We start from the raw sequence: 56,292 nt of genomic DNA, 5'->3' as shown, positions 1-56,292 counted from the left end.
ACCGCCAGGATCGTCTATGACGGACCGGTGGCAGCGCCGGTGGAGGAGGGGCAGCCGGTGGGTACGCTGCGCGTCTGGATCGGCGATACGCTGAGCCAGGAGACGCCGCTGTTTGCCGCCGAGTCGATCGGTGTCGGTTCGCTTCCGCAGCGCGCGCTCGACGCCGCCAAGGAACTGGCCGTCGGCTGGCTGCGTTAGCACCGTCGCGGTGGACCTTTTTTTCCGCCGGGACTATACGGTCCCCGAAGTATGGACAAAGGCTTTGGCGCGCGGATTTTTCATCACTTTTGAAGGCGGCGAAGGAGCAGGCAAGTCGACGCAGATCGAGCGGCTGGCAAAGAAGATGCGCGCCAAGAAATACGATGTGCTGGTGACACGTGAGCCGGGTGGCTCGCCGGGCGCGGAGGCGGTCAGGCATGTCCTGCTTTCAGGCGCAGCCGAGCCGTTCGGCCCCAAGATGGAAGCTCTGCTTTTCGCCGCTGCGCGTTCCGACCATGTCGAACAGGTCATCCGGCCGGCAGTCGAGCGCGGTTCGGTCGTACTTTGCGATCGTTTCATGGATTCCTCGCGCGTCTACCAGGGCGTCACCGGCGGCCTCGACCCGGCATTCATGGACGCATTGGAGAAGGTCGCCATCAACGGCATGATGCCGGACATGACACTGATCTTCGACATCGACCCGGCCGAGGGCCTGAGGCGCGCTACCGCCCGGCGGGGCAGCAGTAACGGACCGGACCGCTTCGAGAAAGAAACATTGGCCATCCACCAACGCCGGCGCGAGGCGTTTCTCGCGATCGCCTCAGCTGAACCCGAACGCTGCGTTGTCGTCGATGCCTCAGCCGACCTAGATGCGGTGGAGGATGTCGTTACCGCCGCGGTCTTCGCGGCTCTCGAGAGGATGATGCCGGCGCAAAGAAGGCAGGCGGCGCCAGCATGATTTTCGAACGCATCGCGCCCGAACAGCACGACACGCTGGACGGGGTGCCCGAGCCATCCGAGACGCCGCGTCTTGTCGGTCACCTGCAGGCGGCCAACATGCTCGCCACCGCTTACCGCTCGGGAAAGCTGCCGCACGCACTGATCTTTGCCGGACCGGTTGGCATCGGCAAGGCGACGCTGGCCTTTCACCTGGCGCATCATCTGTTGAAGCACCCGGCCTTCGAGCAGGCGCCGGAAAGCCTTGCCGTTCCAGATCCGGCTTCGTCGCTGTTTCGACAGATCGCCACCGGCGCGCATCCTTCGGTGCTGCATCTTACACGCCCGGTGAACGACAAGACCAAGAGCTTCAAGACAGTGGTCACGGTCGACGAAATCCGCAAGGTCAGCCGTTTTCTGTCGCTGACCTCGCACGACGGCAGCTACCGGGTGGTTATCGTCGATCCCGCCGACGACATGAACACCAATGCTGCCAATGCCTTGCTGAAGAATCTTGAAGAGCCACCCGCGCGCACCTTATTCATCCTCATCGTCCATGCGCCGGGCAGTCTGCTGCCGACGATCAGGTCGCGCTGCCAGATGGTGCGGTTGGCGCCGCTCGATGCCGAGAGCTTGATGACGGTTCTGGAGGGCATCGAGCCGCCGCCACCGGAGGATCCTGCGGCGCGCGCGGCGCTGGCGGAGCGGTCAGGGGGCAGCGCGCGCAATGCGATCCTGTTGACGCAGTATGGCGGGCTCGAAATCGCCGCCACCCTCGACGCTCTGGTGATGTCCAAGAAGTTAGATGTCGCGGCGGCCTACCGTCTTGCCGAGGCGGTCGCCGGCCGCGACCAGGCGATCCCGTTCGAGATATTCAATCGCCGCGCGCTTGATCTGCTGTCGGCCGGCGCCAGCCAGGCCGCGCTCGCCGGCGATCTCGCGCGAGCCAAAACGCTGTCGGATACTTGGCACGCGGCTTTGAACGCTATATCTGAAACCGAGACCTACAACCTCGACAAAAAGCAGCACGCCCTGACCATGATCGACCGCCTGAATTCTGCAATGCGAATGTGACGGCCGCTGGCGTGGCTTTTGAAGCCCCTGAGTATTGATTCCCAATCAATCGCAGGAACTTCGAAGCCACCACATTGGCGTCGGATGGCAATTGCCGTTTCGATGCGATATCTCACCGCGACATCTTTCATTCAGACATTCATGACGGCTCATCCATGGCACGCGAAAAATACTACGTCACGACGCCGATTTTCTATCCGAACGGCAAGCCGCATATCGGCCATGCCTACAATGTCATCGCCAGCGACACGCTGGCCCGCTTCCAGCGGCTCGATGGCAAGGACGTCTTCTTCGTCTCGGGAACCGACGAGCACGGTTTGAAGATGCAGCAGACGGCGGACGCCGAAGGCCTGACGCCGAAAGCGCTTGCCGATCGCAACTCGGCGATCTTCCGCTCGATGCTCGAAGCGACCGGTTGCTCGAACGACGTTTTCATCCGCACCACCGAAGAGCGTCATTACAAGGCCTGCCAGGCGATCTGGACGCGCATGGCTGAGAATGGCGACATCTACCTCGACCGCTACAGTGGCTGGTATTCGGTGCGGCAGGAAGCCTATTTCGACGAGGCCGAAACCAAGGTCGGTGACGACGGCGTGCGCCGCGAACCGCTCGGCTCGCCTGTCGAATGGACCGAGGAAGAGAGCTATTTCTTCCGCCTTTCCGCCTATCAGGACAGACTGCTCGCGCTCTATGAGAACAGCCCCGAGTTCGTCGGACCGGCGGAGCGGCGCAATGAAATCATCAGCTTTGTCAAATCCGGCCTGAAGGATCTGTCGATCTCGCGCACCACATTCAAATGGGGCGTGCCGGTGCCCGGCGATGAGAAGCATGTGATGTATGTCTGGGTCGATGCCCTAACCAATTACATCACCGCCGCCGGTTATCCGGATCCGACCAATGAGAGATGGTCTTTCTGGCCGGCGAACGTCCACGTCATCGGCAAGGATATCATCCGCTTCCACGCGGTCTACTGGCCGGCATTCCTGATGTCGGCCGGCATCGAATTGCCGAAGCGCGTGTTTGCGCATGGTTTTCTGTTCAACCGTGGCGAGAAGATGTCGAAGTCGGTCGGCAATGTCGTCGACCCGTTCGCGATGATCGAGCACTACGGCCTCGACCAAGTGCGCTATTTCTTCATGCGCGAAGTGCCGTTCGGCCAGGACGGCAGCTACAGCCATGATGCAATCGTCAACCGCACCAATGCCGACCTCGCCAACGATCTCGGCAATCTGGCGCAGCGCTCGCTGTCCATGATCGCCAAGAACTGCGGCGGCGTGGTGCCTAAGCGCGGCGAATTGAGCAATGCCGACAAAGCGATCCTCGATCAGGCAGATACCGCCCTTGTCACGGCGCGCAGGACGATGGCCGACCAGGGCATCCACTTTGCTCTGGCGGCGATCTTTGGCGTGGTGGCCGAAGCCAACCGCTATTTCGCCGGGCAGGAGCCATGGGCACTGAAGAAGACCGATCCGGCGCGCATGGAAACGGTACTGTGGACGACCGCTGAGGTGATCCGGCGTGTCGGGTTGCTGTGCCAGCCCTTCATTCCGCAGTCGGCGGCAAAGCTGCTAGACCTTTTGGCGGTGCCGGCCGGCAGCCGTAATTTCGAGCATGTCGCGGAAGGCCATTCGCTGGTATCCGGTACGCCGCTGCCGGCGCCGGAACCGGTATTTCCACGCTATGTCGAGCAAACGGGTACAAGCGCCTGATGCTGGTCGACAGTCACTGCCACCTCGACTTTCCGGATTTCGCCGAAGAGCGGGCGGCCATTGTCGCCCGCGCCCTAGCGGCCGGCATCGGCCGAATGGTGACGATCTCGACGAGGGTGAAGCGATTTAACCAAGTGCTTGAGATTGCAGCGACTTTCGATGAGGTCTATTGCTCGGTCGGCACCCATCCGCATAATGCGGCCGAAGAGCTTGACGTCACTGTCGATGATCTGGTGCGGCTCTCTGCTCATCGCAAAGTGGTGGCGATCGGCGAGGCCGGACTCGACTATTTCTACGATCATGCGCCGCGCGACGCACAGGCGCAGGGCTTTCGCACCCATATCGCCGCGGCGCGCGTGACCGGTCTGCCGCTGGTCATCCATTCGCGCGACGCCGACGACGACATGGCTGATATCCTCGAAGAAGAAACGGGGAAGGGCGCCTTCCCCTTCATCCTGCACTGTTTTTCGTCGGGGCGTCGGCTGGCCGAGATCGGCGTGGCGCTCGGCGGCTACGTCTCGTTTTCCGGTATCCTGACCTTCAAGAACTCCGCCGAGCTGCGCGCCGTCGCCGCCGATGTGCCGCGCGACCGTCTGCTGGTCGAAACCGACGCGCCATACCTTGCGCCGATCCCGTTTCGCGGCAAGCGTAATGAGCCCGCCTATGTCGCGTATACAGCCAAGGTGCTGGCGGAGACGATCGGCTTCAGCGAGGCCGAGATCGCTAATATCACCACGGATAATTTCTTCCGGCTGTTCAGGAAAATGCCGCGCCCGAGCGCGCCGGGCGCCTGACGCATGAGCGACCGGCTACGTCTTACCGTCCTCGGCTGCGGCTCATCGCCGGGCACGCCACGCATCACCGGCGACTGGGGCAATTGCGATCCCGCGAACCCCCGGAACCGGCGCACGCGCACCGCAGCGCTCGTCGAGCGGATCGCGGCGAATGGCGCCCGGACCACGGTCGTCATCGACACCGGCCCGGATTTCCGCGAGCAGATGCTGCTGGCATCCGTCAAGCGCATCGATGCGGTGGTCTATACACATCCGCATGCCGACCATATCCACGGCATCGACGATCTGCGCGGCTTCGTGCTCGAGCAGCGCCACCGGATCGACATCCATGCGGATCAGGCTACCATGCTGCGCCTACGCGAGGCGTTCCGCTACTGTTTCGAAACACCGCAAGGCAGTTCGTATCCGCCGATCGTCAACGCCCATATCATCGACCACCACAGGCCGGTGGTGATCGCAGGCGAGGGCGGCGCCCTCACCCTCGAACCGCTGCTGCAGCTCCATGGCGACATCACCTCGCTGGGTTTCCGCATCGGCGGGCTGGCCTATTGCCCTGACGTCAGCGACTTTCCGGAGGCGACCGCCAAGCGTTTGCGCGGGCTGGACATGCTGGTCATCGACGCGCTGCAATACACCGTCCATCCGAGCCATCTGTCGCTTGGCCAGGCGCTTGGCTGGATCGAAGGACTGGCGCCGAAGAACGCGGTGCTGACGCATATGCATGTTCCGCTCGACTACGCCACGGTAATGGCCGAGACGCCGGCCAACGTCGAGCCTGCTTATGACGGCATGACGATCGAAATCCCTTACGAATCAGCGTGAAGGGCGAGGTTTTTACGGCTGGGTTCGCGGGTTTGGATCTCGCGGAGTGCTATCTTCACGCCACATCCAATCGGCTACGCCAGTTCCATAATCTATCTTATGCGACTAAAGGCTATAGCATCCGTTGGCGGCGAGATTAGACCGTTCACTCTTAGACATTCGCAACAGCGCTGTGGGGCAACGGGCATGCTAGGATTGCGAATCATGAAGACGCTTCCGCTGCTTGCAGGTCTTGCCCTCACCCTCGCCTGCGCGCTCACCGATGCGCGAGCTCAGGATGTCAGTCGTACGCCAGGCGAGAACGACCTGGCTTTCGCCAAACGTGTTGTTGGGTTCGCCGACAATGCTGATCCGCACACCACAGCCGTGAGCTGGAACGGCCTCCAGACACTCTTCGTCGATTACCAGACCGCCGAGGAATATCCGGAACGCCCGCTCGTCGCGCTGCAACGGCTAGCTGACAACAGATATCGCGCAATCCAGGTCACGCTCGGTGAACAAGAGGGCGACACACCGGACATCGCGCTCGGCCTCGCCAACGCCGACCACGACCCGGCAAAGGAACTGATCGTGATACTTTCCTGGGCTCAGATGCACTACGATGTCGAAGGGACGCTCTACGAAGTTCGCATCTTCGATGGCCCCAAGCCAGGCCAGAAGGCGCTGACTCAATTGAAAGCGAGCCGGAAGTTCGACGCCACATGCGACTGCCATTGGCGCGACGGCACAACGAAGCACTTCCGCTTCAAGACGATCGCAGCGGTCAAGGCTGAACTGAAGCGCCTGGGTTATTAGCCGCCGGCGAGGGCTCGCTTCCCGGATGTTGCCCTCGCCATCTCGCCTATGCTTACCCGCAATCGTCCCCAGCGCCGGTACAGGCACAGTCTGGGTCGCTCATCAGAACTCCATATCACCGAAGTCACCGCCATTGTCGGAGCTGGCATCGCCTGCCTGATCGGCTTCGTCCGGCTGCGGCGTCGGCTGTTCAGCTGCCTTCGCTTCGCTGCCGCCAAACACGCCGGCGATCGCGTTGCCGAGCAGCACGCCGCCCGCCACGCCCATCGCGGTCTGCGCGGCGCCGGCAAGAAAACCGCCGCCTGCCCGCTGTGGCGTGTCCTGCGGCCCTTCAGTTGCAACGGAGGCGGTGCGCCCTACCCGCGGAACCGAGCCTGAGCGCCTGCCGTCGCTGCGGCCGAAGAAGCCGCTGAGCGGTCCACCGCCGGCCGGCTGCCGCGCCTGCTCCTCCAGTTCTTCTATGCGCGCCTGAGCTGCGTTCAGGGCCTGCTCCTGCACCACGATCGTCTGGGCCATGTAATATGGCGCCCCAGGCTGCTGGGTGATCTGGTCCTGGATGAAGCGCTCTGCTTCGGCATCGCGCGGGGGCGCCTGGCGCTCGGCGCTTGCCAACTTCTCGAAGAGCTGTCCGATCGCTTGCTGATCGTTTCTGTCCATGATGTCCAACTCCGGTCTTGGTTCAACGCCGGCTATTCGCGCTCGCCGGTGAAGTTCAACAGCAGTTGGAAGATGTTGATGAAGTTCAGATAGAGCGAGAATGCACCGAAGACAGCGAGTTTCTGCTGTGATTCCGCGCCGAAGTTTTCCGCATACTGCTCCTTGATCGTCTGGGTATCCCAGGCGGTGAGGCCGATGAAGACGGCGATGCCGATCACAGAGATCGCGAATTGGAGCGCGGTCGAGCCCAGGAAGATATTGATGATGCTGGCGATCACCACGCCGATCAGGCCCATGATCAGGAACGACGAAAACTGCGTCAGGTCGCGTTTGGTCGTGTACCCGTAAAGGCTGGTCGCGCCGAACATGGTGGCGGCGATGAAGAAGGTGCGTGCGATGCTGGTGCCGGTAAAGACCAGGAACACGGAAGCCAGCGACAGGCCCATGACCGCGCAGAATGCCCAGAACATCGCCTGGGCGCCGGCTGCCGACATCGCCTGCATCCGAAACGAGAACAAGAGCACAAAGGCCAGCGGGGCCAGCATCACCACCCATTTCAGCGGTGTGGAGAAGATCGGCACGTAAAGAGCGGGCGTGGAAGCCACCACGAACGCGATCACGCCCGTAACGACGAGGCCAAGGCCCATATAGTTATAGACGCGCAGCATGTGCCGGCGCAGGCCTTCATCGTAGACGGCTCCGGCTCGGGCTCCGGCCCCGATATATCCGAGATTGTTCATGTGGTTCTCCTTCTTGCAGGTCGATCAGTAAAGCGTTTTGGCGAGGGCTTCGGCCGTGCGATCGAGACCGCCGACATCGCTGCGTCCGACGACCGCGTAGGCGACCTCGCCGATCTGGAAATAAGCCGAGGAAACTTCGCCCGAGGGAACGACGGTCGGCTTGACGACGTCGAATGTTCCGGGCCTGATCGCGAACAACGAGACCAGCCCCATCTCTTTCGTCTCGACAGCCATCTCGACGCTCGGTCCGAATTGCGATGGATAGATCTGCACGTCACGGACCGTCCAGTCCGCCGGCAGCGATGGCATCACGATCGCCGTCGCGGCGCGGATTTCGTCGGCATTGTAGCCGGGTGCTTCGGGTTGCGACGACATCGCCTCGCGCACGAGCGTCGTGCGGTGCGCCCGGACCGCGTCCTCCACATAGGCCGGCGGATGGGTCGAAGCGACGACTTCCGTCACCGATATCGGTCCGATGAGCCCGTTCGCAAGCCAGCCGGCAGCGACGAAGACAGCAACTGCCGCAGCTCGCTGCAAAGCACCAAGGACGCGGCCGCGCGCCAATCCCCGCTCCAGCCGCCGTGCAGCATCGGCCGTCGCGGGCCGCGCCATGCCTTTCGATCCGGCAAGCGCCACGCGCAATTCGTCACGCATCCGTAAGTCGGACATCACCCGCGCGGCCGCGTCCGGGCGGGCCGAAAGGAACGCCTCGACCTCGATGCGACGAGCCACGTCCAGCTGATCGTCGACATAGGCGTCGAGATCAGTGTCGGTGACGGGATCGCGCAGTTGGTTCATGATCCACCTCCGACGATCTTCAGATGGCCTTTCGCGCGTGCCGGCACCGCGTCCTCCATCTCGCGCAGGGCCGCACGCGCCCTGCCGATGCGCGACATCAGCGTGCCAAGCGGCACGCCACTCACCTCAGCGGCCTGGCTGTAGCTAAGCCCCTCGATGGCGACGAGATGCAACGCCGAACGCTGCTCCTCCGGCAATTCGAAAAACGCTTCGCGCACCTGCGCCAGACGGACCGAATGTTCCTGCGGCGCCGGGACATTCGCCTCGGCGAGATAGCCGGCCTGTTCGATGCGCATTGCTTCGGATTTGCGGGACCGCAGACCGTCGATGAATGCATTATGGACGATCGACAGCAGCCATACGCGAAGATTTCCGCCGGAGCGGAAGCTGCCGCGTCGCTCATAGGCACGCACCAGCGCATCATGCACCAGATCCTCTGCATCGGCGCTGTCGCGCGTCAGCGAGCGTGCATAGCGGCGCAGCGAACCGAGCTGTCCCAGAATATCGAAGCGTGGCATCGGCCGTTTCATGTCCTGTTTACGGAGCAGGTCGGGATGTTAATCCCGCTCTCCCCGAAATTTTCTTACGGCTCGCCGCGTTCTCGTCCTGGGAGATATCGGGCCCGCTCTCGCCCGCCAGATAGTATCGGCCGCCTTCGAGGCAAACCGGCGCCGAGTTGGCGCATATGAAACTGCTGGCAAAGCACGGCCGGTTTGCGTATCACTCCGCCGCCAACGGAACCTTATCGATGTTCGAAAATCTCCAGCCCGCGCCTGCCGACAAGATCCTGGCCTTGATCGGCCTCTATCGCGCCGACCCGCGTCCCGACAAGGTCGATCTTGGGGTCGGCGTCTATAAGGATCGCGACGGCAAGACGCCGGTGATGCGCGCGGTGCGCGAAGCCGAAAAGCGGCTGCTGCAGGGCCAGGATACCAAGACCTATCTCGGCCTTGCCGGCGATACCGCCTTCAACGCGGCGATGGCCAGGTTGGTGTTCGGCCCAGCCGCCGACATGACGCGCATTCGTGCGGCGCAGGCGCCAGGCGGCTCCGGCGCGCTGCGGCTGGTAGCAGAGCTGCTGAAAAGGACCCGCACCGACGCGATGGTCTGGCTGTCGGATCCGACATGGCCGAACCACATGCCGGTGATGCGCGCCGCTGGCCTGCAGATACGCGAATATCCCTATTTCGACGCTGCTTCTGGTGCGGTTCGCTTCGACGACATGCTGAATGCATTGAGAACCGCGAATCCTGGCGACGTCGTATTGTTGCATGGCTGCTGCCATAACCCGACAGGCGCCAATCTAGACATCTCGCAATGGGCTGCCATTGCCGATCTTGTCGTTGAGCGCGGCCTGCTGCCCTTTGTCGACATCGCCTATCAGGGCTTTGGCGAGGGACTTGATGCGGATGCCGCCGGCTTGCGCCTTCTGGCGGCAAAAGTTCCGGAAATGGTCGTTGCCTCCAGCTGCTCGAAGAACTTTGCCGTCTATCGCGACCGAGTCGGTGCAGCGCTGATCATGGCGAAAGGTGGCGCGCAGGCGGATTTGGCGATGGGCCAGATGCTGTCGGCGGCGCGCGCCATGTATTCGATGCCGCCGGACCACGGCGCGGCGGCGGTGCGCATCGTGCTTGAAGACCCCGCATTGCGTTCCGACTGGGAGGCAGAGCTTGAAGAGATGCGGCTGCGCATGCTGCGGCTGCGCGTCCAGTTCGCCGAGGCGCTGCGGCGGCAGTCCAACTCCGACCGTTTCGATTTCGTCGCCAGCCATCGCGGCATGTTTTCCCGGCTTGGCCTGTCGGAGGCGCAAGTCGAGCGGCTGCGCGCCGAGCATGCCATCTATATGGTCGGCGACAGCCGCATCAACGTTGCCGGCCTGCCCGAGGACGGCATGGATGCGCTCGCCAAGGCGATAGTCTCCGTGCTCGACTGATGCTTTTGCTAACTAGGATCTTCCGGAAACCGGCTTCCACTTTCGTATCATGGTCTGGCGGCCCGTCTGTGGACAAGGCGCCCTCACCGGCTGAAGCCGTTGGCCGCACAGCCGTGTACAGGATAGCGTTTCCCAGATGAAACCCTCGAAAGACATTTCCCGACTGATCGAGATCATGGCAGCGCTGCGGGCGCCGGAAACCGGCTGCCCGTGGGATATCGAGCAGGACTTTTCGACAATCGCGCCGTACACGATCGAGGAAGCCTACGAAGTGGCGGACGCCATTGCGCGTGGCGATCTGGACGATCTGCGGGATGAACTCGGCGATCTCCTGCTGCAAGTGGTCTACCACGCGCAAATGGCCGAGGAGGCCGGCGAATTTTCATTCGGCGATGTGGTCCTGGCCATCACCACAAAAATGATCCGCCGCCACCCCCATGTCTTCGGCGACGACAAGGCGCGCAGCGCCGGCATGGCCAAGGGCATGTGGGAAAAGATCAAGGCAGAGGAAAAGGCGGAGAAGCGCAGTGCGCGCCTCGCCCGTGGGCTCGACCCGGAAGACCATGGCAAGGGCTTTCTCGACAGCGTGCCGGTCGCCCTGCCCGCGCTGACCCGGGCGCTCAAGCTGCAGGAAAAGGCCGCCCGCGTCGGCTTCGACTGGAGCGAGGCGGCGCCGATCCTCGACAAGATCGAGGAGGAGATCGGCGAACTACGCGAGGCGCTGGCCAAAGGCGACACTGCGCCGATCAAGGACGAGTTCGGCGACATGCTGTTTGCGGTCGTCAATCTCGGCCGGCACCTCAAAATTGATTCCGAAGCGGCACTCAGCGGCACCAACGAAAAATTCCGGTCGCGCTTCCACTATGTCGAGCGGACGCTGCAAGCGTCGGGAAACAGCCTGGAAGAGGCGACACTGGACGAGATGGAAGCGCTCTGGCAGCAGGCAAAAAGCGCGAAGTAACCGCCTCTACCCGTTGTTTTGACGGCGCAATCGGCTTTCGATCTCCTGCCGAGCGCTGTGTGTAGCTTTAAGCGCGACGGTTACGCTGCCATCCTCATTGTCGTCGCGCGAGATGATGTCGCCGTTGCGGTAAAGCCAGTCGACGACGCCGAGTTGGTCGGGCTTGAGTGTGACGGTGAAGGTCTCCAGTTCGCCCGACATCATCGTCTCGATGATCGCCTTCAGCGCATCGATGCCCTCGCCGGTTACCGCCGATATGGCGATCGGCGGTGCCTTCTTGCCGTCAGCACCATCGGCAAGCAGCCGCGCCCGGTTGCCCTCGTCGAGCCGGTCGATCTTGTTCCATACTTCGATGACGCGCTTGCTATCGCGGGCATCGACGCCGAGATCGGCAAGGATGCGCTCGACATCTTCGGCCTGCGCGGCCGTATCGGGATCGGAGATGTCGCGCAGATGAATGACGAGGTCTGCCTCGACCACTTCCTCCAGCGTCGCCCTGAAGGCCGCGACCAGATGCGTTGGCAGGTCGGAAATGAAGCCGACCGTATCGGAAAGGATGATCGGCGTGCCGTGCGGCAGACGCACGCGGCGCAGCGTCGGGTCGAGCGTGGCAAACAGCATGTCTTCGGCCAGCACCCCTGCTCCGGTCAGCCGGTTGAACAGAGTCGACTTGCCGGCATTGGTGTAGCCGACGATCGCCACTACCGGAAATGGCACCTTCTTGCGCTTGGCGCGGTGCAGGTCGCGGGTGCGGCGCACAGTTTCGAGCTCGTGCTTCAGCTTGGTGATCTTGTCCTGCAGCACACGCCGATCCGACTCGATCTGGGTCTCGCCAGGGCCGCCGAGAAAGCCGGCGCCGCCACGCTGGCGCTCGAGGTGGGTCCAGCTCCGCACAAGGCGGCCTTTCTGGTAGTTGAGATGGGCAAGATCGACCTGCAGCGTGCCTTCCTTGGTGCGGGCGCGCTCGCCGAAAATCTCCAGGATCAGCCCGGTGCGGTCGAGCACCTTGGCGTTCAACTCTTTTTCGAGGTTGCGCTGCTGTACCGGGGTCAGCGGATGATCGACAATGACCACTTCCGCGTGGCCCTCTTTGACGATCTCAGCGAACTCCGCCACCTTGCCGCTGCCGAGCAAGGTCGCCGGGCGTGGATCGTTGACGGTCACCACCGCCGTGTGGACCAGGTCGAGGTCGATGGCGCTGGCGAGGCCGACGGCCTCGTCGCGACGAGCCTCGGCGGAACGGGTCAGGCGGGGGCGGTTGGTGTCGTCGTCGCCACGCGGCTGCCGGGTAAGCACCGGCACGATTACCACCGCCCGGGTCGGGCCGTTGGCCTCTGTCCCGGTCTGATGTGCTGGTTTTCCGCGAACGCGGCGGTCCGCGTCTTTCTCACGTGCCAATCAGGCGCCCTGGCTTTCCTCACCATCGAACATCTGAACCGGCTGGCTCGGCATGATCGTGGAAATAGCGTGCTTGTAGACAAGCTGGGAATGGCCGTCGCGACGCAGCAGAACGCAGAAATTGTCGAACGAAGTGACCACGCCGGTCAGCTTCACGCCGTTGATGAGAAAGATGGTGAGTGGATTTTTGCTCTTGCGAACTGAATTCAGGAACAGGTCCTGAAGATTTTGCGATCGTTCCGCCATTGTTCTTGTCTTTCGCCGATCCCCTTCGGTTTGCAGGCCAATGCGCCAAATTAGCCGGCACATGTCAAGCACGCAAACACCATCTTGCCGTCAGTAACGACAAGCAGAACGAGATATATTGATGTTCATTCCATCTGTGCGGTTATCAGGCTGGACTTTTTTCCGCAACGTCAAAAAAGGCCTGCCGTAATGAAACTGTTATCGAGCCCGGGTGGCCGTTGGCGACGGGAGCGCCATCGATCGCCACCACCGGCATGGCAATCGTGGTCGCGGAGCTGATGAAAACCTCGCGCGCGGCCTTGGCTTCGGCCACCGAAAAACCGCGCTCCTCGATCGTCAGGCCGAGCTTGGCGGCCACGTCGAACAGCGTCGTACGGGTGATGCCGCGCAGGATGCCGTGCTCGGCCGGCCGCGTCACCAGCACGCCATCCCCGGTGATGATCCAGGCGTTCGACGATCCACCTTCCTTGACGGTGCCGTCGACATCGACGAACCAGGCCTCCTGAGCGCCGGCTTCCTTGGCTTTCTGCTTGGCCAGCACGTTCGGCAGCAGGCCGACCGACTTGATATCGACCCGATCCCACCGGTTCTCCGGCACTGTGATAACCCGGATCCCGCTCTCGGCCCGCTTCGCGGCAGCTGCAGGATCGGCTTTTTTGGCAGTCACCACCAGCGACGGCTTCGTCTCCGCCGGCGGGAAGAAAAACTCGCGGCTGGCGACGCCGCGTGTCACCTGGACATAGACCAGGCCGTCGACGACATGGTTGCGGCGCACCACCTCGCGCATGACGAGCGGCAGCACGCCGCGCGTGATCGGCCAATCGATCGAGAGTTCGGCAAGTGAGCGGTTCAATCGGGCGAGATGGCGCGGCATGTCGACGATGAAGCCTCGTGCCACCTCGCAGACCTCGTAGACGCCGTCGGCGAATTGATAGCCACGGTCCTCGATATGCACGGAAGCTTCGGCGTGAGCGACGTAGCGCCCGTTCACATACGCAATGCGCGGCATGGCTAATCCCTGAGAGAAGTCCAGCTTTCTTATGCGATTCCAAGATCGCCGTAACCGATAATTGCGTGGGCCACGACTGGTTTGGCTGTCAGACGCCCAGCGACTTCAGCTTGCGGTGCAATGCAGAGCGTTCCATGCCGATAAACTCTGCCGTCTTCGAGATGTTGCCGCCAAAACGGTTGATCTGGGCGATCAGATAATCCTTTTCGAATTGTTCGCGCGCTTCCCGCAGCGGCAGCGCCATTATGTGCTGATCGGACTTGTTTGGAGTGCGAGGCATGACGTCGCCGATCTCGGCAGGCAAGAGGTCGGCGGTGATCGGCGCATCGACATCGTCGCCGCGCGCCAGGATCATCAGCCGCTCGACATTGTTGCGCAACTGGCGAACGTTGCCCGGCCAGTTGTGCGCCTGCAGCACAGCCAGCGCGTCGTCGCCGATGCGGCGCGGCTTGATGCCGGCCTGGCGAGCGATCTGCTTCATGAAATTGTCGACTAGATAAGGAATGTCCTCGCGACGCTCGGCCAGTCCCGGCACCATGACCGGAACCACGGCCAGGCGATGATAAAGGTCCTCACGGAAACGGCCGTCGGCGATCATGGCTTCCAGGTTCTGCGAGGTCGACGAGACGATGCGCACGTCGACCTTGACCCGCTTGGTGCCCCCTACCCGCTCGAACTGCTGTTCGACCAGCACGCGCAGGATCTTGTTTTGCGTCTCACGCGGCATGTCGGCCACTTCATCGATGTAGAGAATGCCGCGATGGGCTTCCTCCAGCGCGCCGACCTTGCGTTCGACGCCGTTCGATTCGGTGCCGAACAACTCGATCTCCATACGCTCAGGCGTGATGTTGGCGGCGCTCAGCGTCACAAACGGTGCACTCTTGCGCGCCGACAGTGCGTGGATGGCGCGCGCCGCCAGTTCCTTGCCCGAGCCGGAGGGGCCGATAATCATGACGCGGCTGTTGGTCGGCGCGACGCGCTCGATGGTCTGGCGCAATTGGCTCATTGCCGACGACATGCCGATGAGGTCGAAAGTCTCGCCGCTGCGCAGCTTGAGATCCGAAACCTCGCGTCTCAATTTGGAGGTTTCGAGCGCCCGTTCGGCAATGAGGATCAGCCTGTCGGCCTTGAATGGCTTTTCGATGAAATCATAGGCGCCGCGGCGGATGGCCGAGACTGCCGTTTCGATGTTGCCGTGGCCCGAGATCATTACCACCGGCAGGTTCGGGTGCATCGTCTTGATCTCGTCCAGCAAGGCCAGGCCATCGAGCCGCGAGCCCTGCAGCCAGATGTCGAGGAAGATCAGCCTGGGTGCCCGGTCGGCGACCGCCGCCAGCGCGCTGTCGGCATCAAACGCCGTGCGTGTTTCGTGACCTTCGTCGCTCAGGATACCGGCGACGAGTTCGCGGATGTCTTCCTCGTCATCGACGATGAGAATATCAGACGCCATTACCGACCTTTTCAGTTTCTTTTTCGTGTTCCGTCTTGCCCTCGCCGCGTACCGGAACGGTGGCGGCAACCGGCAGGATGATGCTGATCATTGCACCCCGCCCATCGTGGAAGTCCGCTGGTGCATCGTGCAATTCGAGTCGCCCGCCATGGTCCTCCACGATCTTCTTGACGATAGCGAGGCCAAGCCCGGTGCCTTTCTCGCGTGTCGTCATGTAAGGCTCGAGCAAGCGCTGCCGGTTCTCGCGCGGCAAGCCCCTGCCGTTGTCGATGACGTCGATTCGAATCGCGCCATTCTGACGCCCGGCTTGAATCCGGATTATGCCGTGCGGACGATCCTCTGCATCAAGTCCGTCGATGGCTTCGGCAGCATTCTTGATGACGTTGCCGAAAGCCTGCGCCATCAGCCGGCTGTCGAACGTGCCTTTGAGCGGCTCATTGCCGAAGACGCGCTCGAAGGTGATGTCGGCCCGGCTCACTTCGACCAGGAACGAGGCTTCGCGCAACGAATCGCGCAGATCGATGGCCTTCATTTCCGGTTTCGGCATGCGGGCGAACGCCGAGAACTCGTCGACCATGCGGCCGATGTCCTCCACTTGCCGGATGATGGTGTCGGTGCATTGATCGAAAACCTCACGGTCCTCGGTGATGACTTTGCCGTAACGCCGCTTGATACGCTCGGCCGAAAGCTGGATCGGCGTCAGTGGATTCTTGATCTCGTGGGCGATGCGTCGCGCCACGTCGGCCCATGCGGAGGAACGCTGTGCCTGGACCAGATCGGTAATGTCATCGACTGTAACGACGTAGGATTTATCCTCCGAACCGTCGTCGCCGGCTTCGATCGTGATCTGTACGTTGAAGGTCCGTTCAGTGCCGGCACGATAGAAGGTGACCTGTTCGCGATAGACCGGCTTGCCCGACTTGCGGCCGATCTCGAAGACGCGGCCGACATGCGGCAGCACGGCCGAAAGGTTCTGCCCAAGCGCTGCCGTGGCGGATATGGCCAGCATCGTTTCCGCCGAACGGTTGACGATGGTGACGATGCCATATGGATCGACGCCGATGACCCCGGCGGTGACGCCGGCAAGCACCGCCTCCGAAAAGCGCCGCCGCTCGTCGATCAAATCCTTGGCCGACAGGATCTCGTTGCGCTGCGATTTCAGCTCCATCAGCATCTTGTTGAAGGTGTCGCCGAGCGAGGCGACGTCACCGTCGGAGGGGCGGACAGGCACGGCCACGTCGAGATTGCCGGTAGCGACCTCGTCGGCCGCGCCGATGAGCTGACGAATGGGCCGCACCAGGCGGTCGGCCACCGCAATGCCGGTCCAGATGGCGGACAGGATGATGATCAGCGTCAGCGACAGATAGGGAAGCGCGAAAGCCACTTGCGAGGTGCGGCGATTGTCTTCGAGACCGCGATATTCGGCGGTGTTGGACTTGACGATCTGCCGCGCCTTTATCACCTCGGGATCGACGAGGCGAATGGTGTAGAGATAGAGGCCGTCGATCTCGCGCAGCTTGACGATGGCACCCATGATGTTGCGGGTGCGCGGCTCTATCAGCACCGGCTTGCCGTCGGCAGCGCTTGCCACGGCGCCCTCAGGCGGCTCCGGCATGGCAAAGTCCGCGTCGGTCTTGGCGCTCATAACGAAGGAACCATCGGGCTTGATGAGTGCTGCGTGCGCCAGCGAGCGTCCCACCGCCTCCTTGTTCATGAGGTCGAGAAAACCGGTACGATCGAGGCCGTAGAGCGTGCGCGAAGCGTCGAGGTCGTAAGCCATCGACAACGTCGTGCCCTGAAGATTTCGGGCGTTTTCCTGCACATAGGCGTCGGCGATCGACAACGACGAATTGACGATCGTCTTGGTGCGGATCTCGAACCAGCGGTCGAGGCCGATGTCGAGCGTGATCGACGCGATGATCGCCACCATGATCGCGGGGATGGCGGCGACCAGCGCAAACATCGCCACAATGCGCACATGCAGGCGCGACGCAGCCTTGCCGTGCCGGCGTGCCATCAGGATGCGATGCACCTCGCGGCCGACCAGCAAGATCAGAAACAGGACGAACGCCGCATTAAGCGCAATCAGCGCCAGCGTCGTCCTCGCGTCGGGCGTGATCGGCGTCGCGCCGACCAGAATGGCGAAGGAGATCGCCGCCGTCACCAGCGCACCGGCAACGGCGATCACGCCCGGCAGCGCAAGCAGCCGGCGACCGTCTCGCGCGCCGGTATTGCTGAAAAGCGATTTGCTCAGTGTCGGTGCGTGCAGGGCCATGTCGCCGTCTAGAGCCAGTGATTGCGTCGGATGTATGCAACGCATTGTGGCGATTATGCAACAAGTGTGGCCGAGACGGAAATCTTTCGGCAATCGATCCCCTGGAAAGCGCTCTTAAAGGGATTCGTCTAGACCTGCCTGGACGACTTGTAGACGTTGACGCCGAGTTCGCGAATCTTCTTGCGCAGCGTGTTTCGGTTGAGGCCCAGCAATTCCGCAGCCTTGATCTGGTTACCGCGCGTTGCGGTCATCGAGGCGAGGACCAGCGGATATTCGACCTCGGAGAGGATTCGCTGATAGAGCCCGGCCGGGGGCAAGTCGCCGGCAAACGAGGCAAAATAGCGTTGCAGGAAATGCTCCACCGCCTGGCCGATGGAAAGGTCGTCGGGAATGAGGTTGCCGCCACCTGGAACGACAGGCCTTTCGCCGGTCTTCAACTCCGCCTCGATGATCTCCGCGGAGATCTCGTCCTGCGAATACAGTGCGGCCAGCCTGCGGATGAGATTTTCGAGTTCGCGCACATTACCCGGCCATGGGTAGCGCTTCATCAGCTCGATGCCGCCGGTGGAAATGCGCTTGGTCTGCAGGCCTTCACTGGCGCCGAGCTTGAAGAAGTGCCGGACGAGGTCCGGAATGTCCTCCGATCGCTCGCGCAGCGCCGGCAGCCTGAGCGGCACAACGTTCAAGCGGTAGAACAGGTCCTCGCGGAAAAGCCCCTGATTGATCAGCGTGCGCAGGTCCTTGTTGGTGGCAGCGACGATGCGCACGTCGGTCTTGATCGGCGTGCGGCCGCCGACCGTGGTGTATTCGCCCTGCTGCAGCACACGCAGCAGCCGCGTCTGCGCTTCCATCGGCATGTCGCCGATCTCGTCGAGGAACAGCGTGCCGCCTTCGGCCTGCTCGAAACGGCCAGTGGAGCGGTTCTGTGCGCCGGTAAAGGCGCCCTTCTCGTGCCCGAATAGTTCCGATTCGATCAGGTCGCGTGGGATCGCCGCCATGTTGATGGCAACGAAGGGACCGCCTCGGCGGCGGCCATATTCATGCAGCGCGCGCGCCACCAGTTCCTTGCCGGTACCCGATTCGCCCGAGATCATCACCGTCAGGTCGGTCTGCATCATGCGCGCCAGCATGCGGTAGATGTCCTGCATGGCCGCCGAGCGGCCGACCAGCGGCATCGTTTCAGGCGGCTCGTCGGCACGCGTATCGATCTTCGGCCGCCGCGGTTCGGAAAGAGCGCGGTTGACGATGTTGAGCAACTCGGTCAGGTCGAACGGTTTCGGCAGATACTCGTAGGCCCCGGTTTCGGAGGCACGAATTGCTGTCATGAACGTGTTCTGCGCACTCATGACGATGACCGGCAGTTCCGGTCGCGCCTTCTTGATGCGCGGCAGCATGTCGAAGGCGTTCTCGTCAGGCATGACAACGTCGGTGATGACCAGATCGCCCTCGCCCGCCGCCACCCAGCGCCACAGCGTCGAGGCATTGGAGGTGACGCGCACGTCGTGGCCGACGCGCGAAAGCGCCTGGTTGAGGACCGTGCGGATGGCCGCATCGTCGTCAGCGACGAGAATATTGCCGCGAACGGTCATTTGCGGTCTCCTTCACCGTCGTCGTCGGTGCCAAACTGAGTTTCTTTCCACGCCGGCATCAGGATACGGAAGGTGGTCCCGCGCGGCGTCGATTCGCATTCAATGATGCCGCCATGCTCGCCGACGATCTTTGCGACCAGCGCCAGACCGAGACCGGAGCCGTTCGGCTTGGTGGTGATGAAGGGATCGAACAGGATCGGCAGGATATCCTCGGAGACACCCGAACCGTTGTCGCGCACGCAGAATTCCAATGGCAGCGACACGCGGTCCTGCGTTCCGGGCACGGAAACACGGATGCCCGGGCGGAAGGCGGTCGACAGCATGATCTCGCCCTGCGGATCGCTGCCGATCGCCTCGGCGGCATTTTTTACCAGATTGAGAAACACCTGGATGAGCTGGTCGCGATTGGCAAAAACCGGAGGCAATGATGGATCATAATCCTCTAATATCTTGATCCTCTTGGCAAAACCGTTCTTGGCGATTGCCTTGACATGGTCGAGCACGACATGGATGTTGACGGGGTAGCGGTCGATCGGCCGCTCGTCCGAAAACACCTCCATGCGGTCGACCAGCGAGACAATGCGGTCGGTCTCGTCGGTGATCAGCCTGGTCAGTGCGCGATCCTCGTCGGACGCCGACAGTTCAAGCAGCTGCGCGGCACCACGAATGCCGGACAGCGGGTTCTTGATCTCATGGGCAAGCATCGCGGCAAGGCCGGTGACCGAGCGCGCCGCACCGCGATGCGTCATCTGCCGGTCGATCTTGTCGGCCATTGAGCGTTCCTGGAACATTACCACGACGGAGCCTGGAAATTCCGTCACAGGCGCGACGTAGAGATCGACCACCTTCTCGATGCCGAGCCGCGGCGACGACACGTCCACCCGGTATTCGTTGACTGGCGCCCGGCGCTCGCGCACCTGGTCGACAAGCGTCAGCAGCGGGCTGCCGAAAGGAATGAGCTTGTGCAGCGTGTTGCGGGCGAGCATCGTGGCGCTCGAACGGAAAAAATCCTCGGCATCGGCATTGGCGAAGGTGATGAAGCCTTGCGGATCGACCATGATCACCGGCCGACGAATGGTGTTGAGCACAATATGCGCGGCGTCCGCCATATCCGTGCTCTGTGTGACGGTGGCGTTCATGCCGCACTCCGCAGGTTCGCTGCTTCGGGAGCGCTTGAAAATACGTCGCGCAGCAAGGAAATGACGCGCCCAGGCTCGAAAGACGTGAGTATGGCCTTGCGCCGGTCGTCGCTTGTGGCGGCGTGGCGGTCGAGATACCAGCCGAGATGCTTGCGCGCCTGGCGCAATCCGCTTTCCACGCCATAGAGCGTCAGCATGTCTTCGTAATGGGCAATGACGTAATCGGTCAGCGGTTGCGGGCTTTCCGGCATGCCGGATACCGGCTCGGCCAACGCGGCCGCTACAATGCTGCCGGCGGTCCACGGCGCGCCATAGTGCGCACGGCCGATCATCACCGCGTCGGCGCCGGATTGGTCAAGGATCGACGCAGCCTCCGCCGGCGAGCCGACATCGCCATTGGCAACCACAGGGATCGAGACGGCCTGCTTGACGCGTGCGATGGCACGCCAGTCGGCCGTGCCCTGATAGAACTGGCAACGTGTGCGGCCATGCACCGTCACCATCATCACCCCGGCCTGCTCGGCGCGTCGCGCCAGCATCGGCGCGTTGAGCGCGCCTTCGTCCCAGCCGAGCCGCATTTTGACCGTGACCGGCACGTCGACCGCGCCGACTACCGCTTCGATCAGCGACAGCGCGTGGTCGAGATCTCGCATCAGTGCCGAACCGGCATAGCCGCCCGTCACCTTTTTGGCCGGACAGCCCATGTTGATGTCGACGATGTCGGCGCCTTCGCCGGCTGCGATTCGCGCGCCCTCGGCCATGTGCGCCGCCTCACGGCCGGCAAGCTGGACCATGTGGACAGGCAGCCCGGAATGACGGATGCGCAGGCCGGAACCAGCCCTGCCCTTTGCAAGCTCGCCGCTCGCCACCATTTCCGATACGACCAGCCCGGCGCCATGCGCATGGGCGCGTTGCCGGAACGGTTCGTCGGTGATGCCCGACATGGGCGCGAGAAATACGCGATTGCGGATTCTCACGCCACCCACATCCAGCGGCGAAGCCAATTTGGTCACATCAGGCATGCACAAAAACCAAGCACCTTCGGTTGCTGCACATTCTCTAGCCAGAACGGCGGCAATGTGCAACGCGCAATGTCGTGACATTAAGGCGCATTTGGGAAAAATACGGATCGCTGCACCGCATCAATCCTGGGTCTTCCAAAAGCGATACCACTTTTCGGGATCATGCGTTAAGCGTCTCGGCATGAGAGATGCGAGCGAAAAGCAAGCTGCGGACGACAAGGTCGCCGTGGTCATCGTTGCTGCCGGCCGCGGCGCGCGCGCCGGACAGGCCAAGGGGCCGAAGCAGTACCAGCAAATCGGCGGCGGCGCCGTTATCGCACGCACGCTCGGCGCCTTTCTGACGCATCCGAAGATTGGACCTGTCGTCGTTGCTATCCATGCCGACGACGGCGCGCTTTTCCGCCGTGCGGCCGGTGCGAACGCCGACCGTGTCGTCGCGGTGACCGGCGGTACGTCACGGCAGGAGTCCGTCCGCCTTGGACTGCTGGCGTTGAGAAGCAATGCGCCGGGCCGGGTCTTGATCCATGATGCGGCCCGGCCGTTTGTCGATGCGGAACTGATAGACCGCACGATCGCCGCCATTGGCGAGCGCCAGGGGGCACTGCCTGCCTTGCCGGTTGCCGATACGCTCAAGCGCGAAACGGCCGAAGGCATGATCGGCGAAACCGTGTCCAGGGCCGGGCTTCATGCCGCACAGACACCGCAAGGCTTTCCGTTCTGGCCGATCCTGGCTGCGCACGAAAAGGCTCATCATCTGGGCAAAGCGGATTTCACCGACGATGCGGCAATCGCCGAATGGGCGCATATTCCGGTGAAGATCGTTCCCGGCTCGCCGGACAACGTCAAACTGACCTGGGCACGGGATATTGCAATGGCGGATCAGCGGCTTTCCAGCGCCCCGCGTTTTCCCGACATCCGAACCGGCAATGGCTATGACGTCCATGCGTTCGTGCCCGGCGACCATGTCACCCTGTGCGGCGTCGCCATTCCACACGATAGGAAGTTGTCCGGCCATTCGGATGCCGATGTCGGTCTCCACGCCTTGACCGACGCCCTGCTCGCCACCTGCGGCGCCGGTGACATCGGCACGCATTTCCCGCCCTCCGACCCGCAGTGGAAAGGGGCCGCTTCACGCATCTTCGTCGAACACGCGGTGAGGCTGGTGCGCGCGCGCGGCGGACGCATCGCCAACGCCGATATCACCCTGATCTGCGAGGCGCCGCGCGTCGGCCCGCATCGCGAGGCCATGACCGAAGCGCTTTCGGCAATGCTGCGAATTTCGCGCGATCGCATCTCGATCAAGGCGACAACCAATGAGAAGCTCGGCTTCGTCGGCCGTGAGGAAGGCATAGCGGCCATCGCGACTGCCAGCGTTGTGTTTCCAGGGGATGTCCCTGAATGAGCAATAGCGGTCTCGCAGATGCCCTGCTTAAGGCCTGCCAGCAGCGCGGCATGATGCTGGCGACGGTGGAGAGCTGCACCGGCGGCATGATCATCGCCGCGCTGACCGACATCGCCGGCTCTTCCGCGGTGGTCGATCGCGGCTTCATCACCTATTCCAACCAGGCCAAGACCGAGATGCTCGGCGTCTCGGCCGCTACGCTCGAGGCGCACGGCGCGGTCTCGCGCGAGACTGCGGTGGAGATGGCGGCCGGAGCCTTGGCGCATTCGCCGGCCGGGCTCGCCCTGGCGGTGACCGGCATCGCCGGTCCGGACGGCGGCTCGGCGGAAAAACCTGTCGGCCTGGTCTGGTTCGGCGTTGCCGTGGCTGGCCGGCCGGTAGTCAGCGAATGCCAGCTGTTCGCCGACAAGGGCCGCGATTACATCCGCAGGGAGACGGTCCGTCATGCGCTTGAACTGGGTCTGCGCGCGCTCGCTGCGGATCAGGCCGTCGATGGCGCGCCGTAGATGATTTCGGCCCGTTTCTCGAACGCCTCGGAGAACATGCGGAAGGCGCGGTCGAACATGGTTCCCATCAACGCACCCAAAATGCGGCTCTTGAACTCGTAGTCGATAAAGAAGCAGACGTTGCAACCAGCGCCGTCCGCCGGGTCGAAGCGCCAGACATTGCTCAGATATTTGAAAGGGCCGTCGATGTATTTGACATCTATGGCGTTCTCGTCCGGCTTCAGCAGCACCTGCGTGGTAAAGGTCTCGCGGATCGCCTTGTAGCCGATGCTCATGTCGGCGATGAGCAAGGTGCGCCCGTCGCGTTCCTTGCGTGAGCGAACCGTCAGTGCCTCGCAAAGCGGCAGGAATTGCGGATAGGATTCGACATCGGCGACCAGAGCGAACATCTGCTCCGGCGTATGCGCAACGCGGCGATGGGCTTCGAATTGTGGCATAAAACCAGTGTTAGGCGGACTTTTTGAGAAACGCTTCGCGCGCCGCGCGCAACCTGGCAAAGTCGTCCCCGGCATGGTGCGACGAGCGCGTCAGCGGGCTCGACGCTACCAGCAGGAAGCCCTTGGTCCTGCCGATCGTCTCAAAGGACTTGAATTCCTCCGGCGTGACGAAGCGGATCACCGGATGGTGCTTCTTCGACGGCTGCAGATATTGGCCGATGGTCATGAAGTCGACATTGGCCGAACGCAAATCGTCCATCAGCTGCAGAATTTCGTTCCGCTCCTCGCCAAGGCCGACCATGATGCCGGACTTGGTGAAGATCGAGGGGTCAAGCTCCTTGACCCGCTGCAAGAGCCTGATCGAGTGGAAATAGCGCGCGCCCGGCCGAACCGTCAGATAGTTAGACGGCACGGTCTCGAGATTATGGTTGAAAACATCCGGCCTGGCCGCCACCACGATCTCCAGCGCACCGTCCTTGCGCAGGAAATCGGGCGTCAGGATTTCGATCGTCGTCGACGGGGTTGCTGCCCTGATCGCACGGATGACATCAGCAAAATGCTGGGCCCCGCCGTCGGCCAGATCGTCGCGATCGACGGAGGTGATGACGACATGGCTCAAGCCCATTTGCTTGACCGCATGCGCGACGCGCGCCGGCTCGTCGGGATCGAGTGCGGTCGGGATGCCGGTGGCGACATTGCAAAAGGCGCAGGCCCGCGTGCAGATCTCGCCCATGATCATGAAGGTGGCGTGCTTCTTCTCCCAGCACTCGCCGATATTGGGGCAGCCCGCCTCTTCGCAAACCGTCACCAGTTTGTGAGACTTCACGATTTCGCGCGTCTCGGCATAGCCTTTCGACATCGGCGCCTTGACGCGGATCCAGTCAGGCTTGCGCAGTACGTCCTGATCCGGCTTGTGCGCCTTTTCGGGATGCCGCAGGCGCGGCGCATTGGCAATCGTGTCGAGGACGGTGACCATGTGAAACCCGGCTCATTGGCAAGCGCTTGTCCAGCGCTCGCTCTACCCACGTCATCTAGGACTTTTCGGCGAAAAGAAAAAGGCCGCGATCACGCATGCCGCGGTGACCTTTTTCGCATAGCAAGTGCCGACAGAGGTTAGCGGCGCACCAGTCGTCCGACCGCAATCAGAATGCAGGCACCGATGAAGCCGGTGATCAGATAGGCTATCCAGCCGACGCCGAAGATGCCGATGTTCAGGGCCTGCAAGATGGCGTTCAACACGATTGCGCCGACAATGCCGAGAATGATGTTCATGAGGATGCCGGTATTGCTCTTCATGACCATCTCGGCCAGCCACCCCGCCAGGCCACCGATGATGATGGCTGCAACCCAGCCCACGCCGTTCATTTCCATATGCCCTCTCCTTGTATGATGGATGATGCCTGCGAAACGAATTGCTCTGCCGTCGAGTTCCTCTGTGTCTTCCGTGTGAGACTCGCCCCAACTAATTTATCATGCATTCAGTGCGCGACCATAGGCGTCGAGTACACTCTCCTTCATCATCTCCGACAGCGTCGGGTGCGGGAAGATCGTGTGCATCAGCTCTTCCTCGGTGGTCTCCAGATTCATCGCCACGACGAAGCCCTGGATCAGTTCGGTTACTTCTGCGCCGACCATGTGGGCACCCAGCAACTGGCCGGTCTTCTTGTCGAAAATGGTCTTGACGAAACCTTGGTCTTCGCCCAGCGCAATCGCCTTGCCGTTTGCGGCGAACTGGAAGCGGCCGACGCGGATGTCCTTGCCATCGGCTTTCGCTTTGGCTTCCGTCAGTCCGACCGAGGCGACTTGCGGATTGCAATAGGTGCAGCCCGGGATCTTCAGCTTGTCGATGGCATGCACGCCGGGGAAATTGGCGATCTTTTCCACACAGACCACGCCCTCATGCTCGGCCTTGTGGGCGAGCATCGGCGGTCCGGCAACGTCGCCGATGGCGTAGACGCCCGGCACATTTGTCTTGCCGTAGCCGTCGACGACGACGCAACCGCGGTCCGTCTTCACGCCGAGCGTCTCGAGGCCGAGGTTTTCGATGTTACCCTGTACGCCGACGGCCGAGATCATACGATCGGCGGTGATCTTCTCGACCTTGCCGTCCTTCATCTCGACATGCGCCGTGACCGAGTTAGTGCCCTGCTCGACCTTGGTCACCTTGGCTTCTAGAATGATCTTCATGCCCTGCTTCTCGAACTGCTTCTGCGCGAATTTCGAGACCTCGGCGTCCTCGACCGGCATCACAGCCGGCAGCAGTTCGACCACCGTCACCTCGGCGCCCATGGTGCGGTAGAACGAGGCGAACTCGATGCCGATGGCGCCCGAGCCCATCACCAGCAGCGATTTCGGCATCTCTTTCGGCACCATGGCCTCGAAATAGGTCCAGATCAACTTGCCGTCCGGCTCGATGCCGGGCAATGCGCGCGGCCTCGCTCCGGTCGCCAGAATGATATGCTTGGCGCTGTAGGTGCCCTCGCCCTTGACGCCCTTGGGCGCCGGCGGCTGCGGCTCCATCGGCTTCTTCGACGATTTCGACACGACGATCTCGCCAGGTTTGGTCAGCTTGGCTTCGCCCCAGATGACGTCAACCTTGTTCTTTTTCATCAGGAAGCCGACGCCGCCGTTGAGCCGCAGCGAGACCTTTCGCGAGCGATCGACGACGGCGGCTGTGTCGACGCTGACCTTGCCATCGATCTTCAGGCCGTAGTCCTTCAGATGATCCGAATAGTGCATGATCTCGGCGGAGCGCAGCAGCGCTTTGGTCGGAATGCAGCCCCAGTTGAGGCAGATGCCGCCCAAGTGCTCGCGCTCGACGATCGCCGTCTTGAAGCCAAGCTGGGCCGAACGCACTGCAGTGACATAGCCGCCGGGGCCGGAGCCGATGATGATGACGTCGTAGTTCTCAGCCACGGCTTTCTCCTTCACAATTCCAACATGAGGCGCACGAGCGGCGCCAGCGCTTGCCCGACGTTCCGCGTGTTTTCCGCGTCCAGGTGGACGCCGTCGAGCGGCGTGGTTTTGGCCACCGTGCCGGCATCGAAGAAGCCGCAGCCGGCCTCGTCGGCAAGGGCGGAATATTGCGGCGCCAGCCGCTTTGACGCGTCATCGCCGCCGGCGAACATTTCCTTGAACTCGGCGTTTTCCGTGCGGCTGACTACGGGCGGCGCGACGATCAGGATCTGCGGCGCCGGCCAATCGAACGGGTAATCGTGACCGCGCACGATGTCGATCAGGCGTTGCATGCCTTGTTTGGCCGCGACCGGATTACCGTGAATCCACGGCTTCATATCGTTGGCTCCGAGCATGATGACGATCAAGTCGATCGGTGCGTGCGTCGTCAGGATTGTTGGCAACAGCCTTGCGCCATTGCGGTCCGCCCCGGCCAAGTGATCGTCGAAGGCGGTGGTTCGGCCATTCAGGCCTTCGGCGATGACCTCGACGCCGCTGCCCAATGTTGCCTGCAGCACGCTCGGCCAGCGATCCGCCGGCGGATGACGGCCGAGGTTTGCCGCGTCATAGCCCCAGGTAAGCGAATCGCCGTAGCAGAGGACCGTCTTCATGTGCCTGCCCCGCCGAAACCTGGTTGCGAGCGCGCCAATCGCCAGCGCACGAAAAGCCACTGGACCAGCACTGTAGCGATGCCCGGCAGAACGAGACCGGCGACTACGGGAAGATCGCCCGACCACTGGCTCTTGCCTGGGGGCTGGGAGAAAGTCCAGCCGATCAGGGCAACTCCAACGAGCACAAAAAACGCTACCCCTATGGTCGCCGTCAGCTTTGTTGCCCGTCGTGGGTCCGACATGAATTGTGCGATGAAGAACGCGACCGTCACGAGGACGGTGACGAGAACCGAGATCATGAACACAAGGATGTACTCTACGTCGGCATTGGTGGCGACGGCGAGCCACTGCGCCACCAATCCGCCCGCCAAACCGGAAAGAAAAAAGGCAAAAAGGCTGGTGAAGAATTTCCGCACCGCCCTGTTCCCCTCTCTTAAACCAGCATGCCCATCGGGTTTTCGACCATGCGTTTGAAGGCGACGAGCAACTCGGCGCCGAGCGCACCGTCGACGGCGCGGTGATCGGTCGACAACGTCACCGACATGATCGTGGCGATCTTGATCTCGCCGTTCTTCACCACTGCGCGTTGCTCGCCGGCGCCGACCGCCAGGATCGTCGCATGCGGCGGGTTGATGACGGCAGAAAAATCCTTGACGCCGAACATACCGAGATTGGACACCGCCGTGGTGCCGCCCTGATATTCTTCCGGTTTCAGCTTGCGACTACGGGCGCGGCCGGCAAGATCCTTCATCTCGTTGGAGATGACGGACAGCGTCTTTTCGTCGGCACGCCGGATGATCGGGGTGATCAGGCCGCCGGGGATCGATACGGCAACGCCGACATCGGCATGCTTGTGCTTGACCATGGCGTTTTCTGTCCACGACGCATTGGCGTCCGGTACCGCCATCAGCGCCATGGCCAGAGCCTTGATGACCATGTCGTTGACCGAAAGCTTGTAGGCCGGCGTTTCGCCCTTCTCGGTCTTCTTCACCGGGGCGGCCGCATTGATCTGCGTGCGCAGGGCCAGAAGCGCGTCGAGCTCGCAGTCGAGCGTCAGATAGAAATGCGGGATGGTGGTTTTGGCCTCGACCAGCCGCCGCGCAATGGTCTTGCGCATATTGTCGTGGGGGACCAGCTCGTAGGAGCCTTCGGCAAACAGTTTGAGCACCTGCTCGTCCGACATTGCCTTGGGCGCTGCGGCCGCAGGTGCCGGAGCGCCAGCGGGCGCCGCTTTTGCTGCTGGTGCCGCCTTGGCGCCGCCACTGGAAATTGCGGCATCGACATCGGCCTTTACCACGCGGCCGCGGGGGCCGGAGCCTGTCAGCGCCGCGACATCTATACCAGCTTCGCTGGCGATGCGCCGGGCCAGCGGCGAGGCGAAGATGCGCTCACCGTTTGCGTGGCCGTTGGCGACCGGCACCGCTTCCGCCTCAGGCGCAGGTGCGGCAGGCTCCTGCTTCGACGCTTCGGGTTTTGATGTTTCCGCTTTGGCGGCTTCCGCTTTCGGAGCCTCAGCCTTTGCCGGCGCGGCGCCGTCACCGCTTTTCGCGGCGGCCGCCGCATCCTCGCCCTCAGCCGCCAACACCGCGATCAGCGCATTGACCTTGACGCCTTCAGTGCCGGCCGGAACCACCAGCTTGGCGACCGTGCCTTCGTCGACGGCTTCGACTTCCATCGTTGCCTTGTCCGTCTCGATCTCGGCAATCACGTCGCCCGGCGAGACCTTGTCGCCTTCCTTGACCAGCCACTTGGAAAGGTTGCCCTCTTCCATTGTGGGCGAAAGCGCCGGCATGGTGATGTTGATCGGCATTTTGTCCTCCCGCCCTGCTCAGCGATACGTGACGGCTTTGACCGCCTCGACGACCTCGCCGACATTGGGCAGCGCCAGCTTTTCGAGGTTCGCCGCATAGGGCATCGGCACGTCCTTGCCGGCAATTGTAATGACCGGTGCATCGAGGAAATCGAAGGCGCGCTGCGAGACCTGATTGGCGACATGGTCGCCGACCGAGTTCTGCGGAAAGCCTTCCTCGACCACCACGAGGCGATTGGTCTTTTTGACCGAGGCGATGATCGTGTCGAAGTCGAGCGGGCGGATGGTGCGCAAGTCGATTATCTCGGCATCGATGCCCATGCCGCGCAACTCCGCCTCGGCCTTGATCACGTAGGTCATACCGATGCCGAACGAGACGATGGTCACGTCCTTGCCGGATTTGTGAATGCGCGCCTTGCCGATCGGCAGCACGAAATCGTCCATCTTCGGCACGTCGAAGGAGTGGCCGTAAAGGATTTCGTTCTCGAGGAAGATGACCGGGTTCGGGTCACGGATCGCCGCCTTGAGCAGACCCTTGGCGTCGGCGGCGGTATAGGGCATCACCACCTTCAACCCGGGAACATGGCTGTACCAGGCGGCATAGCATTGCGAATGCTGCGCGGCGACGCGGGCAGCCGCGCCGTTCGGGCCGCGAAAGACGATCGGGGCGCCCATCTGGCCGCCGGACATGTAGAGCGTCTTGGCGGCTGAATTGATGATCTGGTCGATCGCCTGCATGGCGAAGTTGAAGGTCATGAATTCGACGATCGGCTTCAGGCCGGCCATCGCCGCGCCAACACCAACGCCGGCAAAGCCGTGCTCGGTGATCGGCGTGTCGACTACGCGCCGCGGACCGAATTCCTGCAACAGGCCTTGTGTGATCTTGTAGGCGCCCTGGTACTCGGCGACTTCCTCGCCCATGACGAAGACGTCGCCGTCGCGGCGCATTTCCTCAGCCATTGCGTCGCGCAACGCTTCCCGCACCGTGGTCGAGACCATTTCGGTGCCGGCCGGGATGTCCGGATCGGCGGCAATTTCCAGCCTGGGTGCGGCGGCAACAGGTGCTGCCGCTTCGCTCTTGGCCGGAGCAGCAACGGGGGGCGGAGCAGCCGCGGGCGCTGCCGCTTGCGACACGACAGCCTCCTCGCCGATGCCTTCGCCCGCCTCGTCGATGTCTTCGCCATCGACGGCCAGCACAGCGATCAGTGTGTTGACCTTGACGCCTTCGGTGCCGGCAGGAACCACGATCTTGGCAAGCGTGCCGTCGTCGACGGCTTCGACTTCCATCGTTGCCTTGTCGGTCTCGATTTCGGCAATGGCGTCACCGGCCGCGACCTTGTCGCCTTCTTTCTTCAACCACTTCGAAACATTACCCTCTTCCATGGTCGGCGAGAGGGCGGGCATGAGAATTTCGATCGGCATGTCCTTGCCCTCTCGTTAAAGTACGATGTCGGTCCAGAGCTCGGACGGATCTGGCTCCGCGTCGTTCTGGGCAAATTCTGCGGCGTCGGCGACAACGTCGCGGACTTCCTTGTCGATGGCCTTGAGTTCGTCCTCGCTTGCCCATTTCTTATCGAGCAGCCGCGCCTTGACCTGCTCGATCGGGTCACGTTCGGAGCGCATTTTCTGCACTTCTTCCTTGGAGCGGTATTTAGCCGGATCCGACATCGAATGGCCGCGGTAACGATAGGTCTGCATTTCGAGAATGAGCGGCCCGTTGCCGGCGCGGCACCATTCGGCGGCGAGGTCGCCGGCTGCCTTTACAGCGCGCACATCCATGCCGTCGACCTGGATGCCTGGAATCTTGAAGGACGCGCCGCGGTGCGAGAAATCCGTCTCGGCCGACGAGCGCGAGACCGAGGTGCCCATGGCGTAGCGGTTGTTCTCGATGATGTAGATCACCGGAAGCTTCCACAGCGAGGCCATGTTGAAGCTTTCGTAGACTTGGCCTTGATTCGCCGCGCCATCGCCGAAATAGGTCAGCGTCACATTGTTGTTGCCTCGATAGCGGTTGGCGAACGCAATGCCGGTGCCGAGCGACACTTGCGCGCCGACGATGCCGTGGCCGCCGTAAAAATGCTTCTCCTTGGAGAACATGTGCATCGAGCCGCCCTTGCCTCTGGACAGGCCGCTACGGCGCCCGGTCAGTTCGGCCATGACGCCGCGCGGCGACAACTCCATGGCCAGCATATGACCATGGTCGCGATAGGCGGTGATCATCTGGTCGCCATCGATCAGCGCCATCTTCATGCCGGTAACGACCGCTTCCTGCCCGATGTAGAGGTGGCAGAAACCGCCGATGAAGCCCATGCCGTAAAGCTGGCCGGCCTTTTCCTCGAAGCGGCGGATGAGCAGCATGCGCCGGTAGGCGGCAAGCTCCTGGTCTTTGGTGAATTCAACAGGCTTTGGGGTGGAAAGGCCCGGCGTTTTGCCGTCCGATTTGGATTTGGCAGGCGCTTTTCTGGTGGCGGTGGCCATGCATCACTCCCTGTTGGCGTCTCTTGGCGGACAGCGAGGGAGATCAGTTCTCCCACCGATTTGAGGCAGGCTAACATGCAGGGAAGGCTTTCGCCATGCCGAAAACGCATGGCTGTCATGCATCTAAGCAATTAAAATCATTGCAAATATCACCGATTAACTGAAATCCGGTTATCTTGCAACCGGCAGCATGATGGTGATCTCGTCCGCGTGGGACAGATTAAGCGCCTTGCGCGCCTGCTCGTCCAGCATGTCCTTCTCCAGGGTGCCCTCATGCATCAGCTGAACGCGGCGCTCGAGATCGATCCGGCGCGCCCTGACGGCATCGAGCCTGCCCTGCAATTCGGCAGTCTCAGCTTCGAGCTGATACTTGGAATAGATGCCGAACTCGCCATGATAGGCATGGAAGCCGAAATAAGTCAGGAACACCACGCAGAGCGAGGGGATGATCAGCCGGCCGGTGTTTCTTTGCTTGTGCTGGCGTGTCCACATGGTCCGAATCCTCTACGCCGCCTTTGTCGCCCGATTGTGCTTAATGGACGGTTACAGCCTGTTGGATTCAGAGCCAGGAAGCAAAAAAGGGCGGGAATGTCCCCGCCCTCGCCGCCACGGATTTTCTCTCGAAATCAGCTTTTCACGATCGACTTGCCGGCATATCGCGCCTGCTTGCCGAGCTCCTCCTCAATGCGGATGAGCTGGTTGTACTTGGCCATGCGATCCGAGCGTGACAGCGAGCCCGTCTTGATCTGCCCGCAATTGGTAGCAACGGCGAGGTCGGCGATGGTCGAATCCTCGGTCTCGCCCGAGCGGTGCGACATCACCGCGGTATAGCCGGCCTTGTGCGCGGTCTCGACGGCGTCGAGCGTTTCGGTAAGCGAGCCGATCTGGTTGACCTTGACCAGGATCGAATTGGCGACGCCCATGCGGATGCCGTCGCGCAGCCGCGCCGTGTTGGTGACGAACAGATCGTCGCCAACCAGCTGCGTTTGCTTGCCGATGAGATCGGTCAGTATTTTCCAACCGTCCCAGTCATCCTCCGCCAGGCCGTCCTCAATGGTGATGATCGGGTAGTCGGCAGCAAGTTTGGCCAGATATCTGGCCTGCACCTTCGGGTCGCGGGTTTTCCTCTCGCCTTCATAGACGTAGTTGCCATCCTTGAAGAATTCGGTCGCCGCGCAGTCGAGGCCCAGCGCAACCTCCTCGCCGGGCTTGAAGCCAGCCTGCTCGATCGATTCCATGATGAAGTCGAGCGCGGCCGGCGCGCTCTTCAGGTTGGGGGCAAAGCCGCCCTCGTCGCCGACATTGGTGTTATGGCCGGCGTCCTTCAGCTTCTTTCGCAGCGTATGAAAGATCTCCGAGCCCCAGCGCACGCCGTCGCGCAGCGTCGGCGCGCCGATCGGCAGGATCATGAATTCCTGGAAATCGATCGGGTTATCGGCATGCGCGCCGCCATTGATGATGTTCATCATAGGCACCGGCAGCACATGGGCCTTGGTGCCGCCGACATAACGATAGAGCGGCAGGTCGGCCGCTTCGGCCGCAGCCTTGGCCACAGCCAGCGACACGCCGAGGATGGCATTGGCGCCGAGCCGGCTCTTATTGGGCGTACCATCGAGCTCGATCATGGTCTGGTCGATATGGATCTGATTCTCTGCCTCCATGCCGCCGATCGCCTCGAACAGCTCGCCGTTCACCGCCTCGACCGCCGTGAGCACGCCCTTGCCGAGATAGCGGGGGCCGCCATCGCGCAGTTCGACCGCCTCATGCGCGCCGGTCGAGGCGCCGGACGGCACCGCGGCGCGACCCATCGAGCCGTCTTCGAGCACGACGTCGACCTCGACGGTCGGATTTCCGCGGCTGTCCAGGATTTCACGCCCGACAATGTCGATGATGGCCGTCATTGCGATGTCCCCGATTGATCGATTGAAGCGTCGCGCACCTCTTAGCCAAAGCGCCGCAAAACGCAATCGGGGCACTTGCAAATATTGCCCGTGCGCTACGGATTCACGAAGCACGAAGCGCTGTCATCATTTGTCATACGCGGCATGCCGGTTTCTGGTTTATGGCTGTTGTCGCGCGGGGCGAAACAGGAGGAGTTTCGCCATGTCCCAGTTGAGCGGTATTGTGAGTTTATTCCTGATCGCGGCTGCGTTCCTGACGTCGTGCGACAATCAGCAACCCCCGCAGGGATCGTCGCCTTTGCCGGCCCTGCAGATTGCGCAGTAGCATCCCGCCACATCGAAAGGCCCCCGATTTCCCGGGGGCCTTTTTGATTCCAGGAGACTTAGTCAGTGCCAGTAAGGTCAGTGCCAGTAAGGCTCGACCTTGTAGTAGTTATATGAGGCATCACGCGCGGCCTCGCCGTCGGCGCCGGTCAACTCGTTGATCGAATAGGAAGGAGCGGCCATCAGCTGGTCTTTGGTGAACGGCACGACATAGCCGCCCTTGTTCTCGTCATAGTCAAGGCTCGCCCACGGAATGGCGTGGTATTTCTCGCCGATGCCGAGAAATCCACCAAAACCGATCACGGCAAACATGATTCCGTTCGACAGCTTGTCGAGCATGACGTCCTCGATGTCGCCGATATGAGTGCCTTCCGTATTGTAGACCGATGTGCCGATAACCCGCGAAGCGGCGATGGCTTCGGTGTGTCCCGTCTGGGTCGTCATGGTGTGCTCCTCGTCGTCGTTGACATTAGATTTTGACAATGAGGGCCGCGGGCTAAGGTTCCAGGCAGGTTCGAAATTCTTCAAAGTTTCCTGGCGGCGCTGCTGTGGCGCAACTGCTGGTTCAACCCACGCTTTTGGCAACGCGATCGAACGCCATCAGCCGTTCAAGCAATGCGGGAAGATCCTTTAGCGGCACCATGTTGGGACCGTCGGAAGGCGCGTTGTCGGGGTCCTGGTGCGTCTCGATGAAGACGCCGGCGACGCCAACCGCGACGGCCGCGCGCGCCAGCGTCTCGACAAAGCGCCGGTCGCCTCCAGACGAACCGCCCTGCCCACCCGGCTGCTGCACGGAATGGGTGGCATCGAAAATCACCGGCGCGCCGATCTCGGCCATGATCGGCAGCGCCCGCATGTCGGACACCAGGGTGTTGTAACCAAAGGATGCGCCGCGCTCGGTGACCAAGACATTGGCGTTGCCGGAGCCGATGATTTTGGCGACGACGTTCTTCATGTCCCACGGCGCGAGGAATTGCCCCTTCTTCACATTGACCACCTTGCCGGTTTTTGCCGCAGCAATCAGCAAATCGGTCTGGCGGCTGAGGAAGGCAGGAATCTGCAGGATATCGGCATGAAGCGCGACGATCGCGCATTGTTCCTCAGTGTGGACGTCGGTCAGGATCGGCAAGGCAAAATTCTTGCGCAAGTCGTCGAAGATCGGCATTGCCGCTTCAAGTCCCGCGCCGCGCGTGCCGCCAAGCGAGGTGCGATTGGCCTTGTCGTAGCTGGTCTTGTAGACGAGCCCAATGCCGAGCCTGTCGGTCAATTCCTTTAGCGCACCGGCCATGTCGAAAGCGTGCTGCCGCGATTCCAGCTGGCATGGACCAGCGATCAGCGATAGGGGCGCGCTGTTGCCGAAAATGACTTTGCCGACCGCAACGGAAGAGTTCGGCATCAGTGGATTGAGCTTGTTCATGCGATCTCCCGGAAAATGAAGGCTGCGCCCTGCCCTGGCGCCGGCGGCACGATGGTATCACCGCCGCGCATGTGGTGTTCCACAGAATTGGCTGCAAGCAGCTTGGCGACGGCATCGCCGTGCCTAATCGAAAAGACGATCCCGGCAAAGCGGAGTTCAGATGGTGCGCCGGCAGGAATGCCGAAGCGTGCCGAATAGGCTGCAGGATCCAGAACGGTCACGACGGCATTCGGTAGCTCATAGACAGTGCCGCCGCCCTGCGCCTCGATTCCGGCTGCGATCGAAATCAAACGGCCTTGTTCGAAAGGTTCGCCAGTGACTGCCACGACTTCGACAATGCCGGTTGCGCCATTAGCGTGGGCCTGCAACGCAGTGCGGTCGACGTTCGGCGCATTGATCCGCTCGCAGGCGAAGAGAAAAGCGTCCGCTGTCTTGCCTGTAGCCGCGAAGGCCAGTTTGAACGATGCGGTATCGCTCTTTCCCGCCGCATCGGTGAAGGCGCGCGAAAAGCTTAGCGCGTCTCCCGCCGACAGACCGGCTTCCATGTAGCGCGCGTGGTCCGCGGCGGCGCTTTCGGTGCCCAGCGCCACGGCAGAAAATCCTTCATCGCCGTTTTCTTCGCGATACGTGCGATCACGCACGACAAAGACATTGCGGTTCGCGATCGCCGTTGCCACGGCCTGCCGGTCAGCGACCGCGAGCGGCTCGAGATAGGTGCCGTCGGTGAGAAAGACACAGCAGTTTTGCGTTCCGAAAGGGTGGATACCTGTCGGCGCAACGGTAAAGCCGAGCAGGGCCAAGCGCGCCCGCGCAACATCGAGGCTTGCTGTCGGCAGCACCAGGTGATCGAGCGGATGAGGCCTTGCGGGGGTGTTTTCGGTCATGTCCCGCGCGATGTGCCTCATTCCTGAAAATGGTTCAAGGGCTTAGCCGGTGCCTCAGCGGCGATCGCAGGCCTCGGCCGCGAGGAGCCGACTTGCCGCCCGCAAAAATCATCCTAGCTCATTGCTATGGGAAGAGACCTTTTCATCGCCCTAGCCGTTATTGCGATAGCAGTTATCGCCGTGCTGATCTGGAACGCGCCAAAGCGGCCGGGCGTCGATCCGACCGAAACCTCCGCGGCTCAGACGGAGTGAAGCGGGCTACGGCGCGGAGCCCCTCCGCGACGTCAAATCTGCCTTGGGAGGCGGTCAACTTGCAACGATGTCGGCCGAATAGCGTAATTCGCGCAGAGGTTTGACCCGGCTGGTCGTCTCTGCATAGAGCGGATGCGCCTTGTAGGCGGCGAGCGCCGCTTCGTCCTCGAACTCGGCGTAGACGACCACATCGATCTCATCCGAGAGCGGGTCGACCTTGGTGTTGAGCGTTACCTCGAAATGACGCGAATGAGGTATCTTGCCAAGCGCCAGGAGGCCCGTGCGCACTGCCTCGACATCCGCTTTATGCCGTGCGCTGAAGAAAACGATATGCCGGATCAACCCAGCCTCCTCGACCGTTGGACCGGCGTTCTTTTGTGTCAGCGGCAGCGTGCCGTCAATCGGCAGGTTTGTCGCGTCTGCGAACCGTAGGTGCGAAGAGAAACTACACCATGCTCGTTACATAGTGCACGATGCGGGTCACCTCCCTGACCGTCCTGTCGAGGTAGCGGCCTTGGTTGTAAATGCCGTCCCAGATCAGGAAAAAGGTGACGGTCGTGATGACGATGACATAACGCATGACTAAAACTAGCGCATATGGACGGTTGCAACCATAGCGATTCCAACGCTGCTGGGGACCCTTCCCCGAATTTAATGGCCTTTGTGGTCTGTCTGCTGCGATGCTTGCTGGCCAGAATGGCGCTACCGCCACAGGGCGCCTTGGAAAGATAACCCCGCTCGGCTTCGACGACCGCTTCCCGCCTCGATCGACCGACTGCCACACCATTATTCCGGCGGGATTTCGACGGACGCGCTGGATCCGGTCATGCCGCCGTCAAGCGGCGTTTCGCACCACCTGCTTGAAGAGGCCCCCTGTCTCAAACGGATTGGCCGTATCGGGGCAGTATCTTAACGCTGAGACAGTTTCGAGCCGACGTTCAAATCCTCGCCTCAAAGAGTGATGCGGTATTTTGCAAAGCCCGCTTCGCCCTCGCCCGCCGGCTCGATCTTCAGCGACTTCACTTGCGCAATAAACTCCTTCGCCTTGGCGCCGGTCTCGAATACGACGCGGGTTCCCGGCAGTGGCGCAAACGACCAGTTGGCGTCCGCCGACGGGTTGATGGTGCCTTTGCTGACGATATAGCGCACGATCACATCGCGGTTGGTGTCGGGCGCTTCGTAGATGATCTTCGAGGCATTGATCTCCGGGAAATTGCCCCCGCCGCCGGCTCGGTAGTTGTTGGTGGCGACGACGAATTTCCGCTTGGGGTCAATCGGTTTGCCGTCGAACATCAAGTCAATGATGCGGGTCGAGCCAGCATTCACCAGCCCGCCCTTCGAATCATATTTCGGTGGCTGCGACAGATCGATCTTGTATGTGACGCCGTCGATCACGTCGAAATTATAGGATGGGAAGTCAGTGTTGATGAGCGCCTGGTCGGCTTTGCCCGGTTCGATCCGGTTGAAGATGCCGGCCGACATTTCCAGCCATTCCTTCACCTCTGCCCCGGTGATTTCAACGGCGCGCACCGTGTTTGGATAGAGGTAGAGATCGGCGACGTTCTTGATGGCGATATCGCCCACCGCCACGTCGGTGTAATAGTCGGCGCCGTTGCGCCCGCCGGCCTTGAACGGTGCCGCCGCCGACAACAGCGGCATATCCTTCCACTCTGTGTTCTTCAGGATGTCCTTCAAATACCAGGTCTGCGCCTGGCTGACGATCTGCACCGATGGATCATCGGCGACTAGCGCAAAATAGGAATAGAGCGGCGCCGAGGTTTTGCCGACCGGCCGGCGCACATAGGCAAGCGTCGCCTCGTGGTCCTGTTTGAGCGCGTCGATGATGCGCTGGTCGTCCGCGACGGTCGGCTTGTTCGTTTTGTCGACCCGCTCAAAGACCGGCCTGGCCTCAGAGGTCGCCGAGACGATTTTCCACGTCGATCCGTCGCGCTCCAGCAACAGATCGATCAGCCCCATGTGCGAGCCCCAGAAGCCGGCCATGACGGCGGGCTTGCCTTGCAACGTGCCTTTCGCCGTATCGACGGCTTCCAGCGACTGAAAGTCCTTCTTGCCGGGGAAGACCAGATGCTGGTGACCGGTGAACACCGCATCGATACCTTCGACACCGGCAACGAAGAAGGAGGCGTTCTCCATCATGTCACTTTGCTTCACGTCGATGCCGGAATGGGAGAGCGCAATGACGATGTCGGCGCCTTCTTCCTTCATTTGCGGCACCCACGCCTTGGCCGCCTCGACGATGTCGCGTGTTTTGACGCTGCCCTCGAGATTTTTCAGGTCCCAGACCATGATCTGCGGCGGCACGAAGCCGATGATGCCGATCCTGATCGGTTGCTCGGCGCCCGACCCGTCTTTGATCTTCCTGTCGAGGATGACGTAAGGCTTGAGATAAAGCCTGTCGTCGCGCGGGTTCGCGGCGAGCTCCGTGCCGCGGATCAAATTCGCGCAGACAAACGGGAAGTTGGCACCGGCCAGCACCTTGTCCATGAACGACAGGCCGTAGTTGAACTCGTGGTTGCCGAGGGTCGAGCATTCGTAGCCGAGCAGGTTCATGCCCTTCATGACCGGATGCAGATCGCCATCCTTCATCCCCCTCTCGTAGGCGATGTAGTCGCCCATCGGGTTGCCTTGCAGAAGGTCGCCATTATCGATCAGCATCGCGTTGGTTGCTTCCTTGCGCACGGCTTCAATCAACGATGCCGTTCGCGACAGCCCCATCGTGTCGTTAGCTTTGTCGGCGTAGTAGTCGTAAGGCAGCACATTCACGTGGATGTCGGTCGTCTCCATAATCCTCAGATGCGCCTGATTGGCTTGAGCCCGGGCGGAGAACGGGTGCAGCATGATCAGCGCTCCGCTGGCGGCGACGCCGGCGAGGAAATCGCGGCGTGAGACGAGGTGGCGCAATTGGGACATTCGTTTTCTCTTTCTTCCACGACGTGACAAGTCCTGCCCGAAGCAAAGCTTCGCGCCGAAATCCAGTCGAGTCCAGAAGCCGATTCCATCAAGAGGAGGTGACGCGCCGATGAATGTCCGGCAGCGAACAATCAGCCCTTGTCGTCGTCGCCCTGCGTGATCAGCCGCGCGCTGCGCTGACCGGTGAAGTAGATCCATAGCCAACTCAGGGAAACCGCAAGCCGGTTACGAAAGCCGATCAGGAAGTAGATATGCGCCAAGCCCCATAGCCACCAGGCAAGCCGGCCGGTAAGCTTGATCCAGCCGAAATCGATGGCCGCGGCGCGCTTGCCGATCGTCGCCAGGTCGCCGTCATGCCTGTAGCTGAAAGGACGCGGTGTCGTGTCACCGGTAAGCCTTGCCTTGATCGTCGCGGCGACATGCCGTCCCTGCTGCTTGGCGGCGGGCGCGACGCCCGGCACCAGCCGGCCATCCGGCCGCAGGACGTGCGCTGCGTCACCGATGACGAAAATCTCCGGGTTTCCCGGCACACTCAAGTCGGGCTCGACAAGCACCCTGCCCGCGCGGTCCGCTGCTGCGCCGAGCCATTCGGCGGCCGGCGAAGCGGCGACGCCCGCCGCCCACAGGATTGTCCTGGCCGGCAAATGTGTGTCGCCGAAGACGACACCCTCGGCATCGCAGCGCGTAACCGCCCGGCCGAGTTCGACGGTCACGCCGAGCCGTTCGAGCGCCTTCGTTGCATAATCGGAGAGTTCGGGAGCGAAATTGGTGAGGATGCGGTCACCGGCCTCAATCAGCACCACACGCGTCTGCCGCGTGTCGATGTTGCGGAACTCGCCGCGCAGCGTGTCGTGCGCCAGCTCGGCAATGGTGCCGGCCAGTTCCACGCCGGTCGGCCCGCCGCCGACGATCGCCAGGGTCAGCAATGCCTGGCGCTGGGCGGGATCGGTTTCCCGCTCGGCCTGCTCGAAAGCCAAAAGAATACGCCGTCGAATGGTGGTGGCGTCCTCCAGCGTCTTCAGGCCAGGGGCGAACGGTTCCCATTCGTCATGGCCGAAATAGGCGTGCCGCGCGCCGGTGGCCAGCACCAGCGTGTCGTAAGCGACCGTGCCGCCGTCCTGCAGCAGCACGCGCTTGCCGGTGCGGTCGATGCCGGTAACGGTGGCGAGCAGCGTCGTCACGTCCTTGCGCCTGCGCAGAAGATGGCGGATCGGCCAGGCGACTTCGGAGGTGGCCAGCGCCGTCGTCGCCACCTGGTAGAGCAGCGGCTGAAAAAGGTGATGATTGCGCCTGTCGATCATCGTGATACGCACCGGCGAGCCGGCTAGTGCGCGGGTGAACTCGAGGCCGCCGAAACCGGCACCTACGACGACGACGTGATGGTTGGCTGTGTTCATCTCGCTCATCCCTCTCGCCAAGGCTGATGTAAGTATCGTTGTGCAGTGCAGCAATGCCTGCGCTGCAACTACCTGGGAGTCGTCGCTTGATGTCGTGAATACGCATGCTGCGGACTCGTTCCCGGATATAGCCTGCGTCCAGGATACTACTTGGTTGGAACTGTATATTGCAGGTGAAGCATGGCTAGCGATGAAGACGAAGGCTCAGCGCAGTACGCCTCGCCGCCTTGTTTTATGCACGAGCTCGATCCGGAGTTCCAAGCGCCGCTATCCGACTGGACCGACGTAAGGCGCTGGCGCAAGGCCGAGCGCGAGCGGTTGATCGCATCCCGCCTTGCCGTTTCAGCCGACACGCGCGCAGCTATGTCGCAGCGTATTGCCGAAGGGCTCGACGCGGTGATCGGCGACATCGCCGGCCGTTTGGTCAGCCTCTACTGGCCGTTTCGCGGCGAGCCGGACCTGCGCCCTTGGATGGAAACCGTTAACGCGCGAGGCGGGCGCACGGCGTTGCCCGTCGTCGTCGAGAAAGACCGGCCGCTTGTCTTTCGCGCCTATGCCCACGGAGACCGGCTGGAGAAGGGCGTCTGGAATATCCCGATACCGGCTGACGGTGATCCGGTGTTGCCCGACGTCGTCATTTCGCCGATCGTCGGCATCGATCCCGGGCAGTTCCGCTTGGGTTATGGCGGCGGCTTCTTCGATCGCACGCTTGCCGCGATGCCGTTCAAGCCGCTGGTCATCGGCGTCGGCTACGAGTTGCAGCGCATCACCACCATCTACCCGCAGCCGCACGATATTCCGATGGACCGTGTGGTGACTGAGGCATCCAAGGCCTAGGCGAGTTCGGGGCCTAGGCGAGTTCAGGCTTCATTCCCACGGCTGTGCGATCGACGATTTCGCGCAAGGCAAAGGACGAATTGATCTTCGTCACATGCGGCATTGCCGACAGCCACTCCTTGTGGATACGTTCGTAGTCGACGAGATCCTTTGCCGCTATGCGCAGGATGTAGTCATATTCGCCCGACATCAAATGGCAGGACAAGACGTTCGGGCAGCGCTTTATCGCTGCCTCGAAATCCGACAACGTCTTCTCGAATTGCCCGGACAGCGATATATGCACGATCGCCGTCATCTGGTGCCCAAGTGCAGCGTTGGACAGCCGGGCGTGATAGCCGCGGATGGTTCCGGATTTCTCCAGATTGTCCAGCCGCCGCGAGCAGGCCGACTGGGACAGGCCGACCTTCTCGGCGAGCGCTGCGTTGGGTATCCGCCCATCCTTCTGCAACGTCTCGAGAATGGCGATATCAATCCTGTCGAGCGGCATTTTTGCGGGTTCCTGCGACAATTCTAATGTTTCGCGCAACGATTATCGAACAGTGGCTTCTCAGGCAAGCGCATTCGCAAACACTTACCGAACGATTCGTGGTTCACTATCTCTAGACAGGGAACGAGCCCCAAAGGGCCGGATCAGGAGAAGAACGATGCGCATCGGCTGCCCCCGGGAAATCAAGAATCACGAATATCGCGTCGGCCTGACGCCGGGTTCGGTCCGCGAATATGTCGCGCATGGCCATGAAGTGTTGATCGAGACCGGCGCCGGCGCCGGCATCGGCGCCGACGACAACGCGTATCGTGCCGCCGGCGCCACGATCGCCAAGACGGCAGCCGACGTTTTTGCCAAGTCCGACATGATCGTGAAGGTCAAGGAGCCGCAGCCCAACGAATGGGTTCAGCTCCGCGACGGCCAGATCCTCTATACCTATCTGCATCTTGCCCCGGATCCGGAGCAGACCAAGGGCCTGCTGGCCTCCGGCGTGACCGCGATAGCCTACGAGACCGTCACCGACGAGCGCGGCGGTCTGCCGCTCTTGGCGCCGATGTCGGAAGTTGCCGGCCGCCTGTCGATCCAGGCGGGTGCAACGGCGCTGCAAAAGGCCAATGGCGGCCGCGGGGTGCTGCTTGGCGGCGTGCCCGGCGTGCTCCCCGGCAAGGTAACCGTGCTCGGCGGCGGCGTCGTCGGCCTGCATGCTGCACGGATGGCCGCCGGCCTTGGCGCCGACGTCACCATCATTGACCGCTCGATCCCGCGCCTGCGTCAGCTCGACGACATCTTTGGCGGCCGCGTCCACACCCGCTACTCGACCGTCGAGGCGCTGGAAGAAGAATGTTTTTCGGCTGACATCGTCGTCGGCGCCGTGCTGATCCCGGGGGCAGCAGCGCCCAAGCTGGTGACGCGCGAGATGCTGTCGGGCATGAAGAAAGGCGCCGTGCTGGTCGACGTCGCCATCGACCAGGGCGGCTGCTTCGAGACCTCGCACGCCACCACCCATGCCGAGCCGACCTATGAGGTCGACGGCGTCATCCACTATTGCGTCGCCAACATGCCGGGTGCGGTGCCGGTCACCTCGGCCCACGCGCTCAATAATGCGACGCTGCATTATGGCCTGCAGCTCGCCGACAAGGGCCTCAAGGCGCTGGTAGACGACCACCATCTGCGCAACGGGCTGAACGTCCACAAGGGCAAGATCACGAATCGCGCGGTGGCCGAAGCGCTCGGTTACGAGCTGGTCGAACCGAAGGCCGTTCTCGCCGCCTGAGCTGTCCGTATCTGCCTCTCCAGTGCCCATCGGAGTCGTCCGACGGGTTTTTCTTATGTCGAAAAACTGAAAAGTGTCGGGCGCGCGGAATAACCGGACAACAAAAAAGCGGAGCCAAAGCCCCGCTTCCTCGGTAGTCGAAAATTCCCGCCGGTTCATCCGCGGTCGGCAAATCGATCGACGGTGCCTTTCTACCGCTTGTATGCGACGGGAGTACGACAGCCCCAAGCCGGTGCAACTGTCCGGTTACGCGCGGTCGATCCGGCACTGATAGCAATTGTTGCGCGCCGAGCGGATGTGGACGTAAGCGATGTCGTCGCGTTCGAATAACGTCTCTGCCCGTGCGGCAATGGCATCGGCCGGAATGACGCCGCCGCTGCCGTAAACGATGCGGTCGTCCTTGCCATAACCGCGCACAATGTAATCGCTGCTTTCGAGCATTTCGGGAAGCATTTTCCCCTCGGCGGCGCGTTCGCATTCTTTCGCATGCAGAAAGATCGGCCCCGTTTCGGCATAAGGCTGCAGCTCCGGAAAAGGTCGATAGGCCAAAACAAGATAGGCCTCTCCCAAAGCAATATTCTTCAAGCAATGACGGCAAGGCACGCCGTCGCCATCCGAAATTTGCCGCTCTGGCTTCAAGCCATAAGCATCCGGCCCGCCGCGCTGAAGTGCCCGGACAGCATTGGTTGGTAAGGCTTTGAATTTTAGCGTCATGACAAAATCTCCGGCGTCGTCGACCGGAAATTATGCTCGCAAGACAGCGTTTCCCACCCGATTCCTGCCGAAATGGATCAATCCATCAGCGCGTCGAGACCACGAACCAGACCTTTGATCTGCTGTACCCGTCTGATGGCGAGCAGCGTGCCCGCCACGTAAGGCGCTGCGGACGAGCCGGCGTCGTGGCGTATGGTCAGCCGCTCGTCTGGCAAACCGAACAGCGCCTCGCAGGACAGGATGTAGGACGGCAGGCGAAGCGCGTGCACTTGCACCCCCTCGCCTGCGCCGACCGCACCACCGCGTGTGGCCGGCACGCCGGAGACCTCGGAGACCGGCTTTGCCGTTGAGGCCTTGCGGATGTCGGCCAGCGCTTCAGCAAGCTCTCGTGCGGTTCCGGAGGGCGCGTCGGGCTTCTTTGCACTAGCATAATCGATGACCTCGACATCCGGCACGTATTTTGCCGCCATAAGTGCAAACCGCTTCATCAGCGTGGCGGTGATGGAAAAGTTGCCAGCGGCAACAACGCCGACGCCATTGGCGCGCGCCGCGGCGTCGATCTCGGCATAGTCGGCAGCTCCCAGTCCCGACGTGCCGATCACCGTGTGCCGTCCGTTGTCGATGGCGAGCAGCACATGGTCTTTCACGACATGCGGCTTGGTAAAGTCGACCAGCACGTCCGACGGCGCCTCCAGCGCCTCGGCCAGCGAGGCCGAAACGGCAATACCATTAGCCGGCATACCAACCAGCAGACCGGAATCCTGCCCCGCTCCGCTGCGTGATACAGCCCCGGCCAGCGCCATGTCGCCTTGCGCCCCGATCGCTGGAACCAGCGCTTTGCCGACCCAGCCGGTCGCGCCGGCCATTACCACGCGTATTGCCATCGTGCGATCCTCCATCACCCATCGGTTTTTAGACGATAGCGATATGGAAAGAGCCAAGCTCATTCAAGTCGGGCTCGCCTTTGAGTGTTGATCCAGAGACTCTGGGACATTGCAAGACAAGCTGAAGCTCGGATGAACGGGCCTGAAAATCAGGGCCGCATGACGCTGGCCGCGCGCTCGGCAAAAGACATCGGATGTACGACCTCCTTTTTTTGCGCCACTGGCGTAAAGCCGAGTTTTTGATAGAGCGGCAGTGCTGCTGGGTGATCGAGGGTGCAGGTCTGCACCGTCACCCGCTTTGGCCCGTGCGACCATGCCGCGGCGATTGCCGCACCGAGGAACCAGCGGCCGATGCCTTGCCCGGTCGCGTGCTCCATCATTCCGAAATAAGCGAGTTCCACTTCCTCCGGCAAATGCGGCTTGAGGTCGAAGAAGCCGGCCGGCGCACCATCCAGATAAAGCACCCTGATGTCGCGGTCCTCGCGGTGGATGCCCGCCGCAAGCTCCTCGTCGCTCAGCCTCAGCACATTGACCCAGTGCCATTTGCGGCCCACCCGATCCATCAAATAGCGGTAGAAATGCAGCGGAATGTCTTTGGTCTTGAGCAGCGCGATCTGGCGGTTGTACGGCAGCGGCGGCGAATAGGCAGGTGGCACATGCATTTCGAGAAACGTCACGGTGACGTCGATGTCTTCCAGCGATCCGTCTTCCATCCCCGTCAGTCCTTGCCCGTCACGACGGGCGTGTCGGAAAGCCCGCCCCATTCGGTCCATGAACCGTCATAAAGCCTGTTGTCGGCATGGCCAAGCGTCTCCAAAGCCAGCGTGACAGCTGCCGCGGTGACGCCCGACCCGCAGGAGGTGACGACCGGCTTCGACAGGTCGAGGCCGGCTCCTTCGATCACTTTGCGCAGCCTGTCCTTCGGCAACAATTCGCCGTTTTCCGAAAGCGCCGAAAATGGCACGTTGTGCGCGCCCGGCATATGGCCGGAGCGTATGCCGGGGCGCGGCTCCGGCTCGGTGCCGGCAAAACGGCCAGGCGAGCGCGCGTCGGCGATCTGGCTCTCCCCCGTCTCGACGATCCGGCGCATGTCGGCAAGGCTGGCGACGCGGGCGGCATCGAAGTTGGCATAAAACACGCAAGGCGCGATCTTCGTCGGCTCCGCCGTCACCGGCCGTCCGGCGGCTTTCCAACGATCGAACCCGCCGTCGAGTATATAGACCTGGAACACGCCCATGACGCGAAACAACCACCAGGCGCGCGGTGCAGAAAAGAACCCTGGCCCGTCATAGACAACAATCGTGTCATCGGCCGAAATACCCATCGCGCCGACATATTGCGCGAAATGCTGCGGCGACGGCAGCGTGTGCGGCAGAGCCGCGTCGGGGTCCGAAACCGCATCCTGGTCGAGGAAGCGGGCGCCTGGAATATGCGCTGCGTCGTACTCGGCGCGCGCGTCACGCTTTTGCGCCGGCAGATACCAGGACGCGTCGACAATCGTCAGGCCGGGTTCGCCGAGCCGCTTCTGTAACCAATCGGCATCGATGGTGAAAGGACTGTCGTCGGCCATCTTTTCTCTCCTGTCCCGCCCGTCGCAGTCCTATATCAGGCTGGCGGCATAGGACCAAAGCGAATGCGGAAGCGCCGGTTCTCGCGGCCCTTCTTCTCGATCTTGCCGATATGGATCTCGCCGATTTCGCTGGTGCTCTTTACATGGGTGCCGCCGCAAGGCTGGCTGTCGATCGAAGCGTTCTCGCCGATGCAGACCAATCGGATCCTTCCCGTGCCGGCCGGAGGCCGCACATTCTTGGATTTCACCAGGCCCGGATTGGATGCCAGTTCCTCGTCGGAAATGAGCCGGGTGAAGATCGGGTGGTCGGCTCGCACCAGCTCCATCAGTCTGGCCGTCACGCCTTCCTTGGTAAAGCCGGCATCCGGGATGTCGAAATCGATACGGCTGTCGTCCTCGGAAACCGCGGCGCCGGTGATCGGGAACGGACAGACGACGGTAAGCAGGTGGCAGGCAGAATGCATGCGCATCAGCAACTGCCGCCGCGGCCAGTCGATGGCGAGCCTCATGCGCTCGCCCACCTTTGGAACTGCCTGCTCCGGCGCCGGTACATGGATGATCTCGTCCTTGGTTTCGCCGGTGACCGTAGCGGCAATCGCTATGCCGGTGCCGTCGGCGCGTTCGAGGCTGCCGGTGTCGCCCGGCTGCCCGCCCGATGTGGCGTAAAACACCGTCCGGTCCAGAATGATGCCGCCGCGATCATTGACTGCGACGACGGTGGCGTCGGCCGTCCCCAGATAGGCGTCGTCACGAAACAGCGCTTCGGTCTTGTGCGCCATCACGCAACCCTTTCGAACGGTACTGAAATCGTGCTCTGTTGCTCCATCCACCCCGGCACCGGCAGCTTCTTTTCGCGCAGGAATTCAGGATTGAACAGCTTCGACTGGTAGCGCGTGCCGTAGTCGCAAAGCATGGTCACGATAGTGTGGCCGGGGCCTAGCTCGCGCGCCAGGCGAATGGCGCCGGCAATGTTGATGCCCGTCGAACCGCCAACGCAAAGCCCCTCCTCCTGGATCAGGTCGAATACGATCGGCAGCGCGTCCTCGTCGGGGATCTGGAAGGCAAAATCGGGTGTAAAGCCTTGGAGGTTGGCGGTGATCCGCCCCTGCCCGATGCCTTCGGTGATCGAACTGCCCTCGGATTTCAGCTCGCCGCTGGTGTAGAAGGAATAGAGCGCTGCCCCCAGCGGATCGGCCAGCGCGATCTTGACCTGGTTGTTTTTGGCCTTCAGCCCGAAACCGACGCCTGCCAGAGTGCCGCCGGAACCGACCGCCGACACGAAACCATCCACCTTGCCGTCGGTCTGGTTCCAGATTTCTTCGGCCGTGGTGCGGATATGGCCGTCACGGTTGGCGACATTGTCGAACTGGTTGGCCCAGATCGCGCCGTTCGGCTCGCTCTTGGCCATCTGCTCGGCCAGCCGGCCCGACAGCTTCACGTAGTTGTTCGGGTTCTTGTAAGGCACGGCCGGCACTTCGATCAACTCGGCGCCGAGCAGTTTGATGGTATCCTTCTTCTCCTGGCTCTGGGTGTCGGGAATGACGATCACCGTGCGGTAGCCGAGCGCCTTGGCAACCAGTGTCAATCCGATGCCGGTATTGCCGGCCGTCCCCTCGACGATGACTCCGCCGGGCCGCAGCAGCCTGCGCTGCTCCGCGTCGCGGATGATAAACAGGCCGGCGCGGTCCTTTACCGACTGCCCGGGATTCATGAATTCGGCCTTGCCCAGGATCTCGCAGCCGGTTGCTTCCGAGGCCTTGTTGAGGCGGATCAGGGGCGTGTTGCCGATCACGTCGATCACAGAACGGGGCATGGAGATTCCTTTGTGGGTGCGGCGAAACCCTAGAAACCCGAAGCTTCGGTTTCAAGGCAAGAATTTGCCTGGTCCAGTCGCATTTCGCACACTGCAATTCCTGCAGCCAGGAGCGCCCGATCGGTATTCATTTCAACCATGTACCGAAAAGCACTCTTTTCATTCGATTTCTTCACCGGTAGAGCACAGGCTAAGAAGAGCCGGCGGGGCGCAACATGACACTCTATCGGGCCAATCCGAAGCATGGCGTCGCCTGGATTACGGGCGGCAGCAGCGGTATCGGCCGTTCACTGGCCAAGGATCTTGCCACTCGGGGCTATGTCGTCGCGGTGACTGCGCCAGATGACCATCCGATCGATACGCTCATCGTCGAAACGGCGCAGATGGCGGGCCGCGTCGCAGCCTTTCCCTGCGACGTGACCGACGAAAAACGCATGGCAAAGACGGTTGCGGCGATCGAGAAAGATCTCGGTCCGATCGTGTTGGCAGTGTTCAACGCGGGAAGCTATATCGCAACGCCGGGCGAGGATCTTGTCGCGCGCAATTTTCGTCGGTCTTTCGAAGTCAATTATTTCGGCATCATCAACGGCCTGCTGCCGGTCATCGAACGCATGCGCGTGCGCTCGCGCGGCCACGTCGTGCTGATCGGTTCGGTCACCGCCTATTTCGGCTGGCCCACCACCGCCGCCTATGGCGGCACCAAGGCGGCGGTCAATATCCTGGCCGAGTCGCTGAAATACGATTTCGACAAGATGAACGTCCGTATCCAGGTGATTAATCCAGGCTTTGTCGACACGCGGCTGACCGAAAAGAACTTCCTGCCGATGCCGGGCTTGATGCCGGTCAATCTGGCCTCGCGCCGCATCGCGCAAGGCATCGAATACGGCGGCTTCGAAGTCACTTTCCCACGCCGCCTGAGTTGGACGCTGAAACTGCTCAGGATGCTGCCGAGGCCGTTCTGCCGATGGGTGATCAGCACGGTCACCCGCTGGAACGCGCGGCCGCTGAATTTCGACCGCAAGCCGCCAGTCGAGTAGGATCGGTGATGGGCGAGCGATCGTGCTTGCGGGTCGCTGGGGCGCCGCACATGAATTGGTGCCGGTCGACGATACCGGCGACCCGGACAACCACGTCATTGCCGGCGACGCGCTGTCGCCATCGACCACGGCTTTCCTCGCGCAGCGGATCGTCGTGTGGGTCGAGGCGGTGGTAAGTGAACCAAAGCCCCAAGCAAGAGGGCGACCGAAGCATCGCTCCGGTCGCCCTCTTCAATCGTATTCGACCAAGCCAGGCTTGGCTGACCGCAACACGGTCAGATTATGCGGCCCGCGCTGCTGGCCGCTTGCCGCCGAAGCGGCGTTTGTTATTGCCCTTGAAGGGCTTGGCGCCTTCCGGCTTGCGCTCGCCCGCAAAGGCCGGCTTGTCGCCGAACCGCTTCTTGCCGAAGCCGTTGTTTGCGCCGCTGGGCCGCCTGCCGTCGCGACGGCCATTGTGGTCGTTGCGATCATTGGCCGGTTCGAAGCTGCGCTCATTCTTCTCGGCGGGATTGCGCTGCGGATCGGGGCTGCCGAGATGGTCGGCAATGATCGGCAGCTTGGTGCGGATGATGCGCTCGACCTGACGCAGCTTGCTGTTTTCAGACGGGTCGCAGAGTGTGATGGCGATGCCGTCCATGCCGTTGCGGCCGGTGCGGCCGATCCGGTGGACATAGCTCTCCGCCTCGTCCGGCAGGTCGAAATTCACCACATGGCTGATGCCGGGCACGTCGATGCCGCGTGCCGCAATGTCGGTCGCCACGAGAATGCGCACCGAACCCTCACGGAAATCGTTGAGTGCCTTCTGACGGGCATTCTGCGACTTGTTGCCGTGGATGACGGCGGCCTTGAAGCCGTCGCGCTCGAGATCCTTGGTCACCCTGTCGGCGCCATGCTTGGTGCGCGAGAAGATGATGACGGACTTCATCGCCTCGTCGGCGAGCATCTGGGCCAGCACCTGGCGCTTCTGCTTGGTGCGGGCAAAGACGACACCCTGCACGATCTCGGCTGCCGCGGTGCTGTGAGGAGCGACTTCGACGCGGATCGGGTTCTTCAGCAGGCCTTTCGCCAGTTCGGCGATCTCGGCCGGCATGGTCGCCGAGAACAGCACCGTCTGACGGTCCGGCGCCGTCGCCTTGGCGATGCGCTTCACGTCGTTGATGAAGCCCATGTCGAGCATGCGGTCGCCTTCATCGAGCACCAGCCATTTGGTGTCGGCAAGCATCAGGTCGCCTTCACGCACAAGGTCGGTCAGCCGACCGGGCGTTGCGATCAGGATGTCGACGCCGGGCGCGACCTTCTTCACCTGGCTGAAGCGCGAGACGCCGCCCAGCACGAGCGCGGTCGATACATGCGCGCCCTTGGCGAGCAGCTTGATCATCTCCTCGATCTGCACCGCAAGTTCACGTGTCGGCGCCAGGATCAGCGCTCGGGCCGTCTTCGGCCGGCGCTTGGTACCAAGTGCGATGATCTTCGACAGGATCGGCAGCGCGAACGCCGCCGTCTTGCCCGAGCCGGTCTGGGCGATGCCGAAAATGTCGCGGCCTTCGAGCTGCGGCGGGATCGCCTGGGCCTGGATCGGCTTCGGATCGGTAAAACCGGCGGCATTGGTGGCCTTGAGCAGTGCGCCGGTGATTCCAAGTGCGGCGAAACCGTTCGGTTCCGCAGTGTCCTTACCGGTCAAAGTGTTTTCATTGGTCAAAATATTCTTCTTTCATGCGGCTCCTGGCCGCAAACATCGATGGCGGCAGGGCGCAACCTGCCGTCGAAAATTGTCATGAAACGACAAGGCGGGCGGACGTCATCGTCCGCACGGCTGCGCTGTCGTGCCCGCAGGCTTCATGCCACGGGGCTTTTTCGCCACCTTGCCGATATGTCGGGAAGAGGGAAAACAGACGCAACCAGTCTCATTCATCGAGAAGGCCGGACTATCCCGGCCCAAGCGCCTATGCCGCCGCATATGGCCCAGTTCGCATCGAAATGCAAGGGGCCTGATGTTGCAGCGCAGCAAAAGCCATGAGGAAGCGGCGCTTGCGCTCTCTCGCGGGCATGATTACCACAATGCAGCTTTCCGTTTCGGGGACCGGTCATGAAGGACGTGCTGAAGGAACTCGAGCGCCGCCGCGAGATCGCCCGCATGGGCGGCGGCCAGGCCCGCATCGACGCCCAGCACAAGAAGGGCAAGCTGACCGCCCGCGAACGCATAGACGTCTTTCTCGACGAGGGCTCGTTCGAGGAGTTCGACATGTATGTCGAGCACCGCTCGACCGATTTCGGCATGGAGAAAACCAAGATCGCCGGCGACGGCGTCGTTACCGGCTGGGGCACCGTCAACGGTCGCCCGGTCTATCTTTTCGCCAAGGATTTCACCGTGTTCGGCGGCTCGCTGTCCGAGGCCCATGCCGAAAAGGTGGTCAAGGTCCAGGAGATGGCGCTGCGCAATCGCGCGCCGATCATCGGCCTTTACGACGCCGGCGGCGCCCGCATCCAGGAAGGCGTGGCGGCGCTCGGCGGCTATGCCGAGATCTTCCAGCGCAATGTACTGGCCTCCGGCGTCATCCCGCAGATTTCACTGATCATGGGCCCCTGCGCCGGCGGCGATGTCTATTCGCCGGCGATGACCGACTTCATCTTCATGGTTCGCGAAACCTCCTACATGTTCGTCACCGGGCCGGATGTGGTGAAGACCGTAACCAACGAGACGGTCACCGCCGAAAGCCTCGGCGGCGCTTCTATCCACACGACGAAGTCCTCGATCGCCGACGGAGCCTACGACAATGACGTCGAGGCGCTGCTGCAGATGCGCCGGCTGGTCGATCTGCTGCCCGCTTCCAACACGGCGGAAATTCCCGAGATCGAATGCTACCAGTCGGTCACCGATCACGATCTGTCGCTCGACAGGCTGATCCCCGACAATGCCAACAAACCCTACGACATCAAAGAGTTGATCCTTAAAGTTGCCGACGAGGGTGACTTCTTCGAGATCCAGCAGAATTTTGCGAAAAACATCGTCACCGGCTTCGGCCGTATCGAGGGCCGCACCGTCGGCTTCGTCGCCAACCAGCCGATGGTGCTGGCCGGCGTGCTCGATTCGGATGCCAGCCGCAAGGCGGCTCGTTTCGTGCGCTTCTGCGACTGCTTCTCGATCCCGATCGTCACCTTCGTCGACGTGCGGGGCTTCCTCCCCGCCACCGCGCAGGAATATGGCGGGTTGATCAAGCACGGCGCCAAGCTTCTGTTCGCCTATGCCGAAGCGACCGTGCCAAAGATCACCGTCATCACCAGAAAGGCCTATGGCGGTGCCTATGACGTCATGGCGTCAAAGCATTTGCGCGGTGACATGAACTATGCGTGGCCAACGGCGCAGATTGCGGTGATGGGCGCCAGGGGCGCAGTCGAGATCATCTATCGCAAGGATATCGGCGACGCGGAGAAAATTGCAGCGCACACAAAAGCTTACGAGGATCGCTTCCTGTCCCCCTTCGTTGCCGCCGAGCGTGGCTATGTCGACGAGGTGATCATGCCGCATTCAACCCGCCGCCGCATCGCCCGCGCGCTCAGGATGCTGCGCAACAAGGATATGCAAAACCCCTGGAAGAAGCACGACAACATTCCGCTGTGAGGGGTTGATGTCGCGCCTGGTCTTCTACATGGGAGCGCGCTTCGGCAGGTTTGCCGTCCTGCTTTTCGCTCTGCCGCTGTTCTGCCCAACAGTCTTATGGTTCTGGTTTCTCGACCGGCATCCGCTCGCCGTCATCGCGGCTGGCGTTGTTGCGATCCCAGCTGCGATGCTGGGCATGGTTCTGTTGATCGGGACATTGTTCGCCGGTTTTCGACCCAGCAAGGTGGACGGGATCACTCGGGAATCAGCCCCGAAATTATGGGCCATCTGGGAGAGTATTGCCGGCAAACACCGCGCCAGCCGGACTACCATCGTGCTGAGCCCCGATCTCAACGCTAGCATCGGTGAAGAGCGGCCGTTTGTGGGCCTGCTTGGTCGCAGGGCAATTCTCACCGTGGGCCTGCCGCTGCTCGCAGTGACCGACCAAAAGGGGTTTGCGGCGATCTTGGCCCATGAGGACGCCCATCTGAAAAATAAAGATACAAATGGCGGGCTCAACCTGGCCGAACTCGAAAAGAGCTTCGATCTAATCTTTGACTTCGCCCCACCGGGAAAAACAGTTTCGGGCAGCCTGTTCTACTGGATGCTTGGCCCGCTGTCGCGCACGCTGGAGCGCGAAGAAATACGGTTGTCGCGGCGGGCGGAAATTGACGCGGATCGTCATGCAGCGATGTCCGGCGATGCATATGAAGCGGCCCGCGCCCTGCTGCTGGTCGGTGCCGCCAGTGCGTTCTTCGATGACCAAGTGTATATTCCGCTTAAACGTGAACTGCTTGGCACCATGGTACCGCCTCGTCCACCACTCGAAAGAATTCTGGCGGCCGCCAGTCACCTGTCGAGCCTTCCCATCCTGCAAGAATATGCGCAAAAGGCCTGGGACGCGCCAGATAACGAAAGCGCGGATCATCCGCCCTGGTCCGAACGTTTGACTGCTCTTGGATTTAGCTCGGCTCCAGAGATAGAACCAATTCTGGTTTCCGCCTTGTCGAGCCTGCTGAGCGATGAGATCGTCGCCGAACATGTCCGGCATTTCGACGGCGAATGGACATCGAAGATCGCCGACTATCTCGATCGATAGCTATCCACCTGAAACTATAGCGGCTAATGCCCAGTCGGCGCAGGCTATTCCGCTTCCGCCGCTCCGAACCCGCCCCCCCTCGTCGCGCGGACAGCGCCCGACCATGGCGTGGCGTGATTGTCGATGCGCATCTGGAAGATAAAATAAGTCGGCGAGCAGAAGCCGATGCCCTTCACTTTGCCGATACCGGGTGTATCCGGCGGCAGCGACTGACACATGTAATCCTCTCGGCAGAAATGGTCGGCCGAGCAGGCAGGACGATTGCCGCGATTGACGGCGCCGCCCAGGCACTGGTCGAAATTATTGGTCGCCACGCAGGTGTCGAATTTCTTGCCGCCAACCAGCCCGCAAATCTCGTTCGGCATCGGCTTGCCCGTCTTGAAGGCGGCAAAGCTGCGATCCCGGTCATCGCAGCCGCGATAGGCGATACCCGCCGGCACACCGATCTTCGGCGGTCGGCAGGTGTAGGCGACGCGCGAAATGCCTGGCGCGAACGCGGCGAACTGACCGGTGATGGTATACCGGTCATTGAAAGGCCGTGCCGGGTTGCTGGCGATGGATCCCGTTAAACAAGGGTGGCCGGAAAACATGTCTTCGCTGTCCTTGGGCAACAGGCATTGCGCCAGCTTGGTGCGCACGCCGGACGCGGTGGTCAACGGCGTGCAGACGGTGCCGCCACCGCATTGCCATGTCGCGCCGAAGCGGGCCGCATCTTCCGGCATGAAGCACGGCATCGCCATTTCGGCCGGCGAATAGGCAATTTCGCCGGCATCGTTCCATGTCGCCGGCGGCGCGAAGGACAGCGGGCGGAAGCGGTTCGGTTCCTTGCCGTCGGCAGTCGCGTGCAGCCAGGCGACGCGGCGCGGGATGTCGGCGTGGAGATGCGGCGAGATGCCGACCTCGATGCGGTTGAGCGGCGAGGTTGTCTTGTCGTCAAGTCCGATAAAATGGAAGCCGGCGGTCGAGCCCGCCTGATGGCAGCCCTGGCAGGCGCCGTTGTCCAGCCGCTCGGCCAGTGCCTCCGGCGTGCGCACCAGCTTCAGCGCGGAGAAATCGACACCAGCGAAATCCGCGGGCTGGAACAGTGGCGTGAACGGGTGGTTGGCCTGCCTTGCACTGCCGAAGGTCGACCACGAAATGACCTTCCTTGCCAAGAATTCATCGGGGATTTGGTAGACGCCGAGATCGACCGCCGCGACATTGGGGCGGACATAGTTGGCAAGTCTTGCTTTCAGCGCAGCGTCTTCGGCGAGACGTGCCGTGTCGGGCGTGTTTTCCAGCGGCTTTTCGCTGACAGCCGCTCCGTCGATGCCGAAGATACGCATGAGATAGGCAGCCTGCCCGCCGAATTCGGTCTCCTGGCCGGAGGGGAAGCGCACCACTTGCGCATTGAGCTCGAGCTGCTTGAAGGTGAGCGCCGTCCTTTCCAGCGGCCCACCGGTCAGCCAGCCGGCATCGACGCTCTCGTCGAGTTGTGGTGCCCAGCGTCCCGCGACGCCGACACAACCGCCGTCGACATCGGGCGCCACGCTGTAGACGGCGTTGAAGTTGAATGGCAGACGCGAGGCCAGAACCTTGCCGTTTTTGCGGAAACTGTAAGCTAGGCGATAGATGAGGCGCACCTCGCCGCAACTTCCGTCACCTTTCAGCGCGGTGAAATCGCGCCGGTCGAGCCTGTTGACGATACCGACTAGCCGGAAGCGCGCCGCCTCGGTCTTCAGCCAGCGCATGTCCATGATGCGGCCGACATTGCCGTCGGTCACCTCGTAGAGCGTGCGCCCGCCGGCCTTCATCTCGGCCCGCAATGCCGCGACGTCGCTTGCAATCGTTTCGACGATCGCGTGATAGGCCGGCGCCTTGTCGTAAAGCGTCTTCAAATCGCCCTTGCCATCGACGCCGAAAATGCCGGCGAGGCCAAAGCCCTTGGCGTCAAGCTGGGCGAGAACGGCCGGGTCGTCGACGATGGTCAGCGGAGTTCCGGCGTTCGCGGCCTGCGCCATGGATATGGCACTAATGATCGCAACGAGCAGCGCAATCAGGCGGTTCATTCGGCAGCCTTCCCGCGGCTTTCAACGAGCTCGCGCAGGACCGGCACCAGCGCCAGCGGCAGGTCCTCGGCGATCAGCCCCGGTCCGAAACGGCTGCCGGCCTCGGCATGGATCCAGACTGCCGCACAGGCCGCTTCAAAGGCCGGCATGCCCTGCGCCAGCAGCGCGGCGATGATACCCGACAGCACGTCGCCCGAACCGGCGGTGGCCAGCCAAGGCGCGCCATTGTCGTTGATCGCTGCCCGGCCATCGGGGGCCGCAATCACAGTGTCGGCACCCTTGTAGACGAGAGTGGCGTTGG

Annotated in this window: 56 protein-coding genes and 1 pseudogene (2 of these 57 only partly in view); 17 read left to right on the top strand and 40 right to left on the bottom strand. The window is 62.1% G+C overall.

Translation table 11 applies throughout. From position 1 onward, the window contains the following. From NKI41_RS09955 to NKI41_RS09925, 7 genes are all read left to right on the top strand, one after another. Positions 1-198, top strand: the 3' end of a protein-coding gene (locus tag NKI41_RS09955) for a D-alanyl-D-alanine carboxypeptidase family protein (protein WP_352471861.1). The gene continues 963 nt to the left of window position 1, outside the view; 198 of the gene's 1,161 nt are visible here — the last part of the coding sequence; its start codon lies off the left edge, out of view; the stop codon is at positions 196-198. Between the two features lie 64 nt (positions 199-262). Continuing rightward, complete coding sequence (tmk, locus tag NKI41_RS09950) at positions 263-937, top strand: dTMP kinase (RefSeq protein WP_352682724.1); 675 nt, start codon at positions 263-265, stop codon at positions 935-937. After that, the gene (locus NKI41_RS09945; protein ID WP_352682722.1) at positions 934-1,989 is read left to right on the top strand and encodes a DNA polymerase III subunit delta'; all 1,056 of its coding nucleotides are present in this window, start codon (positions 934-936) and stop codon (positions 1,987-1,989) included. The genes tmk and NKI41_RS09945 overlap by 4 nt, the downstream gene beginning before the upstream one ends. Before the next feature lie 122 nt (positions 1,990-2,111). Continuing rightward, positions 2,112-3,698 (top strand): methionine--tRNA ligase, encoded by a 1,587-nt coding sequence (gene metG / locus NKI41_RS09940; protein WP_352542029.1) that lies wholly within the window; start codon positions 2,112-2,114, stop codon positions 3,696-3,698. Beyond that, positions 3,698-4,492 (top strand): TatD family hydrolase, encoded by a 795-nt coding sequence (locus NKI41_RS09935; RefSeq protein WP_352682720.1) that lies wholly within the window; start codon positions 3,698-3,700, stop codon positions 4,490-4,492. Before metG ends, NKI41_RS09935 begins: the two co-directional genes overlap by 1 nt. Positions 4,493-4,495: 3 nt before the next feature. Further along, positions 4,496-5,314, top strand: coding sequence for an MBL fold metallo-hydrolase (locus NKI41_RS09930; protein ID WP_352542013.1), 819 nt, complete (start codon positions 4,496-4,498; stop codon positions 5,312-5,314). A gap of 204 nt (positions 5,315-5,518) precedes the next feature. Beyond that, positions 5,519-6,109: a hypothetical protein gene (locus tag NKI41_RS09925; RefSeq protein ID WP_352471855.1), complete on the top strand. Its 591-nt coding sequence runs from the start codon at positions 5,519-5,521 to the stop codon at positions 6,107-6,109. 102 nt (positions 6,110-6,211) lie between these two features. Here NKI41_RS09925 and NKI41_RS09920 read toward each other — a convergent pair whose 3' ends face one another. The 4 genes from NKI41_RS09920 to NKI41_RS09905 are packed head-to-tail and all read right to left on the bottom strand — an operon-like array spanning position 6,212 to position 8,834. Then, complete coding sequence (locus NKI41_RS09920) at positions 6,212-6,766, bottom strand: DUF2076 domain-containing protein (protein ID WP_352682718.1); 555 nt, start codon at positions 6,764-6,766, stop codon at positions 6,212-6,214. 32 nt (positions 6,767-6,798) lie between these two features. Then, positions 6,799-7,506 carry a Bax inhibitor-1/YccA family protein gene (locus tag NKI41_RS09915; protein ID WP_352682715.1) on the bottom strand — a complete coding sequence of 236 codons (708 nt, stop codon included), beginning with the start codon at positions 7,504-7,506 and terminating at the stop codon, positions 6,799-6,801. Between the two features lie 24 nt (positions 7,507-7,530). Then, positions 7,531-8,304, bottom strand: coding sequence for an anti-sigma factor family protein (locus NKI41_RS09910; RefSeq protein WP_352471852.1), 774 nt, complete (start codon positions 8,302-8,304; stop codon positions 7,531-7,533). After that, entirely contained in the window at positions 8,301-8,834 is a 534-nt protein-coding gene (locus NKI41_RS09905) for a sigma-70 family RNA polymerase sigma factor (RefSeq protein ID WP_502896504.1), read from the bottom strand. The genes NKI41_RS09910 and NKI41_RS09905 overlap by 4 nt, the downstream gene beginning before the upstream one ends. A 218-nt stretch (positions 8,835-9,052) precedes the next feature. On the opposite strand from NKI41_RS09905, the gene NKI41_RS09900 reads away from it, so the two are divergent. Together NKI41_RS09900 and mazG are read left to right on the top strand one after the other, a co-directional pair. Then, entirely contained in the window at positions 9,053-10,237 is a 1,185-nt protein-coding gene (locus NKI41_RS09900; RefSeq protein WP_352682713.1) for an amino acid aminotransferase, read from the top strand. Positions 10,238-10,373: 136 nt separating this feature from the next. Then, positions 10,374-11,198, top strand: a complete 825-nt coding sequence (mazG, locus tag NKI41_RS09895) for a nucleoside triphosphate pyrophosphohydrolase (protein ID WP_352471848.1) — start codon at positions 10,374-10,376, stop codon at positions 11,196-11,198. A gap of 6 nt (positions 11,199-11,204) precedes the next feature. On the opposite strand, the gene hflX is transcribed toward mazG, so the two are convergent. The 8 genes from hflX to dusB form a co-directional block, all read right to left on the bottom strand. Then, on the bottom strand, positions 11,205-12,596 hold the full coding sequence (hflX, locus tag NKI41_RS09890) for a GTPase HflX (RefSeq protein WP_352502925.1): 1,392 nt from the start codon (positions 12,594-12,596) through the stop codon (positions 11,205-11,207). Continuing rightward, positions 12,597-12,842, bottom strand: a complete 246-nt coding sequence (gene hfq / locus NKI41_RS09885) for an RNA chaperone Hfq (protein WP_006202172.1) — start codon at positions 12,840-12,842, stop codon at positions 12,597-12,599. Between the two features lie 145 nt (positions 12,843-12,987). Beyond that, entirely contained in the window at positions 12,988-13,851 is an 864-nt protein-coding gene (locus NKI41_RS09880) for a D-amino-acid transaminase (protein WP_352682711.1), read from the bottom strand. 88 nt (positions 13,852-13,939) lie between these two features. Next, positions 13,940-15,301, bottom strand: a complete 1,362-nt coding sequence (gene ntrX, locus NKI41_RS09875; protein ID WP_352471845.1) for a nitrogen assimilation response regulator NtrX — start codon at positions 15,299-15,301, stop codon at positions 13,940-13,942. After that, the gene (locus NKI41_RS09870) at positions 15,291-17,576 is read right to left on the bottom strand and encodes a sensor histidine kinase NtrY-like (RefSeq protein WP_352502927.1); all 2,286 of its coding nucleotides are present in this window, start codon (positions 17,574-17,576) and stop codon (positions 15,291-15,293) included. The genes ntrX and NKI41_RS09870 overlap by 11 nt, the downstream gene beginning before the upstream one ends. 128 nt (positions 17,577-17,704) lie before the next feature. Next, positions 17,705-19,165 (bottom strand): nitrogen regulation protein NR(I), encoded by a 1,461-nt coding sequence (gene ntrC, locus NKI41_RS09865; RefSeq protein WP_023675074.1) that lies wholly within the window; start codon positions 19,163-19,165, stop codon positions 17,705-17,707. Continuing rightward, positions 19,162-20,304: a two-component system sensor histidine kinase NtrB gene (locus NKI41_RS09860; protein WP_023675075.1), complete on the bottom strand. Its 1,143-nt coding sequence runs from the start codon at positions 20,302-20,304 to the stop codon at positions 19,162-19,164. Before NKI41_RS09860 ends, ntrC begins: the two co-directional genes overlap by 4 nt. After that, positions 20,301-21,326, bottom strand: coding sequence for a tRNA dihydrouridine synthase DusB (gene dusB, locus NKI41_RS09855; protein WP_352682709.1), 1,026 nt, complete (start codon positions 21,324-21,326; stop codon positions 20,301-20,303). The genes NKI41_RS09860 and dusB overlap by 4 nt, the downstream gene beginning before the upstream one ends. A gap of 181 nt (positions 21,327-21,507) precedes the next feature. Here dusB and NKI41_RS09850 point away from each other — a divergent pair, with 181 nt between their 5' ends. Further along, entirely contained in the window at positions 21,508-22,728 is a 1,221-nt protein-coding gene (locus NKI41_RS09850) for a bifunctional 2-C-methyl-D-erythritol 4-phosphate cytidylyltransferase/2-C-methyl-D-erythritol 2,4-cyclodiphosphate synthase (protein ID WP_352682707.1), read from the top strand. Further along, entirely contained in the window at positions 22,725-23,234 is a 510-nt protein-coding gene (locus NKI41_RS09845; protein WP_352682705.1) for a CinA family protein, read from the top strand. The genes NKI41_RS09850 and NKI41_RS09845 overlap by 4 nt, the downstream gene beginning before the upstream one ends. Here the strand turns inward: NKI41_RS09845 and NKI41_RS09840 are convergent. The 18 genes from NKI41_RS09840 to NKI41_RS09755 form a co-directional block, all read right to left on the bottom strand. Next, positions 23,210-23,671: a type II toxin-antitoxin system RatA family toxin gene (locus NKI41_RS09840; protein WP_352471840.1), complete on the bottom strand. Its 462-nt coding sequence runs from the start codon at positions 23,669-23,671 to the stop codon at positions 23,210-23,212. The genes NKI41_RS09845 and NKI41_RS09840 overlap by 25 nt on opposite strands. A gap of 10 nt (positions 23,672-23,681) precedes the next feature. After that, positions 23,682-24,647, bottom strand: a complete 966-nt coding sequence (gene lipA, locus NKI41_RS09835; protein WP_352471839.1) for a lipoyl synthase — start codon at positions 24,645-24,647, stop codon at positions 23,682-23,684. A gap of 137 nt (positions 24,648-24,784) precedes the next feature. Next, the gene (locus tag NKI41_RS09830) at positions 24,785-25,042 is read right to left on the bottom strand and encodes a GlsB/YeaQ/YmgE family stress response membrane protein (protein WP_292655302.1); all 258 of its coding nucleotides are present in this window, start codon (positions 25,040-25,042) and stop codon (positions 24,785-24,787) included. A gap of 99 nt (positions 25,043-25,141) precedes the next feature. Continuing rightward, on the bottom strand, positions 25,142-26,587 hold the full coding sequence (gene lpdA, locus NKI41_RS09825; RefSeq protein WP_352471838.1) for a dihydrolipoyl dehydrogenase: 1,446 nt from the start codon (positions 26,585-26,587) through the stop codon (positions 25,142-25,144). Positions 26,588-26,598: 11 nt separating this feature from the next. Further along, positions 26,599-27,237, bottom strand: a complete 639-nt coding sequence (locus NKI41_RS09820; protein WP_352502931.1) for an SGNH/GDSL hydrolase family protein — start codon at positions 27,235-27,237, stop codon at positions 26,599-26,601. Continuing rightward, complete coding sequence (locus tag NKI41_RS09815; RefSeq protein WP_352448942.1) at positions 27,234-27,653, bottom strand: hypothetical protein; 420 nt, start codon at positions 27,651-27,653, stop codon at positions 27,234-27,236. The genes NKI41_RS09820 and NKI41_RS09815 overlap by 4 nt, the downstream gene beginning before the upstream one ends. 17 nt (positions 27,654-27,670) lie before the next feature. Further along, positions 27,671-29,047 carry a pyruvate dehydrogenase complex dihydrolipoamide acetyltransferase gene (locus NKI41_RS09810; RefSeq protein ID WP_352682703.1) on the bottom strand — a complete coding sequence of 459 codons (1,377 nt, stop codon included), beginning with the start codon at positions 29,045-29,047 and terminating at the stop codon, positions 27,671-27,673. A gap of 18 nt (positions 29,048-29,065) precedes the next feature. Next, entirely contained in the window at positions 29,066-30,469 is a 1,404-nt protein-coding gene (locus tag NKI41_RS09805) for a pyruvate dehydrogenase complex E1 component subunit beta (RefSeq protein ID WP_352542001.1), read from the bottom strand. A gap of 15 nt (positions 30,470-30,484) precedes the next feature. Continuing rightward, positions 30,485-31,525, bottom strand: a complete 1,041-nt coding sequence (gene pdhA / locus NKI41_RS09800; protein ID WP_352502934.1) for a pyruvate dehydrogenase (acetyl-transferring) E1 component subunit alpha — start codon at positions 31,523-31,525, stop codon at positions 30,485-30,487. A 171-nt stretch (positions 31,526-31,696) separates the two neighbouring features. Next, positions 31,697-32,017 carry an FtsB family cell division protein gene (locus NKI41_RS09795; RefSeq protein WP_023675088.1) on the bottom strand — a complete coding sequence of 107 codons (321 nt, stop codon included), beginning with the start codon at positions 32,015-32,017 and terminating at the stop codon, positions 31,697-31,699. A gap of 134 nt (positions 32,018-32,151) precedes the next feature. After that, complete coding sequence (eno, locus tag NKI41_RS09790) at positions 32,152-33,426, bottom strand: phosphopyruvate hydratase (protein WP_352471834.1); 1,275 nt, start codon at positions 33,424-33,426, stop codon at positions 32,152-32,154. Positions 33,427-33,828: 402 nt separating this feature from the next. Continuing rightward, the gene (locus NKI41_RS09785) at positions 33,829-34,194 is read right to left on the bottom strand and encodes a PRC-barrel domain-containing protein (RefSeq protein ID WP_023675091.1); all 366 of its coding nucleotides are present in this window, start codon (positions 34,192-34,194) and stop codon (positions 33,829-33,831) included. Positions 34,195-34,315: 121 nt separating this feature from the next. Continuing rightward, the gene (kdsA, locus tag NKI41_RS09780; RefSeq protein WP_352542000.1) at positions 34,316-35,167 is read right to left on the bottom strand and encodes a 3-deoxy-8-phosphooctulonate synthase; all 852 of its coding nucleotides are present in this window, start codon (positions 35,165-35,167) and stop codon (positions 34,316-34,318) included. Further along, positions 35,164-36,051 (bottom strand): VOC family protein, encoded by an 888-nt coding sequence (locus NKI41_RS09775; RefSeq protein WP_352541999.1) that lies wholly within the window; start codon positions 36,049-36,051, stop codon positions 35,164-35,166. The genes kdsA and NKI41_RS09775 overlap by 4 nt, the downstream gene beginning before the upstream one ends. Positions 36,052-36,357: 306 nt before the next feature. After that, complete coding sequence (locus tag NKI41_RS09770; protein ID WP_254817185.1) at positions 36,358-36,645, bottom strand: Dabb family protein; 288 nt, start codon at positions 36,643-36,645, stop codon at positions 36,358-36,360. Between the two features lie 103 nt (positions 36,646-36,748). Beyond that, positions 36,749-36,883: a hypothetical protein gene (locus tag NKI41_RS09765; protein WP_292655342.1), complete on the bottom strand. Its 135-nt coding sequence runs from the start codon at positions 36,881-36,883 to the stop codon at positions 36,749-36,751. A 371-nt stretch (positions 36,884-37,254) separates the two neighbouring features. Then, positions 37,255-39,234: a bifunctional 2',3'-cyclic-nucleotide 2'-phosphodiesterase/3'-nucleotidase gene (locus tag NKI41_RS09760; protein ID WP_352682700.1), complete on the bottom strand. Its 1,980-nt coding sequence runs from the start codon at positions 39,232-39,234 to the stop codon at positions 37,255-37,257. Between the two features lie 131 nt (positions 39,235-39,365). Continuing rightward, positions 39,366-40,631, bottom strand: coding sequence for an NAD(P)/FAD-dependent oxidoreductase (locus tag NKI41_RS09755; protein ID WP_352613578.1), 1,266 nt, complete (start codon positions 40,629-40,631; stop codon positions 39,366-39,368). A 180-nt stretch (positions 40,632-40,811) separates the two neighbouring features. On the opposite strand from NKI41_RS09755, the gene NKI41_RS09750 reads away from it, so the two are divergent. Next, a complete protein-coding gene (locus NKI41_RS09750; RefSeq protein WP_352471829.1) occupies positions 40,812-41,468 on the top strand; it encodes a 5-formyltetrahydrofolate cyclo-ligase in 657 nt (218 codons plus the stop codon). A 13-nt stretch (positions 41,469-41,481) separates the two neighbouring features. Here NKI41_RS09750 and NKI41_RS09745 read toward each other — a convergent pair whose 3' ends face one another. Continuing rightward, entirely contained in the window at positions 41,482-41,955 is a 474-nt protein-coding gene (locus NKI41_RS09745; protein WP_023675099.1) for an Lrp/AsnC family transcriptional regulator, read from the bottom strand. 157 nt (positions 41,956-42,112) lie between these two features. On the opposite strand from NKI41_RS09745, the gene ald reads away from it, so the two are divergent. After that, the gene (gene ald / locus NKI41_RS09740) at positions 42,113-43,228 is read left to right on the top strand and encodes an alanine dehydrogenase (RefSeq protein ID WP_352502940.1); all 1,116 of its coding nucleotides are present in this window, start codon (positions 42,113-42,115) and stop codon (positions 43,226-43,228) included. A 246-nt stretch (positions 43,229-43,474) separates the two neighbouring features. Here the strand turns inward: ald and NKI41_RS09735 are convergent, their stop codons facing one another. The 6 genes from NKI41_RS09735 to NKI41_RS09710 form a co-directional block, all read right to left on the bottom strand. After that, positions 43,475-43,942, bottom strand: coding sequence for a DUF1203 domain-containing protein (locus tag NKI41_RS09735; RefSeq protein WP_352682698.1), 468 nt, complete (start codon positions 43,940-43,942; stop codon positions 43,475-43,477). Positions 43,943-44,019: 77 nt separating this feature from the next. Continuing rightward, positions 44,020-44,826, bottom strand: a complete 807-nt coding sequence (gene dapB, locus NKI41_RS09730) for a 4-hydroxy-tetrahydrodipicolinate reductase (RefSeq protein ID WP_352448952.1) — start codon at positions 44,824-44,826, stop codon at positions 44,020-44,022. Between the two features lie 149 nt (positions 44,827-44,975). Beyond that, on the bottom strand, positions 44,976-45,539 hold the full coding sequence (locus NKI41_RS09725; protein WP_352448953.1) for a GNAT family N-acetyltransferase: 564 nt from the start codon (positions 45,537-45,539) through the stop codon (positions 44,976-44,978). Between the two features lie 5 nt (positions 45,540-45,544). After that, on the bottom strand, positions 45,545-46,396 hold the full coding sequence (gene sseA, locus NKI41_RS09720) for a 3-mercaptopyruvate sulfurtransferase (protein ID WP_352682697.1): 852 nt from the start codon (positions 46,394-46,396) through the stop codon (positions 45,545-45,547). 35 nt (positions 46,397-46,431) lie between these two features. After that, positions 46,432-47,175: an alanyl-tRNA editing protein gene (locus NKI41_RS09715; RefSeq protein ID WP_352682695.1), complete on the bottom strand. Its 744-nt coding sequence runs from the start codon at positions 47,173-47,175 to the stop codon at positions 46,432-46,434. After that, positions 47,175-48,209, bottom strand: coding sequence for a cysteine synthase A (locus tag NKI41_RS09710; protein WP_352457507.1), 1,035 nt, complete (start codon positions 48,207-48,209; stop codon positions 47,175-47,177). The genes NKI41_RS09715 and NKI41_RS09710 overlap by 1 nt, the downstream gene beginning before the upstream one ends. 215 nt (positions 48,210-48,424) lie before the next feature. Between NKI41_RS09710 and NKI41_RS09705 the strand changes: the two genes are divergently transcribed. Both NKI41_RS09705 and NKI41_RS09700 read left to right on the top strand, forming a co-directional pair. Continuing rightward, positions 48,425-49,246 (top strand): SDR family oxidoreductase, encoded by an 822-nt coding sequence (locus tag NKI41_RS09705; protein ID WP_352682693.1) that lies wholly within the window; start codon positions 48,425-48,427, stop codon positions 49,244-49,246. A gap of 25 nt (positions 49,247-49,271) precedes the next feature. Continuing rightward, positions 49,272-49,418 (top strand): annotated as a pseudogene (locus NKI41_RS09700) (alpha/beta hydrolase); the annotation flags it as partial. Positions 49,419-49,526: 108 nt separating this feature from the next. On the opposite strand, the gene NKI41_RS09695 reads toward NKI41_RS09700, so the two are convergent. Continuing rightward, complete coding sequence (locus tag NKI41_RS09695) at positions 49,527-50,945, bottom strand: DEAD/DEAH box helicase (RefSeq protein WP_352471825.1); 1,419 nt, start codon at positions 50,943-50,945, stop codon at positions 49,527-49,529. A 387-nt stretch (positions 50,946-51,332) separates the two neighbouring features. Between NKI41_RS09695 and NKI41_RS09690 the strand changes: the two genes are divergently transcribed. Next, positions 51,333-52,865, top strand: coding sequence for an acyl-CoA carboxylase subunit beta (locus NKI41_RS09690; protein ID WP_352682691.1), 1,533 nt, complete (start codon positions 51,333-51,335; stop codon positions 52,863-52,865). 7 nt (positions 52,866-52,872) lie between these two features. Continuing rightward, positions 52,873-53,943, top strand: a complete 1,071-nt coding sequence (locus tag NKI41_RS09685; RefSeq protein ID WP_352682689.1) for a M48 family metallopeptidase — start codon at positions 52,873-52,875, stop codon at positions 53,941-53,943. Between the two features lie 44 nt (positions 53,944-53,987). Here NKI41_RS09685 and NKI41_RS09680 read toward each other — a convergent pair whose 3' ends face one another. Both NKI41_RS09680 and NKI41_RS09675 read right to left on the bottom strand, forming a co-directional pair. Further along, positions 53,988-55,991, bottom strand: a complete 2,004-nt coding sequence (locus NKI41_RS09680; RefSeq protein ID WP_352682687.1) for a hypothetical protein — start codon at positions 55,989-55,991, stop codon at positions 53,988-53,990. Then, on the bottom strand, positions 55,988-56,292 hold the 3' portion of the coding sequence (locus NKI41_RS09675; RefSeq protein ID WP_352682685.1) for an NAD(P)H-hydrate dehydratase. 1,225 nt of this gene lie beyond the right edge of the window; the window shows 305 of its 1,530 coding nt (coding positions 1,226-1,530); its start codon lies beyond the right edge, outside the window; its stop codon occupies positions 55,988-55,990. Before NKI41_RS09675 ends, NKI41_RS09680 begins: the two co-directional genes overlap by 4 nt.

Source organism: Mesorhizobium sp. M0601 (assembly GCF_040320845.1).
In the GTDB taxonomy this organism is placed as follows: domain Bacteria; phylum Pseudomonadota; class Alphaproteobacteria; order Rhizobiales; family Rhizobiaceae; genus Mesorhizobium.
The sequence above is the reverse complement of the archived record's forward strand: the minus strand, read 5'-3'. Positions and strand labels throughout refer to the sequence as shown.

Excerpts from the sequence above, each read along its gene's own strand:
- NKI41_RS09775 (WP_352541999.1), bottom strand. The coding sequence starts at position 36,051 with ATGACCGAAAACACCCCCGCAAGGCCTCATCCGCTCGATCACCTGGTG.
- sseA (WP_352682697.1), bottom strand. The coding sequence starts at position 46,396 with ATGGCCGACGACAGTCCTTTCACCATCGATGCCGATTGGTTACAGAAG.
- NKI41_RS09845 (WP_352682705.1), top strand. The coding sequence starts at position 22,725 with ATGAGCAATAGCGGTCTCGCAGATGCCCTGCTTAAGGCCTGCCAGCAG.
- NKI41_RS09725 (WP_352448953.1), bottom strand. The coding sequence starts at position 45,539 with ATGGAAGACGGATCGCTGGAAGACATCGACGTCACCGTGACGTTTCTC.
- NKI41_RS09685 (WP_352682689.1), top strand. The coding sequence starts at position 52,873 with ATGTCGCGCCTGGTCTTCTACATGGGAGCGCGCTTCGGCAGGTTTGCC.
- NKI41_RS09690 (WP_352682691.1), top strand. The coding sequence starts at position 51,333 with ATGAAGGACGTGCTGAAGGAACTCGAGCGCCGCCGCGAGATCGCCCGC.
- NKI41_RS09755 (WP_352613578.1), bottom strand. The coding sequence starts at position 40,631 with ATGAACACAGCCAACCATCACGTCGTCGTCGTAGGTGCCGGTTTCGGC.
- NKI41_RS09935 (WP_352682720.1), top strand. The coding sequence starts at position 3,698 with ATGCTGGTCGACAGTCACTGCCACCTCGACTTTCCGGATTTCGCCGAA.
- hfq (WP_006202172.1), bottom strand. The coding sequence starts at position 12,842 with ATGGCGGAACGATCGCAAAATCTTCAGGACCTGTTCCTGAATTCAGTT.
- ntrX (WP_352471845.1), bottom strand. The coding sequence starts at position 15,301 with ATGGCGTCTGATATTCTCATCGTCGATGACGAGGAAGACATCCGCGAA.
- NKI41_RS09805 (WP_352542001.1), bottom strand. The coding sequence starts at position 30,469 with ATGCCGATCGAAATTCTCATGCCCGCCCTCTCGCCGACCATGGAAGAG.
- NKI41_RS09915 (WP_352682715.1), bottom strand. The coding sequence starts at position 7,506 with ATGAACAATCTCGGATATATCGGGGCCGGAGCCCGAGCCGGAGCCGTC.
- NKI41_RS09920 (WP_352682718.1), bottom strand. The coding sequence starts at position 6,766 with ATGGACAGAAACGATCAGCAAGCGATCGGACAGCTCTTCGAGAAGTTG.
- ntrC (WP_023675074.1), bottom strand. The coding sequence starts at position 19,165 with ATGACCGTTCGCGGCAATATTCTCGTCGCTGACGACGATGCGGCCATC.
- NKI41_RS09820 (WP_352502931.1), bottom strand. The coding sequence starts at position 27,237 with ATGAAGACGGTCCTCTGCTACGGCGATTCGCTTACCTGGGGCTATGAC.
- NKI41_RS09715 (WP_352682695.1), bottom strand. The coding sequence starts at position 47,175 with ATGGCGCACAAGACCGAAGCGCTGTTTCGTGACGACGCCTATCTGGGG.
- NKI41_RS09900 (WP_352682713.1), top strand. The coding sequence starts at position 9,053 with ATGTTCGAAAATCTCCAGCCCGCGCCTGCCGACAAGATCCTGGCCTTG.
- dusB (WP_352682709.1), bottom strand. The coding sequence starts at position 21,326 with ATGCCTGATGTGACCAAATTGGCTTCGCCGCTGGATGTGGGTGGCGTG.
- NKI41_RS09880 (WP_352682711.1), bottom strand. The coding sequence starts at position 13,851 with ATGCCGCGCATTGCGTATGTGAACGGGCGCTACGTCGCTCACGCCGAA.
- NKI41_RS09785 (WP_023675091.1), bottom strand. The coding sequence starts at position 34,194 with ATGACGACCCAGACGGGACACACCGAAGCCATCGCCGCTTCGCGGGTT.
- ald (WP_352502940.1), top strand. The coding sequence starts at position 42,113 with ATGCGCATCGGCTGCCCCCGGGAAATCAAGAATCACGAATATCGCGTC.
- NKI41_RS09860 (WP_023675075.1), bottom strand. The coding sequence starts at position 20,304 with ATGAACGCCACCGTCACACAGAGCACGGATATGGCGGACGCCGCGCAT.
- NKI41_RS09705 (WP_352682693.1), top strand. The coding sequence starts at position 48,425 with ATGACACTCTATCGGGCCAATCCGAAGCATGGCGTCGCCTGGATTACG.
- lipA (WP_352471839.1), bottom strand. The coding sequence starts at position 24,647 with ATGGTCACCGTCCTCGACACGATTGCCAATGCGCCGCGCCTGCGGCAT.
- NKI41_RS09810 (WP_352682703.1), bottom strand. The coding sequence starts at position 29,047 with ATGCCGATCAACATCACCATGCCGGCGCTTTCGCCCACAATGGAAGAG.
- NKI41_RS09680 (WP_352682687.1), bottom strand. The coding sequence starts at position 55,991 with ATGAACCGCCTGATTGCGCTGCTCGTTGCGATCATTAGTGCCATATCC.
- kdsA (WP_352542000.1), bottom strand. The coding sequence starts at position 35,167 with ATGAACAAGCTCAATCCACTGATGCCGAACTCTTCCGTTGCGGTCGGC.
- NKI41_RS09745 (WP_023675099.1), bottom strand. The coding sequence starts at position 41,955 with ATGCCGCTCGACAGGATTGATATCGCCATTCTCGAGACGTTGCAGAAG.
- NKI41_RS09945 (WP_352682722.1), top strand. The coding sequence starts at position 934 with ATGATTTTCGAACGCATCGCGCCCGAACAGCACGACACGCTGGACGGG.
- NKI41_RS09795 (WP_023675088.1), bottom strand. The coding sequence starts at position 32,017 with ATGTGGACACGCCAGCACAAGCAAAGAAACACCGGCCGGCTGATCATC.
- NKI41_RS09905 (WP_502896504.1), bottom strand. The coding sequence starts at position 8,834 with ATGAAACGGCCGATGCCACGCTTCGATATTCTGGGACAGCTCGGTTCG.
- NKI41_RS09760 (WP_352682700.1), bottom strand. The coding sequence starts at position 39,234 with ATGTCCCAATTGCGCCACCTCGTCTCACGCCGCGATTTCCTCGCCGGC.
- NKI41_RS09710 (WP_352457507.1), bottom strand. The coding sequence starts at position 48,209 with ATGCCCCGTTCTGTGATCGACGTGATCGGCAACACGCCCCTGATCCGC.
- mazG (WP_352471848.1), top strand. The coding sequence starts at position 10,374 with ATGAAACCCTCGAAAGACATTTCCCGACTGATCGAGATCATGGCAGCG.
- NKI41_RS09830 (WP_292655302.1), bottom strand. The coding sequence starts at position 25,042 with ATGGAAATGAACGGCGTGGGCTGGGTTGCAGCCATCATCATCGGTGGC.
- eno (WP_352471834.1), bottom strand. The coding sequence starts at position 33,426 with ATGACGGCCATCATCGACATTGTCGGGCGTGAAATCCTGGACAGCCGC.
- dapB (WP_352448952.1), bottom strand. The coding sequence starts at position 44,826 with ATGGCAATACGCGTGGTAATGGCCGGCGCGACCGGCTGGGTCGGCAAA.
- NKI41_RS09850 (WP_352682707.1), top strand. The coding sequence starts at position 21,508 with ATGAGAGATGCGAGCGAAAAGCAAGCTGCGGACGACAAGGTCGCCGTG.
- NKI41_RS09735 (WP_352682698.1), bottom strand. The coding sequence starts at position 43,942 with ATGACGCTAAAATTCAAAGCCTTACCAACCAATGCTGTCCGGGCACTT.
- NKI41_RS09870 (WP_352502927.1), bottom strand. The coding sequence starts at position 17,576 with ATGGCCCTGCACGCACCGACACTGAGCAAATCGCTTTTCAGCAATACC.
- pdhA (WP_352502934.1), bottom strand. The coding sequence starts at position 31,525 with ATGGCCACCGCCACCAGAAAAGCGCCTGCCAAATCCAAATCGGACGGC.
- NKI41_RS09930 (WP_352542013.1), top strand. The coding sequence starts at position 4,496 with ATGAGCGACCGGCTACGTCTTACCGTCCTCGGCTGCGGCTCATCGCCG.
- NKI41_RS09925 (WP_352471855.1), top strand. The coding sequence starts at position 5,519 with ATGAAGACGCTTCCGCTGCTTGCAGGTCTTGCCCTCACCCTCGCCTGC.
- NKI41_RS09910 (WP_352471852.1), bottom strand. The coding sequence starts at position 8,304 with ATGAACCAACTGCGCGATCCCGTCACCGACACTGATCTCGACGCCTAT.
- NKI41_RS09765 (WP_292655342.1), bottom strand. The coding sequence starts at position 36,883 with ATGCGTTATGTCATCGTCATCACGACCGTCACCTTTTTCCTGATCTGG.
- NKI41_RS09840 (WP_352471840.1), bottom strand. The coding sequence starts at position 23,671 with ATGCCACAATTCGAAGCCCATCGCCGCGTTGCGCATACGCCGGAGCAG.
- NKI41_RS09750 (WP_352471829.1), top strand. The coding sequence starts at position 40,812 with ATGGCTAGCGATGAAGACGAAGGCTCAGCGCAGTACGCCTCGCCGCCT.